Source organism: Blautia sp. MSK20_18 (assembly GCF_020553125.1).
GTDB lineage: Bacteria > Bacillota > Clostridia > Lachnospirales > Lachnospiraceae > Blautia_A > Blautia_A fusiformis.
Map to the genome: position 1 here is coordinate 57,672 of NZ_JAJCGR010000008.1, position 57,671 is coordinate 115,342.

Below are 57,671 nucleotides of genomic sequence, written 5' to 3' on the forward strand. Positions count from 1 at the left end.
AAGCGGTTCCTCCTGAATCACAGGATAACTGCTTTTCTCTGCCGGAAAACGGTATTCCTGCCGCAGGATCAGCGGGATACGGAAAAAAATCTCATCCTGCCCGTTCTGCTCCACGTTCAGCACGCTTTCCAGCTTTGTGATCTCTGTAGCTTCACCGCTCTGGCTCCTTACAGAAATCTGCTGTGCAGCCATATTTTTCGGGACAGAATCCGTTTCCGGAACAAAATACTCCGAAATATACGTGACCAGCGTCAGCTTTTGCGTCTCCTCAAACTCACCTTCCTCTTCATTCCCTACATTTTCCCCTCCGGTCGACGTTCCTTCCGGTGTGAGCGGACCCGTTTTCTCCTGCTCTTCATCCTCCGGCTGTACTGTTTCCCCGGATGCCAGCTGCTCCACGTGCTCATATCCTTCCTCCATTTCTATTCCGATTCCTTCCACAACCTTATCCACCGGCAATTCCTGTTCTGGCTCTTCTTCCTGCTGCCAATCATCCTCTGGCAGCTCCTGTTCTGACTCCTTTTCCTGCTGCAAGTCATTCTCTGGCAGCTCCTGTTCTATCTCTTCTTCCTGCTCCACCGATGGATCTTCAATCTTCTGAAGTTCATCGCCCCACTTCTCATTTTTCTCCTTATCCTCCGAAAACCTTCTCCCGGACAGCCATTCATTCAGGCCGCGAATCCGGATCCCAAGCTCCGCCTGTCCGGATTCTATGTCTTTCCAGAACACACTCTGATCGATAAACGGTGCCTGTCCCGGCAAAAAATCTGCTCCCAGAGTCAGCTCCGGTTCTATTGTTCCTCCCAGCATGGCTCCTGCCAGCACTGTCACAATTCCGGCTTTCTTCATCTGTTTCCATATTCTGTTTTTCATGGCTCTTCCTCATTTCTGCCTGATCTGGCATTTCTTATACACATGTTTTTTTTACAGAAACTTACTTTTCCACAGACAAAGGCATCCCTCCCCGGCAAATGATGCATGATCAATATTTTTTTCGATAAAATAAAATGGATTTCTGCATCGAAACGATGCGTGAACAGATCCCGCAGAATGCAGGATCAAGACTTTTTCAATGTATCACATTTTCAGACCATGCGCAACCGGATATAAAAATTATAAAGTTTGTTTAAACTTTCTTTATAAATTTTCCATTTCTTTTAGATTAACGACATATTTTAAACATATTTTCTCTATATAATAGGTGTTGGATAGATGAAAAACCACTCTCTATCTCCCCCCTCAAAAAATAGTAGGAATCAAACCGTCTGACTGGATCAGGCGGTTTTTCCTGTCTCGGAAAACACTCGATTTTCTATTGCATTTCCCACATAGGTCTTTTATAATAAAATATAATATTCGTGCATCGTTTTCGATGTACTCGTTACTGAATACAGTAACTGATTTCATTCCAATTTTTAAGAGAAACGAGGTATTTCCTATGAGCGAAAAAACCGTAGTAGTTGCATTAGGCCACCGGGCACTTGGCACCACACTTCCAGAGCAAAAAACAGCTACAAAACTCGCAGCGAAGGTAATCGCAGATCTGGTAGAGGAGGGAACCCGCGTAGTGATCTCCCACAGCAACGGTCCGCAGGTAGGGATGATCCACACCGCAATGAATGAATTCGGTAAGGCACATCCTGATTATACATTTGCACCAATGTCCGTATGTTCCGCCATGAGCCAGGGTTATATCGGCTATGACCTTCAGAACGCCATCCGTGCTGAGCTTATCTCCAGAGGGATCTACAAACCGGTCAGCACAGTTCTGACACAGGTTGTCATCGATCCATACGATGAAGCATTTGCAGAGCCAGAGAAGATCATTGGACGTGTTCTTAACGCAGAAGAGGCCGAGGCTGAAGAAGAAAAAGGAAACTTTGTCACAAAGGTGGGCGAGGGCCAGTACAGACGTATCCTTGCAGCACCGAAGCCACAGAAGATCGTAGAGATTGAAACCGTAAAGGTCCTCTCTGCAGCAGAGCAGATCGTCATTGCCGCAGGCGGTGGCGGAATCCCGGTTCTTGAGCAGGGAACTCAGCTGAATGGTGCCAGCGCCATCATCGAGAAAGACCTGGCAGCAGGACTTCTTGCAGAAGAACTGAACGCTGACACTCTGATGATCCTTACAAGCGTCGAGAAAGTAAGCCTTGACCATAATACGGATCACGAATCTTATCTGGATACTATTTCCACAGAAGATGCCAAGAAATATATTGCCGGCAAACAGTTTGCGGCAGGCTCCATGCTTCCTAAGATCGAAGCAGGTGTTTCCTTCGTGGAGAAGGGAACCGGACGCCGTACCATCATCACAGACATGGCCCATGCAAAAGACGGCTACCGTGAGAAGACCGGAACTATCATTAAATGATCATTTTACGGACTCAGAATACAAAGTGAACTATAAAACTTCACTTTACATAAAAATATCCCGCAGACGGCTGCTGGTCTTACCGGCAGCTCTGCGGGATATTTTTATATTGTCTGGCTGTCCGATCACTGTTCCACAGTTGATCGGACAGCTAGCATTTACATAGATTTTCGCTCAGCGATCTCAGCCATCTTCGCCTCATTCAGGCGGGTATCTCCATGGACACGGCTGTAGGAAAGATATCCGTTCATACGGTCGATCTTGGTCAGATTTCTGGAACCGCAGACAGGGCATACATCCATCTCCAGTTCCTCATGACCACAATCGTCACAGTATGCAAGAGAAAGGTTCACTCCCTCATAATATCCCAGATCCATGGCTCTGCGGATCAGTGTACGGATAGCTTCCTTATTGTAGCCGATCGGATAACGTACATACTGAATCTTACCGCCATTGCAGAGCTCCCAGAAACGTCCCTCCAGATCCTGTTTCTCGATCGGAGTCACATCCTCTGTTACATGGCAGTGGAAGCTGTTGCTCACATATGGTCTGTCAGAAACGCCCTCAATGATTCCATACATCTTACGGAACTGCTCTACCTGCAGGCCACAAAGACTCTCTGCCGGTGTTCCGTAGATCGCATAAAGATAACCATCTTCCTTCTTGTACTGATTTACCTTGTCATTGATATATTTCAAGACCTCCAGAGCAAACGCCCCATCCTCGGCAATGGATTTGCCATTGTAAAGTTCCTGAAGCTCATTTAACGCTGTGATACCGAAGGAAGCTGTCATAGGCTTCAGGATCTTGCCAATCTTTTCATTCGGTTTCAGATGTCCGCCGTAGAAACCGCCTTCACAATATGCAAGCGGGTTGGTGGATGCACGCATCTGTCCCAGATATTCGTAAGTGCGAATATGCAGGTTACGGATCATTTCCAGATAGAAATCCAGAACCTCATAAAAATCTCTGCTCTCCGCTCTGGCTTTTGCAAGGATCATCGGAAGATGAAGGCTTACCGCACCAATGTTAAAACGTCCCACAAAAACAGGCGTATCATTCTCATCCGCCGGCTCCATACCGCCACGCTCATACCACGGACTTAAGAAAGCACGGCATCCCATCGGGCTGATGACCTTCTTGTATTTCCTGTACATACTGGAAATATAGCCTGCGCCGGACATAGACAGCCAGTCCGGATACATGGTTTTGGAGGAACACTCCACACCGGCCTCAAAAATATCCTCACAGCACTTTCCGGGACCATGGATCTCTTTGTCATAAAGGAATACGATCTTCGGGAAAAGTACCGGTTTCTTGTGTCCGGCCTTACCCTGTCCTCCCTGATGGACCTCAAGAAGGGAAATCGTACACATCTTCTCAAACTGCTCGGTTCCGAGACCAAGTGTCACCGTAACAAACGGATAATCACCTCTGGAAGAACCGACGGTATTCAGCTTGTACTCAATTCCCTGCCAGCCCTGGTCATAATCCCTGCGGACCTTATCAAGAGCATACTCAATAGCTCTCTCCTCACGGCCACTCCAGCTCTCATCCGAGTATTTCATAAATTCGGAAATATATTTATCATAGCTCTTCTTTGCATACGGTGCCAGGATCTTATCAACCTCCGGCACTGTAAAGCCACCATACTGCTGTGCTGCTGTACTGAGAATGATATCCCCCATAACATCAAAGGCTGTATCCAGAGTCTTCGGCTCGTTATACCAGACATTGCCCATCTCAAAACCGCCACTTAAAACAGCTGCCACATCGAACAGACAGCAATTCATGGTATCCAGACGTGCAGACTGGTCATGAATATAAATGTAGCCGTCCTTACATGCCTGAAGCTCATTACGGTTCATAAAAAACTTCCGATAGAGTTCCTTGTTCAGCTCATTAAAGATCAGGCTTCGTTTCGTGGCAACAAGGGCGCTGTCTGTATTGGCATTACTTTTATCACCGATATAACGGATCGCCTGACTCTTGGTATAGACATCATCCATCATATGGATAAAATCCAGCTTGTAATTCCGATAATCACGGTAGCTCTTGGCAACTGCCGGATTCACACGCTCCAGAGCCCCCTCCACGATATTGTGCATCTCCTGGATCTCAATCTCATTCTTTCCAAGGGAATCCGCATGCTCCTGGGCAAAACGGCAGATAAAATCCTTCTCCTCGTCTGAAAAAGTATAAAGAATACGCTCTGCGGATTTGTTCACGGCAGCCACGATCTTCTGCGGATTAAACTCCTCTCTTGTCCCGTCTTTCTTGATTACATATAACATTGCTCATCCCTCCCTGTGCTATATATAAGTCGCTATGCAAAATACTATATATAGTACCTATATCTTCTATATATTGTTTTTCATCTATATGTTGTGCTAGGCATGAGTATAACACAGCTGAGGAGAAAAGAAAAGGGATATTTCTGTATACACGAAAATACAGACACTTAGCACTGCCTGATCTCACTGCAGAAATATTCTCACAAATTTGTTCCGATCCAGTCTGCAAGAAAATCCCATAATTTCGGAAGCAGAATGGCCAGTGTCACTATAAACCATATGATCCAGCCTGCCCCGCTGCTTTTCTGATCTTTTTTTTGCTGTTTTTTTCCCTGATCTAAAACTTCTGCACGATTTCTGCCCACCGTTGTTTTATTCCTGGTATTAACTGCCGCAGCAGTCTTACGTCCGGCTGCTGCACCTGTATTCCGGCTTCTGGTTAGATTCCGATTCAAATCGGTATTGCGGCTTGCATTCGTATTCCGATTTATATTTGTATTCCGGTTTGCGTTCGTATTCCGGTTTACGTTCGTATTCCGGTTTACGTTTCCGTTATGTTGTGTTGTTTGATCAGCATCCTGTCCATACTGCCGCATCATATCCCGCACTTTGGCGGAAGCATGTTTATAATGTATCTCCCGGGGCTCATTCAAATGATATAACACCTCATCATTTCTGTAAGGCATCCCACATAATGAACACCTGCCATTTACAACCTTACCCCCACAAACCTGACACCTTTGACCTGCCATAAGCTCCCTCCATTCTATCCGTCAAAACGGATATTTATATTTCCGTCGTAAACATAAGCATTCTTTTTTCAGTATATCACACCAGGCATTTAATACCCAGCATTTTTCTACGATACCCCAAAAGACTTCCCCTCTCATTATATTGCCACTCCACCCATTTTCTGCTATAATACCCCACAGAGCAATAAGCCTAAAAATCATCAGGAGGAGCCGATAATGAATACAATCACAATCCCCGCAACCTATCATGCAGACCTGAACCTCCATGACACACAGATTGCGATCAAAACAGTAAAAGATTTCTTCCAGCAGACACTCTCACAGAAGCTGAACCTTCTTCGAGTATCCGCTCCAACATTTGTAGCACCGGAATCCGGCCTTAATGACAACCTTAATGGTGTAGAGCGCCCGGTAAGCTTTGATATCAAGGCTATCGAAGGAAGCAACGCCGAAATCGTACACTCCCTTGCCAAATGGAAACGCTACGCACTGAAAAAATACGGATTTTCTCACGGAGAAGGTCTTTACACAGATATGGTAGCCATCCGCCGGGATGAAGATCTGGACAATATCCACTCTGTTTACGTAGACCAGTGGGACTGGGAAAAGATCATCTCCAAAGAAGAACGTTCCATGGAGACTCTCAAGGAAACCGTACGCACCATTTACAGTGTCCTTCGTAAAACTGAGAAATACATGGCTGTACAGTATGACTACATCGAGGAGATCCTTCCGAAGGATATCTTCTTTATCACAACTCAGGAGCTTCTTGACATGTATCCGGACTGTACACCGAAGGAACGTGAATATCGGATCACCCGTGAAAAGGGCGCTGTCTTCCTTATGAAAGTCGGCAAAACCCTCACCAACGGCGAGCGCCACGACGGACGTGCCCCGGACTATGATGACTGGGAACTGAACGGTGATATCCTCGTATACTATCCGGTACTTGACATTGCCCTTGAGCTTTCCTCAATGGGAATCCGTGTTGACGAGGACGCACTTGACCGCCAGCTTACCGAAGCAGGCTGTGATGACCGAAGAGAGCTTCCATTCCAGAAGGCCATCCTGAACAAAGAGCTTCCGTACACCATCGGTGGTGGTATCGGACAGTCTAGGATCTGTATGTTCTTCCTTCGTAAAGCACACATCGGAGAAGTACATGTCTCTCTCTGGCCGAAGGAGATCACAGATGCTGCAGAGACACACGGACTTCAGCTTCTCTAAAACAGCCTACAGATTTATTTATAATTTTCGCGGAAATGAGGTAATAACGTGAACATTCTGTTTTTTCTGATTCCCAAAAGCGAAGTAGCCTACATCTTTGAGGATGAAACTCTTCGCCAGACCCTCGAAAAAATGGAGCACCGCAAGTACTCCTGCATTCCTATCCTCACCATGGACGGCAAATATCTCGGCACCATCTCAGAGGGAGATCTCCTCTGGGGCATGCGCCGTGCAGATATCCACGACATCAAGGAAACAGAGGGAATCCCGATCATGGCGATCCCACGCCGTGCCACCTACAAACCGGTCCATGCAGATTCCAATATGGAAGATCTCCTGGATCGCGCCATTAATCAGAACTTCGTACCGGTGGTAGATGACCAGGGCTCCTTCATCGGGATCATAACCAGAAAATCTATCATCAAATACTGTTACAACGAAATAAAAGCCGCACAAAAAACTGCCGGTGAAGAAATCCACTGAGCAGCGGAAAGAAAAAAGATTTTTTTGCAACTAGCACTACAAAAAACGGATGCTTTATCTCCTGCAGCATTTCCACAGGAGGATCAAGCATCCGTTTTTAATATTCTTATATTTATAATGTCATTATAATGTCTTTGAAAGAAACTCTCGAAGTCTCTTATTCTTTGGATTTGCAAAGAATTCCTTAGGAGAATTTTCTTCCTGGATCTTTCCTTCATCAATGAAGAGGACTCTGGTTGCCACCTCGCGGGCAAAGCCCATCTCATGAGTTACCACAACCATGGTCATGCCGGATCTTGCAAGCTCCTGCATCAGTTCCAAGACCTCTCCTACCATCTCCGGATCAAGAGCAGATGTAGGCTCATCAAACAGCATCACGTCCGGGTTCATAGCAAGAGATCTTGCAATGGCGATACGCTGCTTCTGACCGCCGGAAAGCATGTCCGGATAGGAATCTGCCTTATCCGGAAGACCTACTCGCTCCAGAAGCTCCAGTGCCGTTTTTTCAGCCTCTTCCTTACTCATAAGATTCAGAGTCACAGGTGCGAGCATAATGTTCTCTTTTACTGTCTTATGTGGAAAAAGATTAAACTGCTGGAATACCATTCCGATCTTCTGACGATGACGGTTGATATCCACCTTGGAATCTGTGATGTCGGTTCCCTCAAAGAGGATTTTTCCCCCGGTCGGCTCCTCAAGGAGATTCAGGGAACGGAGGAATGTAGATTTACCACAGCCGGATGGTCCGATAATGGCTACTACTTCACCTCTGCGGATCTGTGTGGTGATCCCGTTGAGAACCTGATTGCCGCCATAGGCCTTTTCAAGTCCCTGTACATCCAGAAGCACTTCATTACTTACGCTCATTGGTTCTCAGCCTCCTTTCAAGTCTTCCTACCAGATAGGTAAGAAAACAAACGATCACAAGATAGATCGCAGCTACTACCAGCAGCGGGAACAGTGCACTGTAGGTCTGGCTTCGGATAATGTCTCCGCCACGGGTCAGATCCATAAGTCCGATATAACCACTGATGGATGTCTCCTTCAAAAGTACAATCAGCTCGTTTCCAAGGGCCGGCAGGATGTTCTTGACCGCCTGCGGAAGAATGATCTTGATCATAGTCTGTGTATAGTTAAGACCCAAGCTCCGTCCTGCCTCAAACTGTCCCTGATCAATAGACATGATACCGGAACGGACGATCTCAGCCACGTATGCAGCAGAGTTCATACCAAAGGCGATAATGGCAACAACTATCTTACCCGGATCTATGGTTGCAAAAATAACATAAAATACGATCAGCAGCTGTACCATCGTTGGTGTACCGCGGATCACAGTCAGATAAACACGACAGATCACATTAAGGATCTTAAGCTTACCTGTCTTATCATGTGTAGAACGGACAATAGCAATGACAAATCCCAGAAAAATACCAAGAAGTACAGCAAAAAAAGTAATGATGATGGTATTTTTCAGACCGGACAAAATGAACTGCCAGCGATTGTCGTCCAGAAAGTTAAACTGAAACTGTTCAATAAGACTCAAAATTTCCACCCTTTCCAAAACTACAGGTTCCGAAATCCGGAAAACATACCCGGATATCCGGAACCTGATCATTCGCTACTGAACCCTGCAACGAATATCTGTTTCTCAGCTTATCCGTTCAGAATCCTCTGATTTCTCTGTGCAAAATTATTTCTTTACAATAACAACCTGCTCTGCAGTTGTGTACGGATCAGTGAAATCAACGCTCTTTTTACGATCCTCTGTTACTGTCATTCCTGCAGCACCGAAATCAGCTTTTCCGGATTTAACAGAATTTACGATCGCATCAAACTCCATATCCTCGACCTTCAGCTCATATCCAAGCTTGTCGCAGACAGCCTGAGCGATATCAACATCAATACCTACGATCTTATCTCCGTCATAGTATTCGTATGGCTGGAAGGTTGCGTTTGTTGCCATGGTAAGAGTTCCCTTGGAGTGATCTGCATCCTTAGGAGTCTCATACGGTGTCTTACCTGCATCATCACCGATGTAGTTATCTCTGATGGAATCCAGAGTTCCGTCATCCTTCAGCTCCTTCAGCGCTTCGTTGAACTCTTTGGTAAGGTCTGCATTATCTTTGGAAAGACAGATTGCATACTCCTCTTTATCAAAAATATCCTCAACGATCTCAAGATCATCGTTTTTCTCAACAAATTTCTTGGCAGGCTCGCTGTCGATCACTACGCAGTCAATCTTACCCTGTTTCAGAGCCATAACAGCGTCATTACCTTTGTTGTATCTCTCTACTGTTGCGTCTTTAACCTCTGTAGCGTCTGCATCACCGGTTGTTCCAAGCTGAACACCGATCTTCTTACCCTCCAGATCATCTGCGCTCTTGATCTCATCTGCTGCAAAAACAGCGGATGTCATAGAAACTGTCATAGCTGCTGCAAGTGCAAGTGCCATAAATTTTCTCTTCATTTTTTCTTCCTCCTGAATTCTATGTACTTTACGTTAACTGTCTCTCTGCTTCTGTCAGTCCAATGTTACTGTTCACTTCGTGACCAGCAACACGCTCCGCGATGCACAGAAATCATGCTTTTGCATGATTTCGCGCCGAGATTCTCGGGTTTTCTGTGACCTGTGGTCACAAAAAACACCTCGCGGAATATTACCAGTGAACAGTAACAGCACAATCCGTAATGTACAGCATAATTATACATCTCCATGCATATTACTTTGTTTTATGATACCATGTTTCTGACAAAATGCAAGCATATAAAACCCATAAATCCGAAAATCCACCTGTAATTTATGGGAATTCCACAGGGAAAATTCACTTTTCGATAACAATTGTCCAATATACTATACTATTAAAGGCAACAAATGGAAAAAACCTGCGTGTTTTTTTCATGTGGGTCTTGTGCTCCAACAGAAAAAACAAGTATAATATTCAGAAACAAGAGGAGGCTACTATTATGAAATTCACGAAAATGCACGGCATTGGAAACGATTATGTATATGTAAACTGTTTCGAGGAAACTGTTAAGGATCCGGCCGCAGTGGCAAAATTTGTCAGCGACCGTCATTTTGGCATTGGTTCCGATGGGCTGATCCTGATCCGCCCGTCGAAGATTGCAGACTGCGAGATGGATATGTACAATCTGGACGGCTCTCAGGGTGCCATGTGCGGAAACGGTATCCGCTGCGTTGCCAAATATGTCTATGACCACGGCATTGTGGACAAAACTTCTTTAAGCATCGCCACAAGAAGCGGTATCAAATATGTGGATCTTACTATCCGCGACGGCAAGGCCTCCATGGTAAAAGTCAACATGGGCTCCCCGATCCTCACTGCAAAAGAGATCCCGGTGGTTTCCGAAACCGAGCAGGTGATCGACGCTCCCATCACCGTCGACGGAAAAGAATATCACATGACCGCAGTTTCCATGGGTAATCCTCATGCCATCATCTACGTAGACGATGTGGACAGCCTTGACCTGGAAAAGATCGGCCCGTCCTTTGAAAATCACGTATGCTTCCCGGACAGAGTCAACACTGAGTTTGTTCAGGTGATCGACCGCCACACCGTAAAGATGCGTGTATGGGAGCGTGGCTCCGGAGAAACCCTTGCCTGCGGCACAGGTGCCTGCGCAGTTACGGTAGCTTCCATCCTCAATGACAAGGTTGATGGCAGTAAGCCGGTTACTGTACAGCTTCTTGGCGGAGACTTAAACATCTCCTGGGAAAGAGATGAAAACCTTGTATATATGACAGGACCTGCAACTACGGTGTTTGACGGAGAGATCGATCTTGGATTTTTAGGTGAATAAATGAAAATGGAGGGAGCTTTTCGAAACTCCCTCCTGCGTATTATATTTCCACATATCCCCTCTTCAAATAAATACCAGAACCCTCTCCACGATAAACACCGCCGCACATGCCAGCAGGGCTACTGTGATCAGGCTTTTTTCCTTATATGCAGCAATAAGTGCTACCAGGAAACCTGCTGCACCGGAGATGATGCTGTCTGTGGCCTTCAGGATGGCCGGGAAGGTCATGGCTGCCAGACAGGCATATGGCACATAATACAGAAAGGACTTGATAAACGGGCTTCTGATCTCGTTTTTTGCAAGAGCAAGGGGCAGCATACGGATGAGATAGGTGACAATTGCCATCACCAGGATATAGAGATATACATTATGACTCATGAACGGCTTCCCCTTTCTCTTCCAGCGGGCAGAAATAAGCCGCCAGGCCTGCTACCAGAAGTGTTGTGATAATGATCATAAATCCGGATGATACCTGTTTTAACACCGGTGTCACCGCAAAAACAGTGCTGACTGCCATGGATGCCACAACAACCCCAAGAACCGGTCTGCTCTTTTTGGACGGCGGGATGATGATGGCCAGGAACATTCCGTAAATGGCAACGCTCAACGCACTAAGCATAAAATCCGGCAAAAGGCTTCCGGAGATTCCTCCTGCCAGAGTTCCAAGAGTCCATCCGGGAATTGCCACGCACATGGCTCCGTAATTATAAAATACGCTGACCTTTCCCTCCTGGGCCGCACTGATCCCGAAAATTTCATCGGTGATACCAAAAGCAGCGATGTATTTCAGGATACCGGACTCCTCACGCCGGAATTTCTGGGACAGGGAAAATGACATCAGGCAGTATCTCAGGTTGATGATCAGCTGAGTCATTGCCATCTCCCACATGGAGCCTCCCGCAAAAATAATGTCCAGTCCCGCAAACTGACCGGCCGATGTCAGGTTGGTCAGGGAGATCAGAACTGCCTGCCAGATACGCAAGCCGCCGGCAACAGCCATCATGCCAAAGGTAAAGGATACCGCAAAATATCCAAGAGCGATGGGAACTCCATCCTTCATACCTTTTCTGAAACTTTCTCTTTTCATCGATTTCCTCCATTGTATGTACATTCCGTTATAAAACGCAACTATGAAAAGCACCTTTGCAGGCTTCTCCGATCTGTGCAGCGATCACCAGCGTCTCGTCTTACAGCGATCCAATAAATTAGTGCATCGCTATAGTTCGTTGTACATGTAAATAAGAGCGTGTCCGGAAACTTTTCTGCTTCCTGACACGCCCCTTTATTGTAGCATTGCCATATCAAAACTTCAATACTTCACAGCAAACACAGCTGTGCTTTTTCACCGATTTTATGCTTTTTCCACTATTTTATAGTAAGATCTGGCTGTCATGGAGTAGATCAGTCCATAGACCAGCGCAAAGGCCAGAACCGTTCCCGCAGTGCAGCCCACGTACAATTTTGTATTGGCCATTCCGAACAGCAGCAGGAGCCGGCGGATCAGCGGAAATGCCATGGAAATATGCACCATTGCCATCACAAGCGGGATAAAAAATACCAGAAGGATCTGTCTGCGGATAGCTCCTTTCACCTCTCTGCGGCTCATACCTACTTTCTGCATGATCTGGAACCTTCCCTGATCTTCGTAGCCCTCTGAGATCTGTTTGTAGTAAATGATCATCGCCGTTCCCATAAGGAACAGTGCTCCCAAAAAGATTCCAATAAACAGGATCGTTCCATTATCTACATAATACGTTTCGTACTCACTCTGGCGGACACCACCGATCACGATGGTATTCTCTGAAAAGCCACCGCTTCTGCAGTAATCTTTCAGTGCCTGATAAACAGCCTGGCCATACCGGATCTTTTCCTCCCCGCTGCCACGGATATCTACACCCAAATGAACTGTGAGATCTTTTCCAGCCTCGTAGGCATCAAGACCTTCATACATCTTTGTCCGAAGCCCGTCAATATACTCGAAATCGGAATCCGTCACAACAATTGCCGCCATATTGGATACCAGATTGTTCATGGCACTTAAAGGTGCTTTTTCCAGCCATTTTTTTACTGCAAAATCCCGGTCATCAATTTTTAATATGTCTTTTTCCTTTTCAGACGGATACCAGGCAAAGATCTCGCCGTCGTGAAGATCTGTTTTTTCACCGGTAAGTTTCTCATACTCAGACTGACGGATCGTATACAGATCTACGGATTTTCCATCTTCTGAGTAACTGTAAGCCTGTCCGATCATAATACCGTTTTTTTCCTGCCTGCAGCCGATCTCGAGATAAGTTTCGTCCACTGTTTTTTCTGCCGGCACCTGATCATTTTTGATTGCCTGTGCAAAAACTTTCTGAATCTGTTCACTCTGTTCCTGGCTGATGCCCGAAATCCTGGCATCCGTATCAAAAGGATACCGGTTCACCATGATGTCACCCATTCCAAAATACAGCGACACAGTCATAGAAAGAAGCAGGAGCACTCCTGTACTTAAAATACAGATGCTGGCCAGGCCTGCCGCATTTTGTTTCATACGATAGATCATGCCGGAGACACTGATAAAGTTGCCGGTTTTATAGTAGAACTTTTTGTTCTTTCGCAAAAGTTTCAGGATTACAATGCTTCCTGCGGTAAAAAGAAGATACGTTCCTGCCATAACCAGAATCACTGCCAGAAGAAAAATGAAAATTGCCTGGATTGGGGATTCCGTGGTTACTGCCAGATAATATCCCACTCCAAGAGAAATCATCCCCAGAAGTGCCATGAGCCATTTTGCCCGGGGCTCCTTCTCTCCTGTGTTTCCGCCTCTCAGAAGTTCTATGGGGTTATTCATCCTTACTCTGGTAAGATTCAGTGCCAGAATAACAAGAAAAATCCCTCCAAATCCTGCGATGCAAAACAGGATTCCTGTAATGGAAACATAAAATCCCAGCACTGCCGGAACATGAAGAAAACGGAAAAGCAAAAGCAGGGAGAGCTTGCTTCCAAGGATGCCAATCCCGATCCCTGCCGTCAGAGAAAGCAGCGAAGTCATGCTTGTTTCCAGAAACATCACTTTTCCGATATGGCCTTTTTCCAGTCCCAGAATGTTGTAAAGCCCGATTTCTTTCTGTCTGTGTTTCATGAGAAAACTGTTGCTGTAGATCAGAAAGATAACGCAGAAAATTCCAACAACCACTTCACCGGTTCCTACGATCATCCTCACTTCTGCTGCCTGGGGCACTGCTTTCTCCAATGTGGGACAGTCCCGCAGAAATTCCATCATATACATCATGGCAATGCAGAAAATGCAGGTAAGCATATAGGGAACATAGGTGCTCCGGTTATTCCGGATGTTCTGCACTGCCAGTTTTCCAAACATTCCTTTACGCATAGGTCTCACCGCCTGTCGTAAGGATCGTCAGGGTATCTGCAATCATCTGGTACATTTCCTGTCTTGTTTTTGTGCCACGGTAGATCTGGTGGAACACTTCGCCATCCTTGATAAAAAGTACTCTGGATGCGTGGCTGGCGGCCTGCGCGCTGTGAGTTACCATGAGAATGGTCTGGCCTTCCCGATTTACCTCATTGAACATGGAAAGAAGATCGGAGGCTGCACGGGAATCCAGGGCTCCGGTCGGTTCGTCCGCAAGGATCAGCTTCGGATCTGTGATCAGTGCCCTTGCAACTGCTGCTCTCTGCTTCTGTCCGCCGGAAACCTCGTAGGGGAATTTTTCCAGAAGCTGGTTGATGTGAAGGGCTTTTGCAATGGGACGGATCTTCTGCTCCATCTCCTGATAATCTTCCCCTGCCAGCACGAGAGGAAGATAAATATTGTCCCGGAGGCTGAAGGTGTCCAGAAGATTGAAATCCTGGAACACGAAGCCTAAGTTCTTCCGACGGAATGCGGAAATTTCTTTTTCTGTCAGGTGAGTAATGCTTTTTCCTTCCAGAAGCACTTCGCCGGATGTGGGGCGGTCCAGGGCTGCCAGAATATTCAGAAGTGTTGTTTTTCCGGAACCGGACTCTCCCATGATCGCCACATATTCTCCTTCTTCCACCGAAAATGTCACATTGAAAAGTGCCTGCACTTTATTTCCGCCGAAGCGGGTGCTGTATATCTTTTTTACATTTGTTACTTCCAGTAATGCCATACGCTAATTCCTTTCTTATCTGTATTTACAGCGATCCAGGGAGTCGTGCATCATGTTCTAAAGCGATCGAACCTGATGTAAGAATTACCCGAAACGCTATGTTATGGTTTCAGTATAAGAAAATTCTCCGGCGGCTGCCATCGAAGTGGCTTACATTTTACGGAGGAAGCTTACATTTGTGTAAGGTTAATACATCTCCAGATCTTTTTTCCACAGGCTCATCCGAACTTCCGTGCCTTTATCCACCTGGGAATCCACAGTGATCTCGTGACCCAGTTTTCTCAGGATCTTCCGGCTTAAATACAGACCGATCCCGGTAGCACGGTTGTCCTCCCGTCCATTGACGCCTGTGTAGCCTTTTTCGAAGATGCGCGGAAGATCCTCCGGCTGGATTCCGATGCCGGAGTCTGCGATGACCAGAGTTGCCGGGGCCGTATTACAAATCCCCGGAGCCGTATTCTGCTTCAAATTTGGATTCTCAGATACCCTGTTTCCACGCTCATCCTCCAGCCAGATTTCAATGCCGCCCGTTCTTGTATATTTCAACGCATTGGAAAGAATCTGTCCAATGACAAAACCAAGCCATTTTTCATCGGTAAGAACGATCGCATCTGTCCCCTCATATGATAACGAAAGCTTTTTTGACACAAAGATCCCTGCGTATTTATGGATCTGCTCCCGGATGATCCGATCCAGCGAGCATCGGGTCAGCTTCAGATCGGCGGACATGTCCTCCGTGCGAAGGTAGCCCAACACCATCTCCACATACTGTTCAATGCGAAAAAGCTGTGCCCCGGACTCCCGGTTCTCCTCCGGCTCCTCCCGAAGCAGCAGGCGTAGAGCAAAGATCGGCGTCTTGATCTGATGTGCCCACATAGTGTAGTAATCGGTCATTTCTTCCAGAGAACGCTGCCGTTCTGTCTCCGCACCCATCCGCATGCCGTCCAGTTTCCGGATGATATCCCTGTAAAGAAGCTCCACCTCATCGGTGGTCTCGCCCAGCCGGTCCAGATTAATCTCCGGAGCTTTTTCCACCAGGATTAAGTTCTGCACCTTCTGTCTGTAACAGGCATAACCGTATAAAAAAACGGCAGCTCCTGCTCCCAGCCACAGAACTGCCAGATAGACCGCCGCCTCCAGGGGAAGCTGGTACAGGCAGATCACTGCTGTCGACACAGCCGCCATAAAAACACAGGCGATGAAAAAAATTTTTGTCTGTTTTAAATATGCTCGAAATGATTCCATAAAAACCTCACACCATATATCCAAGACCTTTTCGCGTGATGATAAAATCCACAAGGCCTGCCGCCTCCAGTTTTTTGCGAAGGCGTGTAATGTTTACGGTCAGGGTGTTGTCATCCACAAAGCTGTCACTTTCCCACAGTTTTGTCATAATGGCATCTCTGGATACCGGTTTCCCTGCCTGGGAAAAAAGCAGTTCCAGGATACGCAGTTCATTTCTGGTCAGTTCCGTCTCCTCCCCGTTCCAGGTCAGTGTCGCTCTGGAAAGATTGAGAACCGCGCCTTTATGTTCCAGGACATTTCCCGGGTTTCCGAAGGAATAGGTTCTGCGGAGGATTGCCTGGATCTTGGCCACCAGTACGTCCATATCAAAAGGCTTGGCAATAAAGTCATCGGCTCCACGGCTCATGGCCATGACCATGTTCATGTTATCCGCTGCGGAGGAGATGAAGATCACCGGCACCTGGGAAACCTTTCGGATTTCCTCACACCAGTGAAAGCCATTATAAAATGGAAGTTTCAGATCCAGAAGAACAAGCTGAGGATCTTTCCCCGCAAATTCCTGCAGTATATTGGAAAAATCCTCAGCCAGAAAAACGTCATATCCCCAGGAACTGAGATGCTTTTTCAGAAGATTCGCGATTGTTTCGTCATCTTCTACAATAAAAATACGATACTTCATTCCTGTTTGTCCCTTTTATGCGATTGATTACGCCTCTGCTTCTCCATCCGGATCTACCAGGCGGTTCAGAACCTGGAATCCATTGTTACGGAGAACACTCTCTGCAACCAGAAGATCCTCACAGTGCATGATCGCTACCGGAACTTTCAGGCCTCTGTGGAAGAAGGTGTAGATGTAATGAAGGTTTACGTTGCTGTCGCCCATGACACTAAGAAGCTTGTCTAACCCACCGATCTCATCCTGAAGGTCTACCAGGATAGCCTGTGTGATACGAGTCATGTATCCATGCTCAGCCATGATCTCATCTGCTCTTTCCGGATTGTCGCATACCATACGGAAGTTTGCAAACTCCGGTGCGTCAAAGCAGCCGAAACCGTAGATATCGATCTGATTCTCTGCAAGAATCTTTGTAACTTTCTGAAGACTGCCTGGAGTGTTTTCTACGAAGACGATGTTCTGTTTTACCATAATAATTTTCCTCTTTTCTGTTATTCTTTTTTATTTTCTTTTTTTATTTTAGCATGAAATTTGGTGGAAGTGAATCCCTTCCCCAGCGGGGCCCTTCCGGGATGGAGCGTTTTGCGTATACATTCATACATTAAAGCGTAACGCTTTTAATCATTAAATTCAGGTATAAGTATACCCATCTCGACATGAAATGTCAACCATCTTTTCCAGGCCCCAAATCTCAAACATAAAATATCATAACATAAAATTCCCAATATAAAAAAGGCCAGACACACATCCAACAGACATGCGTCCAGCCATCCATTTTTTACTTACAGTTATTTTGGCAAAAAACTCAATCCAACTCTTCGTCTACATACTTCTGTATATTAGAAGCATTCACATACTTCCTAACCTTCGCCCCGTCAGTAATGACAAGCGTCGGGGCCTGACGGATCCCATACTGCTTGACAAGCTCGGGATTCTGCTCAGCATCGATGATCTCCAGCTCTTCGCCTTCCAGCATTTTCTTTGCCATACGACAGTTCGGACAAGTGCTGGTCGTAAAAAGATATTTATGAGATTCCACAGGCTGGATCTCCACCTCGTCACCCTTCATGGTCATCACACTGGTATGGACCTTTTTCAGCTGGGAATGGGTAATATCATAGAGGGTACGGTTCTTATACTCCTGGGCCTTACCATCGTTCCAGTTCTGTACAGGACGGTAATATCCTGTGATACGGCTGTAAACCTCAGCCTTCTTTCCACATTTCGGGCAGGTGAAATGCTCGCCGCTGATGTAGCCATGCTCCTGACATACGGAATAGGTCGGTGAGATGGTGTAATAGGGCAGGCGATAATTCTCTGCGATCTTACGTACCAGCGCTGCCGCTGCCTTCCAGTCCGGAAGCTTCTCCCCAAGGAATGCATGGAATACGGTTCCTGAAGTATACAGAGTCTGCAGATCGTCCTGAATATCCAGTGCGTCAAAAATATCCGCAGTGTAATCAACCGGCAGATGAGAGCTGTTTGTGTAATACGGAGTGTCGCCCTCTTTTCCTGCTGTTTTGATATCCGGATAACGGCTTCTGTCGTGTTTGGCAAGACGGTATGCAGTGGACTCTGCCGGTGTTGCCTCCAGGTTGAAAAGCTCTCCCGGATACTGCTCCTGATAGTCTGAAAGACGGCTTCTCATATGCTCCAGAACCTCTTTTGTAAACTTCTGGGTTTCCGGATCTGTCATGTCCTTTTTCAGCCAGCAGGCATTTAAGCCCGCTTCGTTCATTCCCACAAGACCGATGGTGGAAAAATGATTGTCAAAGCTTCCAAGATATCTCTTCGTGTACGGATACAGTCCCTCATCCAGAAGCCTACTGATCACATCTCTCTTGATATGAAGAGATCTTGCGGAGATATCCATCATGTGGTCCAGGCGCTGATAAAATTCCTTCGGCGTTCTGGAAAGGTATGCGATACGCGGCATATTGATGGTAACAACGCCTACAGAGCCTGTGCTCTCACCGGAGCCAAAGAATCCACCACTCTTTTTGCGGAGCTCACGGAGATCCAGACGGAGGCGGCAGCACATGCTGCGGATGTCGCTTGGCTTCATATCACTGTTGATATAATTGGAAAAATACGGAGTACCGTACTTGGAAGTCATCTCAAAGAGAAGACGGTTGTTCTCGGTATCAGACCAGTCGAATTCCTTTGTGATGGAGTAGGTCGGAATCGGATACTGGAATCCACGTCCGTTGGCATCTCCCTCGATCATGGTCTCGATAAATGCCTTATTGACCATATCCATTTCTTTCTTACAGTCCTTATATTTGAAATCCATGTCCTTGCCGCCTACGATAGCCGAAAGCTCTGCAAGGTCGTCCGGAACGGTCCAGTCCAGTGTAATGTTGGAAAATGGTGCCTGAGTGCCCCAGCGGCTTGGAGTATTTACGCCATATACAAAGGACTCAATGCATTTCTTAACCTCCGGATAGGAAAGGTTGTCTGCCTTTACAAAAGGTGCCAGATAAGTATCAAAGGATGAAAATGCCTGTGCGCCCGCCCACTCGTTCTGCATGATACCCAGGAAATTCACCATCTGGTTGCAGAGTACACTTAAATGCTTTGCAGGTGCAGAAGTGATCTTACCCTCAATACCACCAAGTCCCTCTCGGATCAGCTGCTTCAGGGACCAGCCTGCACAGTAACCGGTCAGCATGGACAGATCATGGATATGGATATCTGCATTTCTGTGTGCATCTGCGATCTCGTTGTCGTAGATCTCAGACAGCCAGTAGTTTGCGGTAACTGCTCCGGAGTTGCTTAAGATCAGACCTCCTACAGAATAAGTAACCGTTGAGTTCTCCTTTACACGCCAGTCCTCAACCTTTACATAGCTGTTTACGATTTCTTTATAGTCAAGGATGGTGGATTTCATATTGCGGATCTTCTCACGCTGCTTACGATAAAGGATATACGCCTTGGCAACATCAGAATATCCGGCCTGGATCAGCACGTTCTCCACACTGTCCTGGATATCCTCAACAGAAATCCGGTTGTTCTCGATCTTATTCTGAAAATCCGCTGTAACACGAAGTCCCAGAAGATCGATCATATCCGAACTGTAATTCTTACCTTTGGCATCAAATGCCTTATCAATTGCCGCAGTGATCTTCCCCATTTTAAATTCGTCTAATTCACCGTCTCTTTTTACTACCTGAAACATAAGAAAATGCCTCCCTCATGCATTTATTTATAAGCGGATATTTCATTCCGCCTCACTTGCCTGCTTACGAACACACTCCGTTTCACGATCTGTGTTCAAAGCGCTGTAGGCTTATTGTATCAGACACGCCTCTTTGCGTCAACATAAAAAGCACCATATATAGTGCCCGTTTTGTTCTCGGTACTATATATGGTACTGAGTAGATATTTTAACATTATGTGACTTTCGGATAGATTTCTCGCGGAACTCTTGCTTTTACAGCAATCCCTCCTTCGGTATACTCTTCCGAAAGAAGCTGTCCATACTCACGGATCAGCTGGATCTGACCGGCCTCCGAATAAGGAAAAAGCCGTTCCATATAAATCTGTCCTTCTGCCAGTATCTCAGAAAGAAGCTGCTTAAATTCCTCAAGCCCCTCTCCTGTCCGTGCGGAAATCTTCAGCGTATGGTCTGCTCGGAGATCCCGAAAGCTCTCCCCGGAAACACGGTCCTGCTTGTTAAAAAGTGTGATCGTCTTTTTTCCCAGAGCACCAAGCTCTTTCAGGGTTTCATATACGATATGCATCTGTATCTCCGCCTGAGGATTGGATGCATCTACCACATGAATGATATAATCCGCATATTTGGCTTCCTCCAGAGTACTCTTGAAGGCTTCCACCAGATTGTGGGGAAGCTTGCGGATAAAGCCTACGGTATCCGTAAGAAGAAGCTGCTGTCCGTCATCCAGTGTCAGAAGACGGGTAGTCGGATCCAGTGTGGCAAACAGCTTATCCTCCGAAAGCACTGAAGCGCCTGTCAGTGTATTCAGAAGCGTTGACTTTCCTGCATTGGTATAGCCAACAATGGCTGCTGTCTTCAGATTTCCCACAGCTCTTCTGGAACGGATCAGCTCTCTGTGCTTTTCTACCTGGGAAAGCTCCTGCTTCAGTGCGGATATCCTGTTCCGGATCAGACGACGGTCTGTCTCCAGCTTTTTCTCACCAGGGCCTCTGGTTCCGATTCCTCCTCCAAGTCGCGAAAGAGAAGAACGTAGTCCCACAAGACGTGCAGACCGGTAACGAAGCTGTGCAAGCTCTACCTGGATCTTGCCTTCACTTGTGACGGCACGCTTCGCAAAAATGTCAAGGATCAGCAGGGTACGATCCATAACCTTGCACTCCAGCTCCCGCTCCAGATTATTCATCTGGGCAGGAGAAAGCTCATCGTCACAGATCACACCATTGGCATCCAGGGCATAGAGAAGACCTTTTACCTCTTCGATCTTGCCCTTTCCGATATAGGTGCCCGGATGTACGGCCTCACGATTCTGAATGATCCTTCCTGCAACCGCCGCACCTGCCGTAGCCGCAAGTTCTCCAAGCTCATCCAGGGATTCCTCCATGTCATCCCCCCGATCTGCCTGGACACCGATCAGGATAACCCTGTCCTGTATTTCCTCAAAATATTCCATATCAGCCCTCCGAAGACGTTCTGGTTTTCAGGAAAGCCCGCTCTTTTTTTGCAGCGGAATCTTCAGGGAACATCTCAATATATTCCTGGACCTTGGTCAGTGCAGTAGCAAAATCCAGCTTTTTTTCATAGGCTACGATCTCATTGAACAGAAGACTCTGCATCTCGTCTGTGGTAGCTGTCGGAAGACCTTTTGTGATGTTATCAAGAGCGGAATCATAATCTCCGCTTCGGATATCGCACAGTGCCAGACCATTATAGCCCTTGGCGGAATCACCCACTGCGGAAATATACTGCTTGTACATTGCCTGAGCATTTTCCACGTCATCCTGGGCCAGATATACCATTCCCAGAAGAAGCAATGCTTCCGTATTATCCTTCTTGTTTGCTTCCAGAAGCTCTTTTTTTGCGTTGCTGTAGTCTTCCATATAATAGTAGACACGGCCTCTGTCACAGTGGTCCTGGGCATCCTTGGCCTCAGAAGAAAGAGCAGCTTCCAGATATCTGGTTCCGTCCGCTTCCATATCCTTGTCCAGATATGCCTCATAGATCTCGATCGCCATATCATAGGTGGAATCTTCTCCATAGGCCTGTTTGAAGTTAGATGCGGCTTCTTCGTAGGAATCCATGGCAAGGGCAACCTTTCCGGTGAGAAAATAACTGCCTGCATCCATGGAAAAATCTTCTCCAAGTGTCTGGCAGTCTGCCATGGCATCCTCGTATTTTCCAGACTTCAGCTCTGCAGTAGCCCGGTAGGACAGGATATCCTTACGAAGGCTTTTGCTTACTTTATCGCAGTTCAGAGCTTCCGTGAAGCTATTCACCGCATCCTCATATTTGCCAAGACGCAGGCTTGCGATACCTGCCCCGCGATAGGACTGTGCCAACTTCACTCCGTTCTGGATCGAGCTCTGGTACTCCTCCAGGGCATACTTGTAGCTTCCCTGGGAAAGATCCTTTCCGGCCTGTTCATATATTTTTGTTTTTTCACTGCCACAGCCGCCCAGAAGCAAGGCTCCTGTAACGGCTGCAAGAATCAATACGGTCTTTGTTTTTTTCATGGAATTCCTTATTCTACAACAAGCCCTTCGGCTTCCATCACATCAACAACACTATCTACATATTTATGGCAGAGATCATCCGTTCCCGCTTCTACCATAACACGGATCAGCGGCTCTGTACCACTCTCACGTACCAGGATACGTCCGTCATCGCCAAGTGCCTCTGCGGCTGCCTCAATGGCTGCTTTTACCTTTTCGTTCTCCAGTGCTGTTTTCTTGTCGGAAACACGCACATTCCGGAGAAGCTGCGGATAAACCTTCATCTCCTTTGCAAGGTCGCAGAGTGTGGCCTTCTGATCCACACATGCCTCCATGATCATAAGAGAAGTCAGGATCCCGTCACCGGTAGCGGAATAGCGGCTAAAGATGATATGTCCGGACTGTTCACCACCGATACTGTAATTGTTTTCCATCATGTTCTCGGCAACGTATTTGTCACCAACTGCAGTCTGCTCATAGTCGATGCCTTCACGCTCCAGAGACTTGTAAAGACCAAGATTGGACATAACGGTTGTTACAACTGTATTTCCGTTGAGCTGGCCTTTCTCTCTTAAATATTTGCCGCACACATACATGATCTTATCACCGTCAATGATGTTTCCGCGGTGGTCTACGGCGATACAGCGGTCTGCGTCACCATCATATGCAAAACCGATATCCAGGCCTTTATCTACCACGAACTGTCTCAGAACTTCAATGTGTGTGGAACCGCAGCCACGGTTAATGTTGGTTCCGTTTGGCTCATTGTTGATCACATAGGTTTTTGCACGAAGTGCGTCAAAAACGCTCTTAGCAATGGCGGATGAGCTTCCGTTGGAACAATCCAGCCCAACCTTGATATTTTTGAAATCATGGCATGGGATAGAGATCAGATGTCCGATATAACGGTTTCTTCCGGATGCAAAATCCACAGTACAGCCGATATCTTCTCCGGTTGCCAGCGGAAGCTCCTCGATCTCGCCGTCCAGATATGCCTCGATACGTGCTTCAATATCTGCGGAAATCTTCTGTCCGTTCTCATTAAGGACCTTGATTCCATTATCATTAAACGGATTATGGCTTGCGGAAATCATGATACCGCAGTCAAAATCTTCTGTACGTACCACATAGGATACACTTGGAGTTGTGGTTACATGAAGCAGATAGGCATCTGCTCCGGATGCGGTAAGTCCTGCCGCAAGGGCATACTCAAACATGTAACTGCTTCTTCTTGTATCCTTGCCGATCACGATCTTCGCCTTGTGATCTCTGCCGTAATACCAGCCGAGATAACGTCCCACACGAAATGCATGATCTGCTGTAAGTTTTACATTTGCTTCACCACGAAAACCATCTGTTCCGAAATATTTACCCATAATGTTCTCCTTTATTACTGATACAGTCCTTCCGGATAAACGCCGTCATCTGTAAGTTTTTTGAATGCAGCCTGTACAGATGCCTTATCCTCCTGATAGGTAACACCGAACCACTCGTCCTTTGTCTCAAGAACATCTACCGCTGCTTTTCCGGAATGGATCAGCTGGTCGATAAGCTCAGGAAGAAGATACTCTTTTTTGATGTCTCCCTCTTCGATTCCACCAAGGAACTCAACGAAGCCTTTCTCAAGGATCTCCATAAATTCCGGTGTCAGTCCCCACATATTCATGGAAACAAGGCTCTTTGTATCCAGTGTTTCTGCTGTACCATCGTCATTTCTTGTCTCTGCGCCGTCTGCTGTCTTGAAGATGTTATGTGTCTCTGTAACGCCCACAAGCTTGCCATCCTCAATATGGCACACTCCTCTTGTGACGCTTCCGTTGTCACTTAATGTATTTCCAAGGCGGAAACCTGCCATGCAGATGTGCATCGGGCCATCCTGCGGATGATCCTGTACCAGGTAGTCATGTACCTTTACGTAGGCTTCTTTTCCGTAGTAGTCATCTGCATTGATCACAGCGAATGGCTCGGAAAGGACTTTCTTTGCTGCCAGTACAGCGTGTCCGGTTCCCCATGGCTTGGTACGGTCCGCCGGTTTTGTAAAATTGCCCGGAAGATCGTCGATCTCCTGGAATGCATAAGCAACTTCTGTAATGTTGGAGATACGGTCTCCGATCACTTTTTTGAATTCATCTTCAAGGTCTTTGCGGATGATAAATACGACCTTGTTGAATCCTGCCTCCAGTGCATCATGGATGGAATAGTCCATAATGATCTCGCCCTTCGGGCCTACCGGTGCAAGCTGCTTGATTCCTTTTCCAAAACGGCTGCCGATACCGGCTGCCATGATCACCAGTGCTGTCTTTTTCATTTTCGTTTCCTCCTGATTTATTATAATTTTTTGAACTCTGTAGCTGTAATCAGCGCTTACTCCTGTTCATTCAGCTTTGTCAGCTTTACTGCCTGGTCTGCTGCGATCAGACTGTCAATGATCTCATCCAGATCTCCGTTAAGGATATTCTCAAGACGATGAAGGGTAAGCTTGATCCTGTGGTCTGTTACACGTCCCTGAGGGAAGTTGTAGGTACGGATCTTTTCGGAGCGGTCACCTGTACCGATCTGGCTTCTCCTCGCCTCTGCCTCAGCATCATGCTGCTTGGCAAGCTCCATCTCATACAGACGGGAACGGAGCACACGGAGTGCTTTATCCTTATTCTTAAGCTGAGACTTCTCATCCTGGCAGGAAATCACGATTCCTGTAGGGATATGAGTAAGACGTACTGCGGAGTCTGTGGTGTTGACACACTGACCACCGTTTCCGGATGCACGGAACACATCGAATTTACACTCATTGAGATCCAGATGGAAATCAATTTCTTCCGCCTCCGGCATGATCGCTACCGTACAGGTAGAGGTATGGATCCTTCCGCCGGACTCTGTCTCCGGTACTCGCTGTACACGGTGAACACCGCTTTCGTATTTCAGTCTGGAATATGCACCCTCACCCTTGATCATGAAGGTAACCTCCTTAAAGCCGCCGATGCCGTTCTCATTGAGGCTGAGCATCTCGGTTTTCCAGCGGCGGGACTCCGCGTATTTCACATACATACGATAAATCTCTGCTGCAAAAAGTGCTGCCTCATCACCGCCTGCACCTCCACGGATCTCAACGATAACGTTCTTGCTGTCGTTAGGGTCCTTCGGAAGAAGAAGGATCTTCAGCTCATGCTCCAGCTCCTCCACTCTCTTTTTTGCATCGGAAAGCTCTTCCTTCAGCATTTCACGCATCTCTTCGTCCTTCTCGCTCTCCAGCATGGAAAGACTGTCCTCGATGGTTTCCTTGTTTTTCTTATATTCTTTATATGCGTCAACGATTGGCTGCAGGTCGCTCTGCTCCTTCATCAGCTTCTGAAAATGTGCTGGATCGTCGGTTACTCCCGGTTCTCCCAGCTCATTGAGAAGCTCTTCAAAACGTACCAGCAGATCATCCAGTTTATCAAACATGTATTTCCTCCTGTTTCTGTCCAAGCACCACACGGTCAAGGCCCGGCAGATCCTTTACGATCTGAACCCCGGTAAAACCGGCTGCTTTCATCATTGTACTGACTGCCTCACCCTGGGTGCAGCCGATCTCATACAGAAGCCATCCGCCCGGTTTCAGGTACCTTCCGGCCTCTGCGGTGATCTTTCTGTAAAAATAGAGCCCGTCTTCCATTCCGTCAAGGGCCTTCCTCGGATCATGAAGGCGGACTTCTTCCATCAGTGTTTCAATTTCTTCTGTTGCGATATAAGGCGGATTTGAAATAAGGATATCATATTTCCCACTATCTTTTCCACCTTTTTCACAAAAATACGGTGCTGAGAACAGATCGCTTTCCACAAAATCCGCCCGGTTCTCCACCTTTAGAATACTTGCATTCTTTTTTGCCACTTCCAGTGCTTCCGGTGAAACATCCACACCGGTCCCACAGGCATCCTGCCGTTCCAGAAGAAGGCTGAGCAGGATGCAGCCGGAGCCGGTACACATATCCAGGATCTCCGGTTTTTCCACATCCCCAAGGTGTTTCAATGCCTCTTCCACCAGAGTCTCCGTATCCTGTCTCGGGATCAGCACGTTTTCGTTTACATAAAACTCATAGCCCATAAAAAAAGCCTGATGAGTCAGCTGCTGTACAGGAATATGTCCTGCCCGCCTGTCGATCAGCGTAAGATACTCTGCTGCGGTCTCATCAGACACCGGTTCATCTCCATGCGCAAAATAATATGCCCGATTCTTTCCGGTCTTAAATTCCAGAAGGAGCCAGGCATCCAGCCCGGCTTCTTCCAATCCGTTATCTTTCAGTATTGTTGTACCTTTTTTCAGAAGGGACTCAAGAGTCTGCATTTTCTGTCTCCTCTGTCTCATACGGGATGTCCAGATCAAATTCCTCTTTCAGATAGGCTCTCCAATCAAAAACAGCCTCAACTGCTTTGATGGCTACCTCTGCCATATCTGCAGCAGGCTCCTTTGTGGTGAATTTCTGCATGGCAAGACCTGGTTTACTCATAATGTCCGCAAATTTACTGTCTGTTCTTCCTGCCCACTGGATGATCTCAAAGGAAATCCCCGCAACTACCGGTACCATGAGAAGTCTTCCCAGCAGTCTCACCCAGTAAAACGGCACCGCCACAAACACAAAATGCAGCACAATACTTACCAGCATGACCAGAAACAGAAAGCTTGTTCCACAGCGCTTATGAAACCTGGAACTCTTTAACACATTCTCTACCGTCAGAGGCAGACCATGCTCCACACAGTTGATACATTTGTGCTCCGCACCGTGATACATAAATGTCCTCTGGATATCCTTCATTCTGGAGATCAGGAACATATATCCCATAAACAGTGCCAGCTTCACAAAGGCTTCCACTATGGTGACCAGAAATTCCGAAGCACCTACCCCTCGGATCAGACTAGCCAGTACATACGGAAGAAACATAAAAGCAGCCACAGAAACCACCATGGAGATAGCTACCGTAATGTAAAGAAGCCACTTGAACTGCTTATCCTCTTTGGCTTTCTTTGCAGAACGCTCTTCTTCTGTAAGCTGCTCATTCTTCCTGGCTGTTTCCTCATCTTCCTCGTCTCCTGCGATCTCCGCAGAATACATCAGGCATTTCGTGCCTACCACAAGAGAATCCACAAAGCTTACCACACCACGGATGATCGGTTTCTTCAGAAATGCGTGATTTCCGAAGATACATTTATAATCCTCTACCTTCAGCTCAATCTCCTGGTCCGGGCGGCGCACTGCGATAGAATATTTGTCCTTGTGGCGCATCATGATGCCTTCCATGACCGCCTGTCCGCCGATATTCGATGATCTCATTCATTCTCTCCTGTGCAAATTTAAAATTTTTCAGTTAAAGAAAGGTTGAGATTTCCCAACCTCAACCTTCTCATTTCCTGTATTCGCAATAATTACTTATTCAGGCCGTATTTCTTGTTGAACTTATCGATACGTCCACGAGCCTGTGTAGCCTTCTGCTGTCCTGTGTAGAACGGATGGCATTTGGAACAGATCTCAACATGGATGTCCTCTTTAGTAGAACCTGTTACGAAAGTGTTTCCGCAGTTGCAGGTTACAGTTGCCTGATAGTAGTTCGGATGGATTCCTTCTCTCATGATTTTCACCTCTCTATATATTTAATATTATTCGTATTCAATTGACGAATTCCATTTTAAACAGCTTGCTAAGTATAACATAGCTTTCCGTAAAATGCAAGGACTTTATAAAAATTTCTGTTTCTTTACAGTCTGTACCAGTTCTGCATTGTTCCTGGTTCTGGCAAAGGTATTCAGGATCTGTTCTACTGCCTCATCCGCTTTCATTCCGTTGAGAGCTTTTCGCATAATATAAACCGCTTCCTGTTCATCCTTGCTGAGAAGCAGATCCTCTCTTCTGGTTCCGGATTTCTGGATATCAATGGCCGGGAATACCCGTTTCTCCTGTAATTTACGATCCAGGACAAGCTCCATATTACCGGTTCCCTTGAACTCCTCATAAATAACATCGTCCATCTTGCTTCCGGTATCCACAAGTGCAGTTGCCAGAATCGTCAGGCTTCCGCCCTCGCGCATATTACGGGCTGCTCCAAAAAATCTCTTGGGCATATGGAGAGCCGCCGGGTCAAGACCACCGGATAAGGTTCTTCCGCTTGGCGGGATGATCAGATTATAGGCTCTGGCAAGTCGTGTGATCGAATCCAGAAGAATGATCACATCCTGTTTATGCTCTACAAGACGGCGCGCACGCTCCACAACCATCTCGGAAACTCTCTTATGATGTTCCGGAAGTTCATCAAATGTAGAATAGATCACTTCCACATTCGGTCCCTGGATCGCCTCTCTGATATCGGTAACCTCCTCAGGACGCTCATCGATCAGAAGAATGATCAGATGCATATCTCTGTTATTCCTGAGGATAGACTTGGCAACATCTTTCAGAAGGGTTGTCTTACCTGCCTTTGGCGGAGATACGATCATTCCTCGCTGGCCCTTTCCGATAGGACTGATCAGATCCACGATACGCATAGCCGTTGTACCGCCTGCACGCTCCATGACAAGTCTCTCATTCGGAAAGATCGGTGTCATATCTTCAAAATTATACCGTCTCTGTCCCTCACTCGGATGGAAACCGTTAATGGAAGATACGTAGAGAAGGGCACTGAACTTCTCTCCCTGGGTCTTGATACGGATATTTCCCTGGATGATATCACCTGTCTTTAAATTAAAGCGGCGGATCTGGGAAGGAGAAACATAAATGTCGTTCTCACCCGGCATATAATTCTCACATCGGATAAAGCCATATCCATCCGGAAGGACCTCCAGGATCCCGTTAGCCTTTTCACCACTGTCCAGCTGGGTGGATTCTGACGGGACATTCCCGTTCTCCCTTGTAACTTCCCGGTTATATTCACGGTTGTACTCTCTGCGGATATTTGTGCTTCTGTGTTCCTGCTCATTCTTATCACTACGATATTCCTTCCGCTGCTCCTGAAGTCCTTCCCCTGCCGGACGGGTACGATATTCTGTTTTTTCCGAATCATAGCTTTTTTCTTTTACAGTATTTTCTGCCGGTGTACTTTTGTGTACTTCTTCGGGATTTCCTCTGTCGGACTCTTTGGCGTCCTCCTCCAGCATCCGCTCGATCAGTGCCGGTTTTCTCAGAGTAGAAATTCCCTTCATCCCTCTCGCCTTTGCCAGATCCTTCAGCACCGCCAGAGATAATGATTCATACTTTTCTCTCATATTAAATCCTCTATTCTTAAATCTGATAAATTATATATTTGTTGTTTATGGAATCAGATACAACCTGACATGGCTGCACTTTTTTTGAATGAAAGCATGTTTTCAGCTTATGTTTCATTATACACACCTTATAGAGTCTATTGCAAGAAATATTTATCGACATTTTTTTTATACTTTTCTCACAAAAAAGAAAAAAATCTGCCCGGGAGATCTCTTCCCGGACAGATCCAACGTTCCTGTATGCTTCTTTTTTAGCTCCAGAACGGTCCGTATATATCCATGACCCTCTGGATACGTTCATCAGTAATTTTATTCAGAGCCGCCACGATCGCTGCATACGTTTTTGGTCTCTGTCTCTTAAGTGTTGACGGACTTGTTACATACTCAAGCACTGATTCTGCAAAATATTCTGAACTGTTCTGCGTTGCATAGCTTCTGTTAATACCTGTAAATTTGGATTTTTCGCTGTTATAAACTGCGGCAAAATCACTTGTTCTGTCTACGTTTCCCGCAACAAAAGCAAGGAAATGTCCCAGCTCATGGTAGATTGTCTCATTCTCAAAACGAAGGATGATGCTTCTTGAATGTGCGTTAAAGCAGCCTCCGTAGTTAACAGACGGATCGATCGTTACAGTAAATCCAAGCTTCTTGTAGGCTTTGAGCACCCTGCTGTCCATCTTCGGTGCAATGGAAGCAATATTGCTTACTGAATATTTGCTGTCCATGCTGATGCTTTCTACTTTTTTTGTGGAAGCTGCATTCGCTTTGCCGGCAGTAGCTGAAGCCGCCATGACTGTTGTGGTCGTCTGAATGGTTGTAGTTACTTTCCGTGTCTGAACGGCTGTTTTTGATTTCTTTGTGTATTTCTGTGTTGTTGCAGTCTTAACTGTCTTTAATGTTTTTACGGTTGTATTTCTGTTTGTTTTCTTTGTGGTCGTACTCTTCTTATTGGTAGTCGGAAGCTTCTTGGTATAAGTCTTTGTCGCCGCTTTTTTCAGCTTAACTTTTTTTCTGGTTGTCTTGGTATTTGAAGTCGTTTTAGTAGTCACCTTCGGTTTTGAAGCAAGTGGAGTGTCGTCCTCTGTGATGGTAGTCTCCACTACCGGATCTGTAAAATCCGGAAATTCCGGAACCTGTGACGACTGCCAGACATTAAAGCCACCTGCCAGTACAATAACAGCTGCAAGGCATCCTGCTAAAGCTTTTTTCCTGCCTGTAAAAATTTTACGGATATCTGTTCTTTTCATATCATTCACACCTTTCTGAAAGCCGACGTTTCAGTTTCCAACCTAAACCGGATTTTAGGCATCAAAAAAGCCGCTTATTCTAACGAAATAAACGGCCGCATTAACACACAGATTCTTGTTCATAGATGTTATCTGAATACGTCATTAAATCGGAATTTAATGCGGCAACCGGCTGTCATAGTCATCCTTCGGACCTTAGACCCATGGCTTTGCGTCCCTGTCTTTCAACAGGTTTGCCTTTATGTATAGAGTATATGTTTTTTTCCCTGAAATGTCAACATTTTCCACTGCATTTTGAGCCCTACTCCTGTCTTTTTTTCACGGAATCTGCTATACTGTTCAAAAAGAAAGCATGATATAACAGGAGAACGGAAACAATGTCAAAATTTTTACCAGTCCGTCTCTTTTTTGTATGGCTGCTTTTCGGAATCCTGCTGGCAGGCTGTGGAAATTCTCCTTTCTCCGATGAAGAACCTCCGGTATATTCTCCGGCCAGAGTCCTCACCCCGGAGGCCCCCGGCAAAAAAACACTGGGCAGTTCCCCTCTGATCCTGGATATTTCCAATCAGGATCAGGGGTATCTGACTGCAGAATCCGATTCCGATGATTCCCGCATGAACATTCAGCTTACTGCTCCCTCCGGTGTGGTCTATTCCTATTTTCTGGAACCTGATGAACAGACGGTACTTCCTTTTTCCGAAGGCTCCGGTGAGTATCTCATCACCTGCTATCAGCAGGTTGATGGAAACCAGTATGCCGCCCTTTACACGGAAACGCTCACAATAAAGCTTCAGAATGAATTTCTTCCGTTTCTGTATCCAAACCAGTACGTGGACTTTTCTTCCAAAAGTGAAGCCTGCAAACTGGCAGCCTCTCTTGTCAAAGAAGACATGACCGATATCGACATCCTGAAAACCTTCTATACATATGTTACCAGTCATATTTCCTACGATTATGACAAAGCTGATTCTGTCGAAGCCGGTTATCTTCCTGATGTAGATGATACTTTAAGCACCGGCACGGGGATCTGTTTTGATTACGCTGCACTGACTACTGCAATGCTCCGCAGCCAGGACATTCCCTGCAAGCTTCAGATCGGCTATTCCGGTGATGTAAAGCATGCATGGATCGATGTTTATATCCGTGGCAGAGGCTGGGTGACAAAGGCAGTATCTTTTGACGGCGACACCTGGAAGCTGATGGATCCCACCTTTGACGCCAACAGTGATGGTGATGAAGCGATCCAGGAATATATCGGTGATGAAAGCAATTATACGGTACAGTTCACACGCTGACCCACTAAAGGAGACCTTATTATGAAAAACAAACTGACAGCCCGGGAATTATCCAGTTTCTGCGGGCAGATGGGAATGCTTCTGCATTCCGGCATATCCACCGCTGAAGGACTTCACATCCTCTGTGACGAAAGCAAGACCGATGCAGACCGGCAGATCCTCACACCCCTGATCCGTTCCGTGGAAGAAAACGGTTCTCTTTCCCGGGCTCTTGACGAATCCGGGATCTTTCCCACATCCATGACCGCCTATGTCCGAACCGGTGAGGAAACCGGCTGCCTGGATGAGATCATGGAAAGTCTCAGTTCCCACTATGAACAGGAGGAAGAAATCTCAGGACAGATACGGTCTGCAGTCACTTACCCGCTGCTCATGCTTGGCATGATGGCTGTTGTGATCCTGGTCCTTCTGATAAAAGTCCTGCCGGTATTTCAACAGGTATTTAACCAGATGGGACTGGAAATGAACGGGGTTTCCCGTGGACTTCTGAATGCAGGCAACGTGATCAGCCGGTATTCTTCTGTTTTTCTGATCCTCGCCGCAGCCCTCATTGGCTGCATCCTGTTTTTCAGTCTTACGGAAAAAGGTCACAGCCTGCTGCGAAAAATGGCCATCCATCTCCCGTTTTTCCGTGAGATCCCGGTTGCCATGGATTACAGTCGTCTGACCCAGGGCCTTTCCCTGGGGCTTCGGAGCGGACTTTCCCCGGAAACCAGCCTGGAGCTTACAAAGGATCTGATCTCACAGCCGGTGATACTCGAAAGACTCCGGAAGGCTTCCTCTATCCTGGATAGCGGAGAAACTTTTTCCAAGGCTCTTACAGAATCCGGTCTGTTCAGCGGCATGGAAGGCCGTCTCATCACGATATCCTTCTATTCCGGTTCCAGTGACGAAACCTTCCGCAGGCTTTCCCGGCAGTACACCGAAAGATCCATAGATCTGATCTCACAGGCAGTCTCCATTGTGGAGCCTACCATCGTGATCCTGCTGTCTCTTCTTGTGGGGCTGGTCCTTTTATCCGTCATGATGCCGCTTCTGGGGATCCTCTCAGATTTTGCAATGTAAGGTGGTGACCGCATGGAACTTTTTGAAAGCCGCAGAACAAAATTTCTCAGAGCATTTTTTCTTCTCTTTCCGGCGCTGCTTCTGGTTTTATCCTGCACCTTGTTTGTGGCAGGTGTCAGCAGCACCTCCGACCAGGCCGTACACAAAGAACAGGATGCTCTGGAACAGGCACTGAAAAACGGTGCCATCCGCACCTATGCCCTCACAGGCACATATCCCGAAAGCCTGTCCCAGCTTCTCTCGGATTATCATATCACTTATGACAAAACCAAATTCGTAGTAGAGTATGTTCCTAATGGTTCCAATCTCCTGCCGTCTATCAGCGTGATCGCTCTGTCCGGCAGTGCGAAAGGAGGGAATGCCTCATGAATCACCGGAAGAACACCGGACATTCCGTTTCTTCTCTTTTTTCGCTTCTTCTTTTCGGTGTTTTTGTTCTGTTCCTTATACTGATGCTGCTGTTTTCCGCCCGGATTTACCAGCAGACTGTGAAACAGACTGACTCCGATTCCGAGCTTGGGACCGCAGCAACTTATTTGACTACCAAATTCCGGCAGCACGACCGCGGCGATGAGATCTTTTCCGGTTCCCTGGATGATATTCCTGCCCTTTGTTTCCGGGACGATATCAAAGGAAAAGAATATATCACGTATATTTACCTGAAGAATGACAGTCTGATGGAGCTTTTCACTGCAAAAGGCTCTCAGGCCAGTTCCGATGCAGGAACCGTCATCTCACAGCTTTCCGATTTCCGGTTTTCGGAAATGGAAAATGGTTTTTACCACTTTTCCCTGGAAAGTACCACGGGAGTCTGCTCGGAATTCCTGCTTCATCGCACTGGCAAAAAGGAGGCATCATGAAAGAATCAAGACATAATTCCGGTACCAGCCTTTTTCTGATGGAAATGATCCTTGCCCTTTTGTTTCTGTCACTTTCCTCAGCTGCCTGCATCCAGATCTTCGCGGCAGCACGGAAAAACCGGCTCCAGGCAGAACAGTGGAACCAGATCCAGGCTCTCACAACCTCCGTGGGCGAGATACTGGAAGGCACTGACGGAACCGATGAACAGTTCCTCTCCCTGCTTCCGGGGGGCATCAAAAAGAACACCAACCTGATCTGGTATTATGACCGTAACTGGCAGAGCTGCTCTTCTGGAGAAGCCGCCTGTGAAATGATCCTGGAAACAGATATTTCTTCTTCAGAAAAATCCGGCGAGCTTTCTTTCCGGCAGCTTTCCAACTGCAGTGAGCTTTACCGGATCACCCTGCGTTTTCCTGTTGATGACTACAGAAGGGAGGCTGTACATTGAAACAGAAGCATACGTTTTTTGTAACTGTCGGCATTCCTTCCCTGTTTCTTATCTTCTCTGTGCTGTGTCTCTGTGTACTTGCTCTGCTTACTCTTGGAAGCTCCAGATCCAATCTTAACACGGCCAGACATTCTATGGAACAGACCGAAAATTATTACGCTGGCTGCGCAAGCGCCACGGAAACCGTTTCAGAAATCCGTGATGATCTTGAGCAATACAGGGAAAAAGCTTCCGATGAGACCAGATATTTTTCCATGATACAAAAGCTTGCGGACACAAGGAACGATCTCAGCTGGGATTCCCACAGCCACACCCTTTCCTTCTCCGTTGGAATTTCCGAGACACAACAGCTTTCTGTAGTGCTTGAGCTTTTTTACCCGCAGAAAAAAAGCTCTTCCACTTATCAGATCCTACAATGGAACACAGAGCTTACCGGATCCTGGCAACCAGACAACCACCAGAATGTATTTAAAGGAGAATAAACCTATGGATACCCCTATTCCTGAATTTTTGGCAGAAGCTGCCAACCGGCGTGTCTCTGATATCTTTATCATCGCAGGCCGCCCCCTGGCAGAAAAGATCGACGGTCATCTTTTGGACCGTGGTGACAGGCTGATGCCTGATCAGACAGAAAATTTACTCCGCACCATTTACGGCCTTGCGGAAAACCGCGATATATCCCGTCTTATGGAAACCGGTGATGATGACTTTTCTTTTTCCATTCCCGGTGTTTCCAGATTTCGCGTCAATGCCTACAAGCAGCGTGGTTCCCTGGCTGCCGTGATCCGCGTGATCGCCTTCCGGCTGCCGGATCCTGCAGAGCTTTCCATTCCCGAGGATGTGATGAACATCTCCGAATATACCCGTGGCATGGTCCTTGTTACCGGTTCTGCCGGAAGCGGTAAATCCACCACCATGGCCTGTCTGATCGACCGGATCAACCATACCCGGGAAGGCCATATCATCACTCTGGAGGATCCTCTGGAATATCTCCACCGCCATGATCGCTGTATCGTCAGCCAGCGCGAGATCTGTACCGACACCGAAAGCTATCTGACTTCTCTTCGTGCCACACTACGCCAGAGCCCGGATGTGATCCTTCTTGGAGAGATGCGTGATCATGAAACCATCCAGACTGCCATGACCGCTGCGGAAACCGGTCATCTTGTCCTTTCCAGCCTGCATACTCTGGGAGCAGCCAACACCATCGAACGCATCATGGACGTGTTTGAGCCATCCCAGCAGCATCAGATCGCCCTCCAGCTTTCCATGGTCCTTCAGGCTGTGATCTCCCAGCAGCTGATCCCAGATGTGGACGGACGCAACATTCCTGTTTTCGAGATCATGCGCCTGACTCCTGCCATCCGCAATATGATCCGCGACAATAAAGTACACCAGATCGAAGGCGTGATCTCCACATCCGGTCAGGAGCAGATGCGTTCTATGGACCAGAGCCTTCTGGGATTATATAAAAAAGGCCGTATCACCAAGGATACAGCTCTGAAATACGCTTTAAACGCAGACATGCTGAAGCGCAGACTTATGTAAGGATCTTCTCGGTATACCTCTGCCTGATATTTAAAAACACATAAAAAATCCCTTACCGATCTCTGATATGTTTCCGGAATACAGAACACATATCATTTTACAGATCCGGTAAGGGATTTCTTTATTTTCAATCCGATCTCGATCAAAAAGACATTCCTTCTCTGCGATCGATCAATGCACTACATTTCCTACAATTCCATAAGAAACAATATACATAATGGCACTTGCCATAAAAAGTCCGCACAGGATCGCAATGGAGGATTTTTTGATATCCACCTCAAGAAGAGAGGCGATCAGTGCACCTGTCCAGGCTCCTGTGCCCGGAAGAGGGATTCCCACAAACAGCAAAAGTCCAAGAAATTCATATCTCTTGATCTGGTCACTCTTTCCCATAGCTCTGTTTTCCAGCTTTGTGATCAGACCTCTGAACGTCTTTGTTTTTTTCATCCATTTAAAGATCTGCCGGATAAAAAGCAGGATAAACGGAATCGGAACAATATTTCCCACGATACAGATCGGCAGTGCCTTCGCAGCCGATATCTTCAGCAAAGAAGCTGCCAGAAGGCCGCCTCGAAGCTCCAGTATCGGGATCATAGAAATGATGAACACAGCTCCCTCGGGAGAAATAAACTGTGCAAGGTGATGTGAAAACCATTGTACCAGTACTTCCATAGTACCTCCTTAATTGTTATTTCTGCAGATATTCCATCAGGAATTCTACCAACTTTTTCATCTCCTCATCGGTACCGATGGTGATACGGAGATGATTGTCGATCCTGTCCTTCGGGAAATATCTTACATAGATATGTTTCTCTCTCAGTGCTGCGAAAAGCTCTTTGGCCGGACAGCTCTCATGTGTGGCAAAGATAAAGTTGGATCTGGAATCCTGAAAGGAAAATCCAAGCTTCCTGAGCTCTGCCTTTGTCCACTCTCTTGTTGTAATGATCTTATGGCAGCATTCCTCAAAATATGCCTTATCCTCCATAGATGCCACACCAGCCGCGATGGTAGTACGATCCATGGTATAGGAGTTAAAGGAATATTTCACATCATTGAGATATTTGATCAGCTCCGGATTTCCGAAGGCATATCCGATACGCATTCCTGCCAGGGATCTGGACTTGGAGAAGGTCTGCACAACAAGCAGATTATCATATTTTTCGATCAGCGGCAGTGCGGATGCTGCTCCGAAATCCACGTACGCCTCATCTACGATCACGATACTCTCCGGATTCTTTGCCACGATCTCCTCGATCTCGGAAAGAGGCATTTCCACGCCGGTCGGTGCATTGGGATTAGGGAATACGATTCCGCCGTTTTCACGGAAATAATCCTCCTTACGGATATGGAACTCCTCATCTAATGCCGGGCGCTCATATGGGATCCTTAAAAGATCTGCCCATACATCATAGAAAGAATAAGTGATGTCCGGGAACAGGATCGGTTTCTCTGAATTAAAAAATGTGAGAAAGCACATAGCCAGTACGTCATCGGAACCAACGCCTGTAAATACCTGCTCATCCTTCAGGCCGTAGAACGCGGCAATACTGTGTACCAGGTCTCCTGCTGTCGGATCCGGATAAAGTCTCAGGGTATCGGCATCAAGGGCCTTCAGCGCCTTCTCCACACCCGGAGCCGGTGAATATGGATTCTCGTTTGTATTCAGTTTGATCATGCCGCTCTCATTTGGCTGCTCGCCAGGAGTATACGGCACTACTTTTCGTATATTAGCTTCCCATGGTTTCATGCTGTGCTTAACCTCCTATCATATTCTTTTGCTATTGTACTCACTGAGAGGACATTTGTCAAAGGGTAATACCACCTGTCTGGAAACAAAAAGACACCCGTACCGGGTTACAGAATACGGGTGTCTGATATATTCTTCTTAATGAAGGGCTGTTTTGGTTCGTATCAGGCGCTTAAGATCAGATACGTGCTACGCCTGTTGCTTTTGCTGCCTCTGCTACTGCTTTTGCGACAGCCGGTCCGACTCTCTTGTCGAATGCCTTCGGAATGATATACTCCGGAGAAAGCTCCTCATCTGTGATCAGATCTGCAAGCGCCTTGGAAGCTGCGATCTTCATCTCATCGTTGATATCACTTGCTCTTACATCAAATGCACCACGGAAGATTCCAGGGAATGCAAGAACGTTGTTGATCTGGTTCGGGAAGTCACTTCTTCCTGTGGAGATAACCTTTGCTCCGCCTGCTTTTGCGTCATCCGGGAAAATCTCCGGTGTCGGGTTTGCGCATGCGAAGATGATGGCATCTTTGTTCATAGTCTTAACCATCTCTGTTGTAACTGCTCCAGGAGCGGAAACACCGATAAATACATCTGCGCCAACCAGCATCTCTGCAAGAGATCCCTGTTTCTTCTGAAGGTTTGTGAGCTTGCTCATCTCTTCCTTAACCGGGTTCATTCCTTCTGTACGTCCCTCATAGATGGCACCCTTTCTATCGCAGAGTGTAACATCCTTGAAGCCTGCTTTCAGAAGAAGTCTGCAGATAGAGATAGCAGCTGCACCTGCACCGTTCATAACGATACGAACATCCTCTTTCTTCTTTCCGACAACCTTCAGAGCGTTTGTCAGACCTGCAAGTGTGATAACTGCAGTTCCGTGCTGATCATCGTGGAAAATCGGAATATCACATTTCTCTTTCAGTTTTTTCTCGATCTCAAAGCATCTCGGAGCGGAGATGTCCTCAAGGTTAACACCACCGAAGGATCCGGAGATCATGTAAATAGTATTTACGATCTCGTCTACATCATGGCTCTTAATGCAAAGCGGGAATGCGTCTACATCGCCGAATGCTTTGAAAAGTACACATTTACCTTCCATTACAGGCATACCGGCTTCCGGTCCGATGTCACCAAGACCAAGAACTGCGGAACCGTCTGTTACAACAAGACACATATTCCATCTTCTTGTAAGCTCGTAGGATTTATTGATATCTTTCTGGATCTCAAGGCAAGGCTGAGCTACACCTGGTGTATATGCAAGAGAAAGGTCGTCTTTATTCTCAACCGGCACTCTTGTAACAACCTCGATCTTACCTTTCCAATCTCCGTGCAGTCTTAATGACTCTTTTGCATAATCCATTTTCTTTTCCTCCTTGGATAATTATGATATATTTCATTTCAAAAGGATTACCTGAATTAATAATTACCATTGAAGAATCTACTGTCCTTCGGAAGCTCATAGCCTTCAAAATAAGCGCCAAAATCAAGCTTCAGATAACTGCAGAGATCAGCAAGTTCTACCATGGTATTGTCGTTGACCGGAATTCCATTCTCTTTTCTGTCTTTTTCAGCAGCTACCTCTTTCTCGCCGTGTGTATAGATCCTTTCCTGACCGTCTGCCTTCGGACTCTCCCGAAGTGCCTCAAGATATTCTGAAAAATGCTTGCGGATCGCATCCGGATCTCCGAATGCCGCCGGGTTGATCGCCATAAATCCATGGCAAATACCGGTCTTATCCGGGAATGTACAGCATTTGTCGGAGGTAACGCCCATGGAAAGAATAGAGCTGAACAGCTCACAGAGCATTCCATAGCCATATCCCTTATGGCTTCCGCTGACTTCCTCGTTTCCACCAAGAGGCATGATTCCGCCGCCCTTCTTGGCTACGATGTTTGCAAGTACATCCGGTGCATTATTGCTGGCATGACCGTTTTTGTCAAGTGCCCAGCCATCCGGAAGAGGCTTGCCCATCTTATTATACATTTCCAGTTTACCTCTGGTTACAACTGTTGTGGAACAGTCAAAGAAAAACGGATACGGGTCTGCAGGCATAGCGACTGCGATCGGGTTGGAGCCCAGCATAGCCTTTCTTCCAAAAGTCGGTACCATGATCGCCTCGGAGTTGGTACATGCCATTCCAAGAAGGCCTTCATGGCAGGCCATATTCGCATAATATCCTGCAATACCGAAATGGTTGGAATTTCGTACACTTACGATTCCCACACCAGTTGTCTTTGCCTTCTCAATTGCCTTTTCCATGGCAAAATGGCTGATCAGCTGGCCCATTCCGTTATGTCCGTCTATCACGGCAGAAATCGGTGTTTCAAAAACAACTTCCGGTTTCGCCTGGGGATGAATAGTCCCCTTCTCGATTCCTTTATGGTAACGAACCATCCTCTGCATTCCGTGGCTCTCGATCCCATACAGATCAGCAGTCAAAAGAACATCTTTAATGATGCTTCCTTCTTCCTCAGAAAAGCCAAACGCTTTGAAAACGTCTCCGCAGAAATGGTTCAGTGTGTCATAACTCCATTTTACATATCCCATAATCGCAAGTCCTTTCTCCTGATATTTCCGGCAGGTTACCGCCCACGCTGTGGCCTGCTGCATACTTTATATAATACTGCAGGGATACAGTAACCTTCATCCTGTGCTGTCTCGTCTTACGCTGTCCTACCTAACGCTGCTTCAACTTATGCTGTCTCATCTCATGCTGTCTCAACTTATGCTGTCTCGTCTTACGCTGTCTCGTCATGAAGCCTTCAGGATGCTGCCATAATATCAAACTTTTTGGTATTACCAATACAGCCCCTATTATAGCACTCGGTCTTACCAAAATCAATAGTGGTCTTACCAAACCAACGGGATTTTTACTGAAATTTTATTTAATTTTTGTCAGGTGGATCAGCGATGAAATACAAGGCTGTTCTCACCCTGCTGCTGTGCGATCTCCATTATATATTTCTCAATGGTTTCCATATGTTCGCGCATCAGCTTCTCCGCCTGGTTCCGGTCTCCGGAAATAATGGCTTCCACCAGTCTTCTGTGCTGGTCATCCACCTCAAGAGCGGAATTATGTTTCTGCATAATATAAGCTCGGGTACCGGAAATAATCTCCTCTGTCAGCTGCGCTGCCGCATCCAGAACATTATAGATCATAGGATTCCCTGCGATCCTGCCAATCTTCGTATGAAGCTTCTTATCAAGACCTGCACGGGCTTTCTCGTCCTCTGAGCTCTCCAGCTGTGCCAGGATGGAACGCAGATCTAATGCATCCTTCTCCGTACAATTCCCGGCTGCAAGAAGCGCAGCCTCCTGCTCCAGCGCAGAACGAAGTTCCTGTACCTGCTGTACATGGCTGTTATTCAGCTGAAAAAGAAGGGCCAGTGGTGCAGAAAGCCACTGATCCATATTCTCGGTAATATAGTTGGCCCCGCCGCGGACCGTTGTGACAATTCCCATCAGCTCCAGTGCCCGCAGGACTTCACGGACAGCAGGTCTGGAAACTCCCAGTGATTCTGCCATAACACGTTCCGCAGGTAAAGTGTCCCCCGGCTTCAGTTCTCCCCGCCGGATATTTTCTATGATCTGCGCTAATATTCCGTCAAATGCTCGTTCTTCTGTAATCTTTGTAAACATGTCGTCCGTTTCGGCCGCCTTCCTTTATTATTGTGTTGCCTTCCTTTACATAAAAATCCCGGAATATAGACAAGTGGATATTTACCATTCTCAGTCATCATGCAGTTCTGCAACAGCTGATCGCTCTGCAGCCATTCAGCCAGTCTGTGCATTTTGACTATTTGCCCTCTCTATTTTCCGGACTTTTATAGTAAATATTATACGATAATTCCCCAATTTAATCAATAGTAAATAATAAATTGGTAAGACATATTATTTTATTCCATTATTGAGAATGTTTTCCACTTCCTCCATCTGGCCCAGAAGCATTTTCTGGCGGTCGTCAAAAAGAAGACCTTTATTATGCCTGTAATACTGGTCAGAACCGTTCTCCCGAATGAACCAGAGACTATAATAGTTGGCATTCAGTTCTGTGATAAATGCCACCATTTCCTGGCTGTCCCCAAAAGCAGCTTCCATGAAGTCGAAGACGTTCTGAAGAGTAAGAGATATTTCATCGGTTCGATTTTCGTAGGCTTCGGTTTCGGATTCAAAGAGGGCTTTCACAAACTCATAGTTCCGGTTTGATGATGGAACTTCCGATTCTGCTGCGGCACTTCCGCCTCCTGCCAGCTCTGAACCTGATCCGGTTTTATCTGATCCGGTTGATTCCGATCCAATTGATCCCGAGGTTGATTTCAATCCGGACGCATTTTCAAAAAATGACACAACACGTTTCTGTATACGCTCCTGCTGTTTTGTAAGAAGCTCACTCTTTTTGTCCTTTTCAAGATCCGCCTCTGCTTTTTCCATGAGATTTTTTGCTGTGAGGCTGTCCTGATTTTCTCTGAAGTACACCATATAATCATACAGTTTCGTGAGGTAGGCATCGGTAAGATAGCATTCTGTAAAAAGCTCGCTGAGCTTTCCGTTGAGAAGGCTTACAATGCTCAAATGCTCGTCCAGAGAGGCTGTGCGGATCTTACCCAGAGTAATGGGATCCCACTTTCCTTTCAGGATGTCCTCCACTTTATAGTCCGTTCTGTACTTATAATAAAGAGCCAGATAGCCTGCAAAATCCTTCGCGATCATCCTGTGCTGAATGTACTGACTGACCACCTCACGGTCTACGGTTTTTCCAAGGATCTCATAAACCTGGATCAGACGGGAAAGATCCTCCCAGCCTCTGGCTGTGGCAAAGATTTTTCCGTCTACGGTATTCTCCACCCTGTAGAAATTTTTTCTGCGAAGCTCCAGATAGGAGATCACCGCCGGATGAATTCCCTGCTGATAGGCGTATTCCTTCCATACATCAAAGTCTGCCTCCACATCGATCTTCTTGATACGGTCCAGAGTGACCACATCGAATTCCCGGACGGATTTGTTATATTCTGGCGGGTTGCCTGCTGTGACGATCACCCAGCCTTCCGGCACCTTCTGGTTTCCGAAGGTTTTTCCCTGAAGGAACTGCAGCATCATCGGCGCTAGTGTTTCAGATACGCAGTTGATCTCATCAATGAACAGGATGCCTTCTTTCAGACCTGTTTTTTCCATTTTGTCGTAAACGGACGAAATGATCTCACTCATGGTATATTCCGTGACAGAAAATTCTTCCTCACCATAATTCTTTTTTACAATAAAAGGAAGTCCCACAGCACTCTGCCTGGTGTGGTGGGTAATGGTATAGGAAACAAGAGCAATCCCGCATTCCCTTGCTATCTGTTCCATAATCTGTGTCTTTCCGATTCCCGGAGGGCCCATAAGAAGGATCGGTCTCTGTCGGATCGCCGGGATCCGGTACTCACCGAATTCGTCCTTTGAAAGATATGCTTCTATGGAATCTCTGATCTCCTGCTTTGCTCGTTTTATATTCATGGTATTCTCCTTTTCACGGCATATAAAAAACTGCCTGCAGGATCCTCCGCCTAAAACGGGTTGCCTTGCGCGACATCTGCAAAAAATATGCCTGAATCCAATGATAAATCGAAAATTGAATTCAGGCAAGTTTTTCACTACTATATATTTTTTTTATTCTGCTGTCAGTGTGTGTATCAGGTTCAGAATACGTCCCGCACACATTCTGACAACTTCTTCCGAAAGCTTTCCGTCTTCAAAAGCTTTTCGGATATTTTCTGCGTCGGCTGCATTACCAGGCATGATAATATCATTTCCTGCTGTCACGCATTTCCACGGAATACTTCCATCTTCCGGAACCGTTGTATTCCAGTCTGACATGATCACACCGTCAAATCCCCATTCTTTTCGGGCAATGGCTGTACAGAGATCAACACTGTTTGCAGCATGGACACCATTCAGTAAATTATAGGAAGACATGATTGCCACCGGTCTGCTTTCTTTAACTGCAATCTCAAAACCACGCAGGTAAATTTCCCTCAGGGCACGTTCTGATACCTGTGCATCTACGCCCATACGATTATCTTCCTGATTGTTGCAGGCAAAATGCTTAACGGTAACACCGCAGCCAGGTCTGCTCTGCACTCCTTTTGTCATGGCTGCTGCCATGATTCCGGAAAGCAGCGGATCTTCGGAATAATACTCAAAATTTCTGCCGCACAGAGGGTTTCTCTGAATATTTAGACCAGGTGCTAGCCAGAGATCTATGTGGAATTCTTCCATTTCTTCTGCCACTGCTATTCCAACTTTTTCCACAAGGGCAGTATCCCAGGTCTGAGCCAGTGCAGTTCCAACCGGAAATGCCGTACAGAACTGATAATATCTGTCTGCGTTTTCGTGAGTCTCATCTGTTCTCAGGTATCCGTTTTCCAGAGATCCAAGGACACCGATTCCATATACTGTGTCTGTTTCTCTGTCTACTTCATAATTCTGCTGAAGTCTCAGTCCTGCCGGCCCATCGGCCATGATCAGTGGGGAAACACCATATTGCTCATAAAGAGCAGCCGTGGTCTCACCGGCAGAACCAGGAACACGGATTCCTGCCGCCCCCAGATTACTGGAGATTCCAGCAATATTTCCATAAAACAGCGGGAGCAGATCCTTTGCAGGAATCTTATTTTCCGGTTGGCAGGTGCATTCTGTTCTCTTCTCTGGTTCAGGATAATAGATATATCTTCCAATCTTCTCATTCTCTGCCTTCTCTTTCCATTTCAGAGTTCTGGCAGAAAGATTCTGGCGGTCATAAACTTCTTCAGTAATATCAGTCTGATTCTCAAGGATATTCGTTTTATCCAGGATCACACTCTCCGGCACTTCAAGCATTGCAGCCAGCGTAAGCGATGCAATGCTGTTTCCGACCCAGACAGCATAATAACCTTTTTCAGCAATCCAGGCATGCTGCTCTTCGGAAAAATATGCCAGTGTCTTTCTGTCGATCCCGATTTTCAGCAGTTCTTTTTCCCCCGGCTTCAGAAGTTTTGTTTTTGCAAAGCCAGCCAGCCGACGGTATTCCTTCCCTGATTCATCCTGTGGAAGAGACACATAGACCTGCACGACCTCTTTTCCCGAAAAAGTTTCTCCTGTATTCGTTACCTCTGCTTCAACTTCAACGCCATCCCCTGATGTTTTCATCCCATGGAAGCGTATCTGCATTTCTGTGTAAGAAAGTCCATATCCAAACGGAAACAGCGGTTTTACACCAAAAGTATCAAAATAACGATATCCTGTATAAATTCCTTCCTTGTACTCTTCTCTTTCAAGCTTGCCATTAAGATAGCTGTATTCCTCTGCACACGGATAATCCTCATACCTTCTGGCCCATGTTGCAGTCAGCTTGCCGCCTGGAGTTACCTTTCCCAGAAGGACATTGGCGAGGGCAAGTCCGCCTCTTTGTCCAAGCTGGGAAATATTCAGGACAGCACAGATATTTTCTGTTTCTTCCAGAATATCTGTCAGTTCTACCGGACCGCCGGAATTCAGGATAAGTACTATAGGAATCTTCTGTGCATCAAGGAACCGGATATCCTCCTGCTCCCGTCTGCTCAGATAATAATCTCCCTCGACCCTGCGCCTATCCTTTCCCTCACCGGAAATCCTGCTTACCACATAGATTGCTGTCTGGGCATCGACAGTATCTTCTGCTGTGACTGCACGGCCTTCCGGCATTGCAAAGGGATTTTCCGCATAGGCATCAAAAGGATTTTCCACAAACTTTGCTTCTTCCAGTATTTTTTCTTTCCATGCCCTGCGTGCTTCTGCGTATATTGACTCATAATTGGCCAGCCATTTCTCGCTTACGATCTGAATACCGTTTTCTTTCAATCCCTGATAAATAGAAATGTTACTTCTGTTATTCACATCACCGGAACCTGTTCCGCCTTTCACTGTCTTTCCCGCACCGGCGCCGTATAAACCTATTTTCGTGGAAATATTCAGAGGGAGTGTTTTTTTATCATTTTTCAGCAGTACAATACCCTCCTCTGCTACTTTTTCCGAAAGAAGACCGTTTCGTATTTCACGGTCTGACATGCTGTGTTTCTTTGTTCCGCTGTGTTTCCATTTCTTAACTGTCATATCTTACCTGCTACCTTTTGTTATTCTTTTACGCCTCCAAGTGTCACTCCTGCGATGATAAACTTGGAAAGAAGGAGATATACGATAATGATCGGCACAATGGCAACTGTGATCATCATGTAAATCTTACCCATATCAAAATTCATATAATCTGCTCCACGAAGTGTTGCAATCAGGATTGGAACAGTCATCTTGCTTTTAGACTGGATAACCAGAGCAGGAACGAAATAATTGTTCCAGGAGCCTACAAATGTAAAAATCGCCTGTACAGCGATTGCCGGCTTCATGATTGGCAGGACAATACTGTTGAAAGTACGGAATTCTCCGGAGCCGTCAATTCTGGCTGCTTCTACCAGCGACATCGGCAGTGAGGACTGCAGATAGCTGTACATAAAATAGAATACGGCCGGTGACGCAACAGACGGAATGATCAACGGAAGCAGGGAATCATATAATCCCATCTTTGTGATCAGACGAAGGAAGCCCATTGCAGTTACCTGTGTCGGCATGACGAGGATCGCCATGATAAATGTAAACGCTACATTCCTTGCCTTGAAATCATAGGCATAAAGACCATATGCTGTCAGTGAGGAAAAATATGTACATAATACTGCACTGCATCCGGACACGATAATACTGTTAAGAATTCCCCTGAACATCGGAAAGCTTCCGTCATTTGCAACATTCATCAGGTTTTTCCAGAAATATTTTCCAGGAAGAGCAGAAAATCCCTTCTGAAGCTCTGCATGAGAATGAGACGCATTCACGATCAGTACATAAAAGAAAAAGAGACACATAAAGGAAAGAATAATAAGTACCACATGTGCCACGATACTTCTGATCCTGCTGGCTGTCTTATCTTTCATCATTTTGTTTTTCTCCTTTCTGCTCTTGCTCTCTTTTTCGCTGCTTTCTTAGATCCGTCCGGATCATTGTCGTTAGTCATACGATATACAAAGAAGCAGAGGATTGCACTGATAATAAACAGGTATACAGACAATGCTCCGGCCATACCATAATTCTTGCTCTTCAGATGGCTGTTCAGGAACATAATCAGTGTCATGGATGTTCTGTCCGGATTACCCTGTCCGTTTGTGAGGATCTGCGGTACATCAAACATCTGAAGGCCACCGATGATGGAAGTGATCAGAGTATAGGAAAGAATCGGACGAATCAGTGGAAGCGTAATATAGAAGAAACGCTGAATGCTGTTGCATCCGTCCAGATCCGATGCTTCAAAAACATCCATACTGATTCCCATTACTGCTGCCATCAGCATGATGGTCGTGTTTCCGAACCACATCAGGAAATTCATGAAACCTACCAATGATCTTGTTCCCAGAACAGAGCCCAGAAAATCAATCGGTTCCTTTATCCAGCCCAGTGAACACAAAATGGAGTTTACAGGTCCGTTTGTGGAAAACATGGTAAAAAACAGAAGTGCAAATGCTGATGCCATGATCAGGTTCGGCAGATAAACTACAACCTTAAAAAACTGCTTGCCATGAAGCTTCAGCCTGGCATCAGTAAACCAGCATGCAAGCACCAGTGCAACAACGATCTGCGGAACAAATCCGATCACCCAAAGGATCAGTGTATTCAGTCCGTATTTCAGCATGTCAGAATGCAGAAGACTGACATAATTGGCAAGTCCTATAAAATTAGGACCAATCTGCTTGATTCCAGAACGGAAATATTCAAAAAAGCTGTATCTCACTGTATCAAACAGCGGAATCAGCGAAAAGATAAAATAGATCACAAAAAACGGAAGAATAAATATGTATCCCCATTTTCCGTAATTAACGCTCTTTTTCTTCATAATGCTCTTCCTTTCCAGCAAACTGCAGGATCCAAAGATCCTGCAGCATCAACAATTATCCTCATGTGGTATTTATTCCGGCCACTGGATCTCTGTGATCTCCGGATAACGCTCCTGAATAGCTGTCTCAAAGTTGGCTTTTGCTTTGTCAAAGTCTACTTTACCCTAGAAGTAATCACTGAAAGCGTTCTGGATCAGCTCTACACAACCCTGGTCATATGCGGAAAGCGGTGCGATCTTGATATTCTCTGCAACCGGTGCAAAATACTCAAACGGGTTCTGTCCACCAAGGAAATCAGATGCGAAATCTGCATTTGTAGCTGCATCTTTCATACCGGATTTTGTATTTGTAAAATCAGAGTATTCTTTGGAAATCTTAAGAAGATTATCCTGATTTCCCGTCATTGCCAGGATAATATCTTTGACATGTTCCGGATTATCTGTTCCTGTTGCAGCCTGAATGTAAGAGCCACCCCAGTTGTATTCCTGCGGAGGATTTGTAACAGCCCAGTCACCTTCTGCTCCATCCCAGTTTGGTTTCAGAGTAAAGTCGATACCCCATGCCGGGAAGAGGAATGCGAATACCTTGGACTCAGAACTCATTGCCTTGTTCCAGTCATCGTTCCACTGACCTTTTACAGTTTTGTTAAGATAACCTGCATCCAGCCACTCTTTGGAATCTTTTACCCAGTCCATGATCTTTGAATCTACTTTGATCACAGAATCACCGGACTCTACCCACGGATTCTCAATGCTGTTTCCATATAAACGAAAAGTGTCTGCATAAGAAGCAAATGTATAATATCCTTTTTCTTTCAGCTGAGCTGCTGTTTCTTTAGCTGTATCCCAGTCTTTCATCTTCTCGCCAACTTCTTTCGGGTCATCAGTACCGAAAACATCTTTCGCAATGTCACGACGATATACAAGGACACCCGGGCAGCACTGCCATGTGGCGCCTCTCTGTACTCCATCCGCATCAGAAGCTGTTGTTTTCGTGAAATCATACTGATCTGCAAGATCCTTGTCCGGATCAATGCCAAGATCAGTAAGAGGCATTGCAACATCTGCATCTTTGTCTGTATATTTGAACACATAATCTGTCTCAGAAAGGAACATGTCTACCTTATCATCTGCACTTGCATCAGCCTGGTTGAGAAGTGCCTCATCCAGTTTCTGCTGATATACGCCATCCTGGTTCGGATTTACGATCCAGTGGATCTCTGTACCATCTTTCAGTTTTGTAACTGTACCATCTTTGGAAGTGGACTCTACTTCCGGATAAATAGCTTCCAGTCTCTGACGGAACTCATCATTCCAGGAATAAATATTGATCACTTTTCCCTCATCCGATCCTTTTGCAGATACACAGCTTACATTTGCTGCCATCATTCCACAAACCATTGCTGCTGCAAGGATCATAGATACCGCTCTTTTTTTCATAGTATAAATCCTCCTTTTTCTGTAGCATCCCCGATGCTTTACCTTTGATGATGAAAATATACCATTTTTTTATCTGCGATTATATTATTAATCTTAACAAAATGTCAGATTCATGTCATAATATAAAAAAACAACACATTCCTTAAACATCAACATATAAGGAGGATATCAATATGTCCATTTCCCAAGACTGGATTACTAATGAGCTGAAAGATACAGAACCGGAAGCTCTTCATCGCTCTCCCTCTGTGGAATATTCTTTTTACAATGCCGTAAGAGCCGGTGATATGGAAGCTGTAAACAAAAACTGCGAGGAAGACTCTTTTCTTCATCTGAAGGGAACCGGTATCCTCTCCAAAAATCCTCTGACCAACCTGAAGTATCATTTCGTTGTCACTACTGCCATGCTCACCCGTTACTGTATTGACGGTGGACTGGAGCCTGAACAGGCATATCGTCTCAGCGATTTTTACATTCTGAAAATGGATTCCTGCACCACTGTACGCCAGATTGCAGATCTGCATCATATTATGGCCAGAGATTTTACCGGAAAAATGATCCTCCAGAAAAAAAGCTCTATTCTTTCCAGACCGGTCATGCAATGCGTGGACTATATTTACGGTCACATTAAGGAGCGTATCACCATTCAGGATCTGTCAGAACATACCGGGCTTTCTCCCAGTTATCTGTCCAGAGTATTCAAACAGAATCTTGGAGTATCCATAAGTGATTACATCCGCGAGAAAAAAATCGAAAAAGCCACTCACCTGCTCCGATACTCTGATAAAGCAGTAGTTGATATCGCCAATTATCTGAATTTCTCTTCACAGAGTCATTTTATCCAGATCTTTGAAAACTTCACCGGCCTTACCCCAAAGAAGTACCGTGACAAATATTACAAATCAATGTGGTAAACCTCTTTATTATTATGGCTGATATTTTTTATCAGCACCAAAAACGACATCCCGCAGCTTTTTACAACTGTGGGATGCCGTTTTCCTATTGATACTTCTGTTTCTGTAATTTAACAATTATGTATAACCGATTTCGGTTACATCAGTTCCACTTTGATCCTGTGTGTTTCTTTTACAGAAAGCTTTTCGAGCAGTTCCCGATCTATACGTACACAGGTACTCTGTTTGTTTTTCATTTCCTTTTCATCGCACCATACTGTTTTTATTTTATATTCTGAAGGAAGTTTTTTCTCCAGATTGCAGATACAGATCTCCAGCTTTCTTCCGGCAAATTCCATAGTAAGAGATGCCTGTCCATTCTCATTATACTGCTCCGGCATCAGTGCCGGCGCGATCACCAGATCTCCAAGATCTCCTCTGACGCCAAATACCTCTGTGATCATAGTCAGCATATACCAGCTTGCAGCACCGGTAAGATATGCATACAATCCTCTTCCCTGATTATCAAAATATTCCGGAATTCCAGGATACATCCTGCTGTTCTCAAAATCCATGGCAGCGTCCAGAAGCGTTTCCAGAACCTTATGTCCTTCTTTTGCATAGCCGTTTTTATACAGTGCATTGCCATACATAACAGCCATATGGGAAAATACCGCTCCGTTTTCCTTTTCTCCATAAGCAAACCCGAACATTCTTCCCAGATCAAATTTTTCTTCATGGAAATTGGTATTCAGGCGATATCCTCCTGCCTGACGGTCAAAAAGATATTTATCCGCACTTTTACAGATAGACTCAATCTGATCTTTCTGTGCGGTTTTACTCATGATCGCAAATACCTGACTGGTAAGCATCATACGTACCTGGCTGTTTTCTGCCCTTTCCACAGGACGTTTATGATCATCATAATATCCGTTGAACCAGCCGTTTTCTCCGTCTTTTACCCATTCTCTTCTGCGGATGTTTTCCATCATCCAATCTGCCTTTTCATCCAGATTCCGGCTAAGCTGGTCCAGACGGATCACAATAGTATTTCCGCTGATATCATGTGCACATTTTTCTGTGTACTGTCTCAGAAGCTGCTGTTTTTTCTCCGGGCTTTCATAAAGCTCACGGTCTCCGGTAAACAGGATTTCCATTTCTTCCGCAACTTCAATCCTGTCAAACATTTCCTTTTCCTGAAGTTTTCTCAGATATTCTGCGATGTTCTTCATATTTCCAGCATATGCACAGGTAAATGCCACACTCTCACCATTTTCCCATGCCATATCCATGGCATCGTTCCAGTCTGCCCCGTGAAGTTTCATCTCGTTGTGCTCTCCTACATCATAAAAAGCACAGAGATTTTCCAGCAAAATGTGTTCCAGAACCGTTCCGTAATAAATCTCACCGGATTCTGTTTTCTGATTTTCTCCATAGGCACTGCTCCATTTTTCATCATGCGCAGTTCCTCTTTTTGTCTGAAGATCCTTGAAATATGGAATCTTCTCAAAAAGAACATTCATATCCCCGGTCTGATCCATATAAAGCTGCGTTGTCACAAATGGCCAGAAAGCATGATCCATCCACACGCGGGCAATGTTGTTACGGTCTGCGATAAACTCACCCTGTCTGTTTCCGATGATCGTGGCATTGGTTCCATCGATGCGTACTCCACCGTAATTATCGACGATCATCTGACGTACAACAGAAGGCTCCATGATCAGAAGTGCCAGACAGTCCTGCCAGAGATCACGCCAGCCTCTTCCACCTTTTCCATAATCATGATACGGGAGGAATGAACAACCGTAAATTCTTCTTAATATCGGCTGGAAACAGATCCATTTCAGATAATTATCTCTGTCCTCATCACCTGTCTCAAAAGAAACATTCACTTTTTCTGTCCAGTGTTTTTTTACATGTTCAAATTCTCTTGCAACCTGTTTTTCAGTTCTGTAAAACCGTGCAGTCTCCTCCGGCAGCTGATTTTTTTCAGATATTCCCGCTGTCACAACATATACAGCTGTTTCATGTGGTCTCAGAACCCTGGATGCAAAACGAATACCACCGACAGCTTCCTTTCCTTCAATTTCTGTTCCTGCCGGAACACCTTTTTTCTCTTCTCTGACCACCTCCGGAATCAGGAAAGAACCGCCTTCTCCGATAAACATTTCCACATCAGGATAAAAGCTTTCCGGTTCCGTTCCCTCGCCTTCAGATCCATATACAAAATATGCAGTATTATTCTTCTGATGACCTCTTTCATCAAAAGAAAGCACCGGTTTTACTTCAACACCGTACTCCGTTGTTCTTATCCTGTGCAAAAGGGAAGTCACATGCCTGTGATCTCTGAGATTGTCTGCACTTCTTCCATATACAGGTATTACAGCAACCGGTGTGATCTCCTGTTCTTCCTCTTCAATATTGGTAATCTTTACAAGATGGACCTCCGCATCACCTTTCACTGTCACAAAAGACAAAATCTCTGACTGAAGTCCGTATTTCTCAGAAGTTCTGTGCAGCTTCTGCCACATAAATCCGGCTTCCAGGCTGCTTTTATCCTGTTTATCAGTATATTTCTGAAATTCCTGTTCTGCCGAAACTCCGCATGCTGACCAGTAACCTTTTCCTTTTATCTTGCACCAGAAATTTCTGGTGTTTCGATTATTATGAAGATTCTCAATGCTTACCGGTTCCAGCAGAAAATGATTCTGATCCAGTTTGCTGTCTCCTCCCAGAGAAGGGGTGATCGCGGATTTCAATCCGTTTTCTCCGGCCAGAGGTATATATAAACCGCTGTAATTCTCCGGATTTTCTATGGAAAAGCTTCCATTTTTATCCTGAAATTTTATATATTTCATTCTGTGATCTCCTTCCTGCCAAAATAAAACGGTATTTATATTCCATTTTACTTTGTATTCATAAATGTGATCTCCTCGCAATTTATATCCATTATGTCATGACATATAGAATTCAATTTCTGTCTCACCGGTAAGTTTCTCCTGCGGAATATAATTACCCGGAAGTTCTTCTCCATTTACATAGAGTTTTTTACATCCGGCTTCCACATGTCCCGGATTCTTCACAGTGATATGGAGATGACATCCACGGAAATCCTTGCTTATCTCAAACTTCTCCCATTCTTTTGGAATCGATGGTGCTATACGTAAGCCATAGAAATCCGGACGCATGCCAAGAATTCCTTCTACACATCCTACCATCACAGTAGATGCTGTTCCTGTCAGCCAGTGCACATGAGATCGTCCGAAATTCGGGCTTGCTTTTCCTTCTGTAAACTGTCCATAGCAGTATGGCTCCAGCTGTCTGATCTCAGCCCTGTCATTCTGCGCTGCCGGAGCATTCTCCAGGAAATAATTAAATGCACGCTCACCATGTCCGCAAAGTGCTTCTGCCAGAATGAGCCATCCCTGTGACTGTGAAAAGATTCCCGCATTTTCCTTTGTTCCTGCATTGTAGATAACCGCAAGTGCTCCGTCGAAAGCATTTGCATGATATGGAGGATCCATAAGGATTGCACCGTATTCTGTATTCAATCTTTCATAAACCATTTGAAGAGCCAGATCTGCCTGCCGCTCTGTTGCAAGGCCGCTGATCACAGCCCAGCTCTGTGGATTCAGCCACATGTTTGCCTCCGGGTCAGTTCTCTTTCCGATAACCTCTCCCCGCTCCGTAAACCCACGGATAAAACGATCTTCATTCCAACAGAGTTCCTGGATCAATTTTCCAAGCTGCTCTTGTTTTTCTTCCAGGTATTTTATATATTTTTCATCTTTTTTGTATTTTGCAAACTCTTTCAGGATAGTCATTGCATAATAGAACTGTAATGCAACGAAAGTAGATTCCCCATCCTTTCCAAGTCTCAGACAATCATTCCAGTCTGCATAAAGTCCGGCCGGCATTCCATGTCTGCCAAGATGGTTCATGGAGAAGTCAATAGCTCTTTTCAGATGCTCGTATACAGTTCCTTCATCCTTGTTTGCAAACGGGATCACTTCATCGATGAATGCAAAATTTCCTGTCTCTGAAATATATTTGTATACAGTAGGGAACAGCCAGAGTGCATCATCTGCGCGGTATGCCGGATGACCGGTTTCCTGTACATAGGATGCATCATCCGGTGTATCCTCATGTCCCGGATTATGTGTGAATTTCACAAGTGGAAGACCGCCGCCGTTATCTACCTGTGCTGACAACATGAAACGGATCTTATCCAGTGCCATTTGGGGTGCAAGATGGATCACACCCTGGATATCCTGTACAGTATCACGGTATCCATATCCGTTACGAAGTCCGCAATAAGTAAAAGATGCTGCACGTGACCAGATAAATGTCATAAAACAGTTATATGCGTTCCATGTATTGATCATGGTATCGAATTCCGGACTTGGTGTTCTGATCTGAAAATGTGCAAGCTGTCCGTGCCAGTAACTGATCAGTTCTTCAAGCTCCACCGCGCATGTTTTTTCACAGTCTGCATAATGTGCTATAATCTCCGCTGCTTCATTATCCTCCTTCATTCCTGCCAGAAAAGCCATTTCCCGACTTTCTCCCGGTTCCAGAGTAATTACAGCTGAAAGAGCTCCACAGCTGTTTTCATTATAATTTCCCTCATTACATAATACACCAGCTTCAACCCCTGCTGGATTGTTGTATCCGTGATATCTTCCAAGGAATTTTTCCCTGTCACCACACCAGGAAGAAACCTTCTCTCCAGCCAGGCCGAAAAATCGGTTGAACACGTTCTTGTTATCAACCTCTTCCCCATCCTTAAGGCCGTCCAGATTCGCATGGATCATCTGACGTACACGATCTCCACAGAATACTGTTCTTGTAATATACTGGGAATACTGCAGATTCACCTGATCCTGTTCATAATTGCTGTTATTTGTAAACTCTGCATATCCAGTCACACTGATCTCACGTTTTCTGTCTGAGCAGTTGGTAACTTTCAGATTCCATACCTCGTAGGACTGCCCAAGCGGTACATAGTATCTCACCTCTGAATGTATCTCGCTGTAATCTGCCATCATTTTAGTATAGGCTGTGCCATGATGACATTCACTTTTATACTCACTGAGATCTTTGCCAACCGGCTGCCAGGATGCTGACCAATAATCTTTTGTGTCATTATCCCTGAGATAAATATATCTTCCCGGCTGATCAAACTGATTAAAAATATATCTCAGGATTCTGCCGTTCGCCCCGGATTTTGCAAAGCTGTATCCCCCTGCATTATTGGAAACGATTGCTCCGTATTCCGGCGATCCCAAATAATTCACCCACGGAGCAGGTGTGTCCGGCCTGGTAATCACATATTCCTTTTTTTCTTCATCAAAATACCCATATCTCATGCCATACAATCTCCTGTTCTGTATATTTTCCGTAACATTGTCTGCTGTTACCTATTTTCTACACTATAACTGATATGCAGATAGCAATATACAAAATAAAAGATTAAAATATCAGATTCATGACATAAGATATGGATATAATTCTTTACAATTCTTCCTCCGTGATCACCAGCTTCATGGCCCAGGCCGGGATATCCACATCCTCAGGCTCCTGCTCCATAAATACAAATGCTGTCCGGTATGGCGGCATCTTTGCCGGAAAAATACCGTAACCGTCTGTAAAATACACCAGTCCCTTCAGATTTTCAAACTCACGTTTTTCCATCAGCTCTTCCACATAAGCAAAAGCCGGACGGAAATCTGTACCTCCATCACCGTAAAGTTCCAGGCTGTCCATGTAATCCTGCAGTTCTTCTCTGCTGGTGATCTTCACATCCGAATGCACCTTCTCATCACACTGGATAATGTGTATATTTACCTTCTGGAAAAAATTCCCGCTGTCGCTTAAGATCCCATAGGTTTCCTCCAGAAATCTCTGTACCAGTTCTCCTGAACAGGACATGGAGGTATCGATCACCATGACAAATTCCGAAACTTTTTTCACTTCTCTGGTTTCCAGGGGTTCGATCAGCGGCATATTCCCGTAAAGGGAAAGCCCGTAGGTATAAAAATTATAATCAAAGCTGTCCGGATCTACAGTCAGTTCTTCCCGAAATACTGCAAACTTCCGCAGAAATTCCCGATAATCATATCGTTCCCGGTTCTCTATTTTCAGCTGATCCAGAAAATCTCCGTCCTGCGCTCCTGCCTCCCTGGAAAAGGTCTCCAGATCTGTCTCAATTCCTTCGCTGATATCTCCCCATTTTTTGCTCATCAGGGGATTGGGTTTCCGGTCGGGCTGCTGGTTTGCCCAGTATTTATGGTCGTCCACGTAGAACTCTTTTTCAAGCTGTGCCAGTTCTTTTTCCTTCAGAAATTCTTCTTTCAGAATCTTGTAGATTCTCTCTGCATTCAGCGTCTTCTTTTCCTTTTCCAGAAGACGGTAGGTTTCCCTCCGGAGAAGACTTCTGGAATATCGGACTGAGCGGTGGTAGATCCCGTCGATCATATGCTCCACTGCAATATCGCAGCTTAAATTCCACAAACGCTTCTCTATTCCCGGCTTCCCAAAGTGCCGGAAAATGCAGTGAAATACCATATGGAGATATCCTCGATTCACAAGAATCCTGTTTTCTTTATAAAGCCCGCCAAGCTGTGCCGGATGGAAGTACATCACAGCCCCGTCTGTTCCAAACGGACTGACCGAACCATCCATCTGATAAATAAAGCTGCTCAGCGCCACATCCAGAAAACGCATGCCAAGATACAGCTCGTCTCTTGCCGCCCGGAGGATGCTGCTGCCGATGTCCTGGAGACGCTGGGCCGCCTCCTGGGGATTGGATCCCTGACCGGGCAGGAAGTTATTTTTATTTTTTTCAGTTGTTTCTATATCACTCATAACTGAAACTTCTTTCTCCTTTTAACAGGGCACCTCTCATTTTCTGTCTCCCCGGCCACCTTCTGCTCTTCCTTCAGCATCCGGCTGCGTTCATTCATCAGAAATGCGGAAATCTCCATATCCTTCTTCCCGGACGCCACATCAATACTATGTTCCAGGCCCTCTCTGTTCCAGAGTTTTTCCCGAGAAAGCAGCTCCAGACCATTTAAGCTTCCGCTTTCCACCAGAAATTCCCCGATATCCTTAAGATTTCCCTGGATATAATCCTCATACTGCTTCTTCGCCTTTTCACTGAGCTGCCACGGATAACGAAGCCGCCCAAAGCTCATATCAACCAGAACCTCCAGCTTATCCATTACCACTGCCATATCAAACAGGCTGTCATACTCTGCGAAATCCAGTTCTTTGCTGTAGAAGCATTGCCGGTAATTGGTCCCTGAGCCATG

At 45.9% G+C, this 57,671-nt stretch carries 49 protein-coding genes, 1 pseudogene and 1 riboswitch (2 of these 51 cut by a window edge); of the genes and pseudogenes, 12 read left to right on the top strand and 38 right to left on the bottom strand.

Annotated elements, in window-relative coordinates:
* On the bottom strand, positions 1 to 873 hold the beginning of the coding sequence (locus LI091_RS06775; protein ID WP_265190959.1) for a DUF11 domain-containing protein. 1,065 nt of this gene lie to the left of the window's left edge; the window shows 873 of its 1,938 coding nt (coding positions 1-873); it begins with the start codon at positions 871 to 873; its stop codon lies off the left edge, out of view.
* Between the two features lie 565 nt (positions 874 to 1,438).
* On the opposite strand from LI091_RS06775, the gene arcC reads away from it, so the two are divergent.
* Positions 1,439 to 2,371 carry a carbamate kinase gene (gene arcC, locus LI091_RS06780; RefSeq protein ID WP_015526125.1) on the top strand — a complete coding sequence of 311 codons (933 nt, stop codon included), beginning with the start codon at positions 1,439 to 1,441 and terminating at the stop codon, positions 2,369 to 2,371.
* 158 nt (positions 2,372 to 2,529) lie between these two features.
* Here the strand turns inward: arcC and nrdD are convergent, their stop codons facing one another.
* Entirely contained in the window at positions 2,530 to 4,665 is a 2,136-nt protein-coding gene (gene nrdD / locus LI091_RS06785) for an anaerobic ribonucleoside-triphosphate reductase (RefSeq protein ID WP_015526126.1), read from the bottom strand.
* Positions 4,666 to 4,865: 200 nt separating this feature from the next.
* Positions 4,866 to 5,417, bottom strand: a complete 552-nt coding sequence (locus LI091_RS06790) for a hypothetical protein (RefSeq protein WP_173740610.1) — start codon at positions 5,415 to 5,417, stop codon at positions 4,866 to 4,868.
* Between the two features lie 216 nt (positions 5,418 to 5,633).
* Between LI091_RS06790 and asnA the strand changes: the two genes are divergently transcribed.
* Positions 5,634 to 6,644 carry an aspartate--ammonia ligase gene (gene asnA, locus LI091_RS06795; protein ID WP_015526128.1) on the top strand — a complete coding sequence of 337 codons (1,011 nt, stop codon included), beginning with the start codon at positions 5,634 to 5,636 and terminating at the stop codon, positions 6,642 to 6,644.
* A gap of 48 nt (positions 6,645 to 6,692) precedes the next feature.
* Positions 6,693 to 7,127: a CBS domain-containing protein gene (locus tag LI091_RS06800; RefSeq protein ID WP_021651604.1), complete on the top strand. Its 435-nt coding sequence runs from the start codon at positions 6,693 to 6,695 to the stop codon at positions 7,125 to 7,127.
* Positions 7,128 to 7,250: 123 nt separating this feature from the next.
* Here the strand turns inward: LI091_RS06800 and LI091_RS06805 are convergent, their stop codons facing one another.
* The 3 genes from LI091_RS06805 to LI091_RS06815 all read right to left on the bottom strand — a co-directional run bounded on the left by LI091_RS06805 (position 7,251) and on the right by LI091_RS06815 (position 9,594).
* Positions 7,251 to 7,994 carry an amino acid ABC transporter ATP-binding protein gene (locus LI091_RS06805; protein ID WP_021651603.1) on the bottom strand — a complete coding sequence of 248 codons (744 nt, stop codon included), beginning with the start codon at positions 7,992 to 7,994 and terminating at the stop codon, positions 7,251 to 7,253.
* On the bottom strand, positions 7,981 to 8,673 hold the full coding sequence (locus LI091_RS06810; protein WP_059086976.1) for an amino acid ABC transporter permease: 693 nt from the start codon (positions 8,671 to 8,673) through the stop codon (positions 7,981 to 7,983). Before LI091_RS06810 ends, LI091_RS06805 begins: the two co-directional genes overlap by 14 nt.
* Positions 8,674 to 8,817: 144 nt before the next feature.
* On the bottom strand, positions 8,818 to 9,594 hold the full coding sequence (locus LI091_RS06815) for a transporter substrate-binding domain-containing protein (protein ID WP_015526132.1): 777 nt from the start codon (positions 9,592 to 9,594) through the stop codon (positions 8,818 to 8,820).
* A gap of 497 nt (positions 9,595 to 10,091) precedes the next feature.
* Between LI091_RS06815 and dapF the strand changes: the two genes are divergently transcribed.
* The gene (dapF, locus tag LI091_RS06820) at positions 10,092 to 10,946 is read left to right on the top strand and encodes a diaminopimelate epimerase (protein ID WP_256163833.1); all 855 of its coding nucleotides are present in this window, start codon (positions 10,092 to 10,094) and stop codon (positions 10,944 to 10,946) included.
* Between the two features lie 63 nt (positions 10,947 to 11,009).
* On the opposite strand, the gene LI091_RS06825 is transcribed toward dapF, so the two are convergent.
* From LI091_RS06825 to LI091_RS06910, 18 genes are all read right to left on the bottom strand, one after another.
* Positions 11,010 to 11,324: an AzlD domain-containing protein gene (locus tag LI091_RS06825; protein ID WP_015526135.1), complete on the bottom strand. Its 315-nt coding sequence runs from the start codon at positions 11,322 to 11,324 to the stop codon at positions 11,010 to 11,012.
* Positions 11,314 to 12,033: an AzlC family ABC transporter permease gene (locus tag LI091_RS06830; protein WP_015526136.1), complete on the bottom strand. Its 720-nt coding sequence runs from the start codon at positions 12,031 to 12,033 to the stop codon at positions 11,314 to 11,316. Before LI091_RS06830 ends, LI091_RS06825 begins: the two co-directional genes overlap by 11 nt.
* A gap of 264 nt (positions 12,034 to 12,297) precedes the next feature.
* A complete protein-coding gene (locus LI091_RS06835; protein ID WP_022426865.1) occupies positions 12,298 to 14,319 on the bottom strand; it encodes an ABC transporter permease in 2,022 nt (673 codons plus the stop codon).
* A complete protein-coding gene (locus LI091_RS06840) occupies positions 14,312 to 15,079 on the bottom strand; it encodes an ABC transporter ATP-binding protein (RefSeq protein ID WP_015526139.1) in 768 nt (255 codons plus the stop codon). The genes LI091_RS06835 and LI091_RS06840 overlap by 8 nt, the downstream gene beginning before the upstream one ends.
* 186 nt (positions 15,080 to 15,265) lie before the next feature.
* The gene (locus LI091_RS06845; RefSeq protein WP_022426864.1) at positions 15,266 to 16,324 is read right to left on the bottom strand and encodes a sensor histidine kinase; all 1,059 of its coding nucleotides are present in this window, start codon (positions 16,322 to 16,324) and stop codon (positions 15,266 to 15,268) included.
* A gap of 7 nt (positions 16,325 to 16,331) precedes the next feature.
* On the bottom strand, positions 16,332 to 17,003 hold the full coding sequence (locus tag LI091_RS06850; RefSeq protein ID WP_022426863.1) for a response regulator transcription factor: 672 nt from the start codon (positions 17,001 to 17,003) through the stop codon (positions 16,332 to 16,334).
* Between the two features lie 27 nt (positions 17,004 to 17,030).
* Positions 17,031 to 17,471 (bottom strand): ACT domain-containing protein, encoded by a 441-nt coding sequence (locus LI091_RS06855; RefSeq protein ID WP_015526141.1) that lies wholly within the window; start codon positions 17,469 to 17,471, stop codon positions 17,031 to 17,033.
* Positions 17,472 to 17,805: 334 nt separating this feature from the next.
* Entirely contained in the window at positions 17,806 to 20,178 is a 2,373-nt protein-coding gene (locus LI091_RS06860; RefSeq protein ID WP_265190960.1) for a ribonucleoside triphosphate reductase, read from the bottom strand.
* Positions 20,179 to 20,392: 214 nt separating this feature from the next.
* Positions 20,393 to 21,628 (bottom strand): GTPase HflX, encoded by a 1,236-nt coding sequence (gene hflX / locus LI091_RS06865; RefSeq protein ID WP_118608153.1) that lies wholly within the window; start codon positions 21,626 to 21,628, stop codon positions 20,393 to 20,395.
* Between the two features lies 1 nt (position 21,629).
* Complete coding sequence (locus tag LI091_RS06870) at positions 21,630 to 22,688, bottom strand: tetratricopeptide repeat protein (protein WP_173722492.1); 1,059 nt, start codon at positions 22,686 to 22,688, stop codon at positions 21,630 to 21,632.
* An 8-nt stretch (positions 22,689 to 22,696) separates the two neighbouring features.
* Positions 22,697 to 24,043, bottom strand: a complete 1,347-nt coding sequence (glmM, locus tag LI091_RS06875; RefSeq protein ID WP_015526146.1) for a phosphoglucosamine mutase — start codon at positions 24,041 to 24,043, stop codon at positions 22,697 to 22,699.
* Positions 24,044 to 24,057: 14 nt separating this feature from the next.
* On the bottom strand, positions 24,058 to 24,975 hold the full coding sequence (locus LI091_RS06880; protein WP_147603297.1) for a nucleotidyltransferase family protein: 918 nt from the start codon (positions 24,973 to 24,975) through the stop codon (positions 24,058 to 24,060).
* 56 nt (positions 24,976 to 25,031) lie between these two features.
* A complete protein-coding gene (prfA, locus tag LI091_RS06885; RefSeq protein ID WP_015526148.1) occupies positions 25,032 to 26,108 on the bottom strand; it encodes a peptide chain release factor 1 in 1,077 nt (358 codons plus the stop codon).
* Positions 26,101 to 26,988, bottom strand: a complete 888-nt coding sequence (gene prmC, locus LI091_RS06890; RefSeq protein WP_178687465.1) for a peptide chain release factor N(5)-glutamine methyltransferase — start codon at positions 26,986 to 26,988, stop codon at positions 26,101 to 26,103. The genes prfA and prmC overlap by 8 nt, the downstream gene beginning before the upstream one ends.
* Entirely contained in the window at positions 26,975 to 27,973 is a 999-nt protein-coding gene (locus LI091_RS06895) for a DUF1385 domain-containing protein (protein ID WP_129974728.1), read from the bottom strand. Before LI091_RS06895 ends, prmC begins: the two co-directional genes overlap by 14 nt.
* A 92-nt stretch (positions 27,974 to 28,065) precedes the next feature.
* Positions 28,066 to 28,269, bottom strand: a complete 204-nt coding sequence (rpmE, locus tag LI091_RS06900; protein ID WP_015526151.1) for a 50S ribosomal protein L31 — start codon at positions 28,267 to 28,269, stop codon at positions 28,066 to 28,068.
* A 105-nt stretch (positions 28,270 to 28,374) separates the two neighbouring features.
* On the bottom strand, positions 28,375 to 29,895 hold the full coding sequence (gene rho, locus LI091_RS06905; protein WP_265190961.1) for a transcription termination factor Rho: 1,521 nt from the start codon (positions 29,893 to 29,895) through the stop codon (positions 28,375 to 28,377).
* A 251-nt stretch (positions 29,896 to 30,146) separates the two neighbouring features.
* Positions 30,147 to 31,142: an anthrax toxin lethal factor-related metalloendopeptidase gene (locus tag LI091_RS06910; protein WP_237972185.1), complete on the bottom strand. Its 996-nt coding sequence runs from the start codon at positions 31,140 to 31,142 to the stop codon at positions 30,147 to 30,149.
* Between the two features lie 160 nt (positions 31,143 to 31,302).
* Positions 31,303 to 31,390: riboswitch (cyclic di-GMP riboswitch) on the bottom strand.
* 129 nt (positions 31,391 to 31,519) lie between these two features.
* On the opposite strand from LI091_RS06910, the gene LI091_RS06915 reads away from it, so the two are divergent.
* Genes LI091_RS06915 through LI091_RS06945 form a run of 7 tightly spaced genes read left to right on the top strand, consistent with a single transcriptional unit; the run spans position 31,520 to position 36,359 of the window.
* Positions 31,520 to 32,437 carry a transglutaminase-like domain-containing protein gene (locus LI091_RS06915; protein WP_265190962.1) on the top strand — a complete coding sequence of 306 codons (918 nt, stop codon included), beginning with the start codon at positions 31,520 to 31,522 and terminating at the stop codon, positions 32,435 to 32,437.
* 21 nt (positions 32,438 to 32,458) lie between these two features.
* A complete protein-coding gene (locus LI091_RS06920; protein WP_265190963.1) occupies positions 32,459 to 33,502 on the top strand; it encodes a type II secretion system F family protein in 1,044 nt (347 codons plus the stop codon).
* A gap of 12 nt (positions 33,503 to 33,514) precedes the next feature.
* The gene (locus LI091_RS06925) at positions 33,515 to 33,871 is read left to right on the top strand and encodes a hypothetical protein (protein WP_118752737.1); all 357 of its coding nucleotides are present in this window, start codon (positions 33,515 to 33,517) and stop codon (positions 33,869 to 33,871) included.
* On the top strand, positions 33,868 to 34,362 hold the full coding sequence (locus LI091_RS06930; RefSeq protein ID WP_022426851.1) for a DUF4860 domain-containing protein: 495 nt from the start codon (positions 33,868 to 33,870) through the stop codon (positions 34,360 to 34,362). Before LI091_RS06925 ends, LI091_RS06930 begins: the two co-directional genes overlap by 4 nt.
* Entirely contained in the window at positions 34,359 to 34,811 is a 453-nt protein-coding gene (locus tag LI091_RS06935; protein ID WP_015526159.1) for a hypothetical protein, read from the top strand. Before LI091_RS06930 ends, LI091_RS06935 begins: the two co-directional genes overlap by 4 nt.
* On the top strand, positions 34,808 to 35,293 hold the full coding sequence (locus LI091_RS06940) for a hypothetical protein (RefSeq protein WP_173745815.1): 486 nt from the start codon (positions 34,808 to 34,810) through the stop codon (positions 35,291 to 35,293). Before LI091_RS06935 ends, LI091_RS06940 begins: the two co-directional genes overlap by 4 nt.
* A gap of 4 nt (positions 35,294 to 35,297) precedes the next feature.
* Positions 35,298 to 36,359 (top strand): type IV pilus twitching motility protein PilT, encoded by a 1,062-nt coding sequence (locus tag LI091_RS06945; protein ID WP_265190964.1) that lies wholly within the window; start codon positions 35,298 to 35,300, stop codon positions 36,357 to 36,359.
* A gap of 171 nt (positions 36,360 to 36,530) precedes the next feature.
* Here the strand turns inward: LI091_RS06945 and LI091_RS06950 are convergent, their stop codons facing one another.
* The 10 genes and pseudogenes from LI091_RS06950 to LI091_RS06995 all read right to left on the bottom strand — a co-directional run bounded on the left by LI091_RS06950 (position 36,531) and on the right by LI091_RS06995 (position 49,465).
* Positions 36,531 to 37,031, bottom strand: coding sequence for a COG2426 family protein (locus LI091_RS06950; protein WP_118512600.1), 501 nt, complete (start codon positions 37,029 to 37,031; stop codon positions 36,531 to 36,533).
* A gap of 16 nt (positions 37,032 to 37,047) precedes the next feature.
* Positions 37,048 to 38,106: a histidinol-phosphate transaminase gene (gene hisC / locus LI091_RS06955; protein ID WP_265190965.1), complete on the bottom strand. Its 1,059-nt coding sequence runs from the start codon at positions 38,104 to 38,106 to the stop codon at positions 37,048 to 37,050.
* A gap of 178 nt (positions 38,107 to 38,284) precedes the next feature.
* Entirely contained in the window at positions 38,285 to 39,460 is a 1,176-nt protein-coding gene (locus tag LI091_RS06960) for an NAD(P)-dependent malic enzyme (RefSeq protein WP_015526165.1), read from the bottom strand.
* Positions 39,461 to 39,516: 56 nt separating this feature from the next.
* Positions 39,517 to 40,647, bottom strand: a complete 1,131-nt coding sequence (locus tag LI091_RS06965; protein ID WP_022426846.1) for an Ldh family oxidoreductase — start codon at positions 40,645 to 40,647, stop codon at positions 39,517 to 39,519.
* A 357-nt stretch (positions 40,648 to 41,004) separates the two neighbouring features.
* Positions 41,005 to 41,739: a FadR/GntR family transcriptional regulator gene (locus LI091_RS06970; RefSeq protein WP_265190966.1), complete on the bottom strand. Its 735-nt coding sequence runs from the start codon at positions 41,737 to 41,739 to the stop codon at positions 41,005 to 41,007.
* Positions 41,740 to 41,991: 252 nt separating this feature from the next.
* Positions 41,992 to 43,593: an ATP-binding protein gene (locus tag LI091_RS06975; RefSeq protein ID WP_059086724.1), complete on the bottom strand. Its 1,602-nt coding sequence runs from the start codon at positions 43,591 to 43,593 to the stop codon at positions 41,992 to 41,994.
* Positions 43,594 to 43,746: 153 nt separating this feature from the next.
* Positions 43,747 to 46,206 carry a glycoside hydrolase family 3 protein gene (locus LI091_RS06980; protein ID WP_059086723.1) on the bottom strand — a complete coding sequence of 820 codons (2,460 nt, stop codon included), beginning with the start codon at positions 46,204 to 46,206 and terminating at the stop codon, positions 43,747 to 43,749.
* A 20-nt stretch (positions 46,207 to 46,226) separates the two neighbouring features.
* On the bottom strand, positions 46,227 to 47,072 hold the full coding sequence (locus tag LI091_RS06985) for a carbohydrate ABC transporter permease (protein ID WP_044961860.1): 846 nt from the start codon (positions 47,070 to 47,072) through the stop codon (positions 46,227 to 46,229).
* Positions 47,072 to 48,025: a carbohydrate ABC transporter permease gene (locus tag LI091_RS06990; RefSeq protein WP_265190968.1), complete on the bottom strand. Its 954-nt coding sequence runs from the start codon at positions 48,023 to 48,025 to the stop codon at positions 47,072 to 47,074. Before LI091_RS06990 ends, LI091_RS06985 begins: the two co-directional genes overlap by 1 nt.
* A 72-nt stretch (positions 48,026 to 48,097) precedes the next feature.
* Positions 48,098 to 49,465, bottom strand: a pseudogene (locus tag LI091_RS06995) (carbohydrate ABC transporter substrate-binding protein).
* 173 nt (positions 49,466 to 49,638) lie between these two features.
* On the opposite strand from LI091_RS06995, the gene LI091_RS07000 reads away from it, so the two are divergent.
* Positions 49,639 to 50,379 (top strand): AraC family transcriptional regulator, encoded by a 741-nt coding sequence (locus tag LI091_RS07000; RefSeq protein WP_021652091.1) that lies wholly within the window; start codon positions 49,639 to 49,641, stop codon positions 50,377 to 50,379.
* A gap of 137 nt (positions 50,380 to 50,516) precedes the next feature.
* Here LI091_RS07000 and LI091_RS07005 read toward each other — a convergent pair whose 3' ends face one another.
* The 4 genes from LI091_RS07005 to LI091_RS07020 all read right to left on the bottom strand — a co-directional run.
* Complete coding sequence (locus LI091_RS07005; protein WP_265190969.1) at positions 50,517 to 53,216, bottom strand: GH36-type glycosyl hydrolase domain-containing protein; 2,700 nt, start codon at positions 53,214 to 53,216, stop codon at positions 50,517 to 50,519.
* Between the two features lie 96 nt (positions 53,217 to 53,312).
* On the bottom strand, positions 53,313 to 55,727 hold the full coding sequence (locus tag LI091_RS07010) for a GH36-type glycosyl hydrolase domain-containing protein (RefSeq protein WP_015526176.1): 2,415 nt from the start codon (positions 55,725 to 55,727) through the stop codon (positions 53,313 to 53,315).
* 145 nt (positions 55,728 to 55,872) lie between these two features.
* Positions 55,873 to 57,225 carry a vWA domain-containing protein gene (locus tag LI091_RS07015; protein WP_110102969.1) on the bottom strand — a complete coding sequence of 451 codons (1,353 nt, stop codon included), beginning with the start codon at positions 57,223 to 57,225 and terminating at the stop codon, positions 55,873 to 55,875.
* Positions 57,222 to 57,671 carry the final stretch of a leucine-rich repeat protein gene (locus tag LI091_RS07020; protein WP_110102970.1) on the bottom strand. Its footprint extends 561 nt past the window's final position, so the window shows 450 of its 1,011 coding nt (coding positions 562-1,011); its start codon lies off the right edge, out of view — the gene reads right to left on this strand; its stop codon occupies positions 57,222 to 57,224. The genes LI091_RS07015 and LI091_RS07020 overlap by 4 nt, the downstream gene beginning before the upstream one ends.

What these genes read in the sequence shown, in the direction of transcription:
- LI091_RS06835 (WP_022426865.1), bottom strand. Translation starts at nt 14,319, where the DNA reads ATGCGTAAAGGAATGTTTGGAAAACTGGCAGTGCAGAACATCCGGAAT.
- LI091_RS06910 (WP_237972185.1), bottom strand. Translation starts at nt 31,142, where the DNA reads ATGAAAAGAACAGATATCCGTAAAATTTTTACAGGCAGGAAAAAAGCT.
- LI091_RS06855 (WP_015526141.1), bottom strand. Translation starts at nt 17,471, where the DNA reads ATGGTAAAACAGAACATCGTCTTCGTAGAAAACACTCCAGGCAGTCTT.
- nrdD (WP_015526126.1), bottom strand. Translation starts at nt 4,665, where the DNA reads ATGTTATATGTAATCAAGAAAGACGGGACAAGAGAGGAGTTTAATCCG.
- LI091_RS06960 (WP_015526165.1), bottom strand. Translation starts at nt 39,460, where the DNA reads ATGGATTATGCAAAAGAGTCATTAAGACTGCACGGAGATTGGAAAGGT.
- LI091_RS06805 (WP_021651603.1), bottom strand. Translation starts at nt 7,994, where the DNA reads ATGAGCGTAAGTAATGAAGTGCTTCTGGATGTACAGGGACTTGAAAAG.
- LI091_RS06990 (WP_265190968.1), bottom strand. Translation starts at nt 48,025, where the DNA reads ATGAAGAAAAAGAGCGTTAATTACGGAAAATGGGGATACATATTTATT.
- LI091_RS06840 (WP_015526139.1), bottom strand. Translation starts at nt 15,079, where the DNA reads ATGGCATTACTGGAAGTAACAAATGTAAAAAAGATATACAGCACCCGC.
- LI091_RS07005 (WP_265190969.1), bottom strand. Translation starts at nt 53,216, where the DNA reads ATGAAATATATAAAATTTCAGGATAAAAATGGAAGCTTTTCCATAGAA.
- dapF (WP_256163833.1), top strand. Translation starts at nt 10,092, where the DNA reads ATGAAATTCACGAAAATGCACGGCATTGGAAACGATTATGTATATGTA.
- LI091_RS06860 (WP_265190960.1), bottom strand. Translation starts at nt 20,178, where the DNA reads ATGTTTCAGGTAGTAAAAAGAGACGGTGAATTAGACGAATTTAAAATG.
- LI091_RS06915 (WP_265190962.1), top strand. Translation starts at nt 31,520, where the DNA reads ATGTCAAAATTTTTACCAGTCCGTCTCTTTTTTGTATGGCTGCTTTTC.
- LI091_RS06850 (WP_022426863.1), bottom strand. Translation starts at nt 17,003, where the DNA reads ATGAAGTATCGTATTTTTATTGTAGAAGATGACGAAACAATCGCGAAT.
- asnA (WP_015526128.1), top strand. Translation starts at nt 5,634, where the DNA reads ATGAATACAATCACAATCCCCGCAACCTATCATGCAGACCTGAACCTC.
- LI091_RS06925 (WP_118752737.1), top strand. Translation starts at nt 33,515, where the DNA reads ATGGAACTTTTTGAAAGCCGCAGAACAAAATTTCTCAGAGCATTTTTT.
- LI091_RS06880 (WP_147603297.1), bottom strand. Translation starts at nt 24,975, where the DNA reads ATGAAAAAGACAGCACTGGTGATCATGGCAGCCGGTATCGGCAGCCGT.
- hisC (WP_265190965.1), bottom strand. Translation starts at nt 38,106, where the DNA reads ATGAAACCATGGGAAGCTAATATACGAAAAGTAGTGCCGTATACTCCT.
- LI091_RS06895 (WP_129974728.1), bottom strand. Translation starts at nt 27,973, where the DNA reads ATGAGATCATCGAATATCGGCGGACAGGCGGTCATGGAAGGCATCATG.
- LI091_RS06815 (WP_015526132.1), bottom strand. Translation starts at nt 9,594, where the DNA reads ATGAAGAGAAAATTTATGGCACTTGCACTTGCAGCAGCTATGACAGTT.
- prfA (WP_015526148.1), bottom strand. Translation starts at nt 26,108, where the DNA reads ATGTTTGATAAACTGGATGATCTGCTGGTACGTTTTGAAGAGCTTCTC.
- LI091_RS07015 (WP_110102969.1), bottom strand. Translation starts at nt 57,225, where the DNA reads ATGAGTGATATAGAAACAACTGAAAAAAATAAAAATAACTTCCTGCCC.
- LI091_RS06845 (WP_022426864.1), bottom strand. Translation starts at nt 16,324, where the DNA reads ATGGAATCATTTCGAGCATATTTAAAACAGACAAAAATTTTTTTCATC.
- prmC (WP_178687465.1), bottom strand. Translation starts at nt 26,988, where the DNA reads ATGCAGACTCTTGAGTCCCTTCTGAAAAAAGGTACAACAATACTGAAA.
- hflX (WP_118608153.1), bottom strand. Translation starts at nt 21,628, where the DNA reads ATGGAATATTTTGAGGAAATACAGGACAGGGTTATCCTGATCGGTGTC.
- LI091_RS06830 (WP_015526136.1), bottom strand. Translation starts at nt 12,033, where the DNA reads ATGAAAAGAGAAAGTTTCAGAAAAGGTATGAAGGATGGAGTTCCCATC.
- rho (WP_265190961.1), bottom strand. Translation starts at nt 29,895, where the DNA reads ATGAGAGAAAAGTATGAATCATTATCTCTGGCGGTGCTGAAGGATCTG.
- LI091_RS06965 (WP_022426846.1), bottom strand. Translation starts at nt 40,647, where the DNA reads ATGGGATATGTAAAATGGAGTTATGACACACTGAACCATTTCTGCGGA.
- LI091_RS06935 (WP_015526159.1), top strand. Translation starts at nt 34,359, where the DNA reads ATGAAAGAATCAAGACATAATTCCGGTACCAGCCTTTTTCTGATGGAA.
- LI091_RS06870 (WP_173722492.1), bottom strand. Translation starts at nt 22,688, where the DNA reads ATGAAAAAAACAAAGACCGTATTGATTCTTGCAGCCGTTACAGGAGCC.
- LI091_RS06930 (WP_022426851.1), top strand. Translation starts at nt 33,868, where the DNA reads ATGAATCACCGGAAGAACACCGGACATTCCGTTTCTTCTCTTTTTTCG.
- LI091_RS06920 (WP_265190963.1), top strand. Translation starts at nt 32,459, where the DNA reads ATGAAAAACAAACTGACAGCCCGGGAATTATCCAGTTTCTGCGGGCAG.
- LI091_RS06950 (WP_118512600.1), bottom strand. Translation starts at nt 37,031, where the DNA reads ATGGAAGTACTGGTACAATGGTTTTCACATCACCTTGCACAGTTTATT.
- LI091_RS07010 (WP_015526176.1), bottom strand. Translation starts at nt 55,727, where the DNA reads ATGAGATATGGGTATTTTGATGAAGAAAAAAAGGAATATGTGATTACC.
- LI091_RS06975 (WP_059086724.1), bottom strand. Translation starts at nt 43,593, where the DNA reads ATGAATATAAAACGAGCAAAGCAGGAGATCAGAGATTCCATAGAAGCA.
- LI091_RS06790 (WP_173740610.1), bottom strand. Translation starts at nt 5,417, where the DNA reads ATGGCAGGTCAAAGGTGTCAGGTTTGTGGGGGTAAGGTTGTAAATGGC.
- LI091_RS06985 (WP_044961860.1), bottom strand. Translation starts at nt 47,072, where the DNA reads ATGAAAGATAAGACAGCCAGCAGGATCAGAAGTATCGTGGCACATGTG.
- LI091_RS06825 (WP_015526135.1), bottom strand. Translation starts at nt 11,324, where the DNA reads ATGAGTCATAATGTATATCTCTATATCCTGGTGATGGCAATTGTCACC.
- glmM (WP_015526146.1), bottom strand. Translation starts at nt 24,043, where the DNA reads ATGGGTAAATATTTCGGAACAGATGGTTTTCGTGGTGAAGCAAATGTA.
- rpmE (WP_015526151.1), bottom strand. Translation starts at nt 28,269, where the DNA reads ATGAGAGAAGGAATCCATCCGAACTACTATCAGGCAACTGTAACCTGC.
- LI091_RS07000 (WP_021652091.1), top strand. Translation starts at nt 49,639, where the DNA reads ATGTCCATTTCCCAAGACTGGATTACTAATGAGCTGAAAGATACAGAA.
- LI091_RS06980 (WP_059086723.1), bottom strand. Translation starts at nt 46,206, where the DNA reads ATGACAGTTAAGAAATGGAAACACAGCGGAACAAAGAAACACAGCATG.
- arcC (WP_015526125.1), top strand. Translation starts at nt 1,439, where the DNA reads ATGAGCGAAAAAACCGTAGTAGTTGCATTAGGCCACCGGGCACTTGGC.
- LI091_RS06945 (WP_265190964.1), top strand. Translation starts at nt 35,298, where the DNA reads ATGGATACCCCTATTCCTGAATTTTTGGCAGAAGCTGCCAACCGGCGT.
- LI091_RS06970 (WP_265190966.1), bottom strand. Translation starts at nt 41,739, where the DNA reads ATGTTTACAAAGATTACAGAAGAACGAGCATTTGACGGAATATTAGCG.